This window comes from Leisingera sp. NJS204, from assembly GCF_004123675.1.
Lineage (GTDB): Bacteria > Pseudomonadota > Alphaproteobacteria > Rhodobacterales > Rhodobacteraceae > Leisingera.
Genome location: NZ_CP035417.1, coordinates 3252216 through 3309232 on the forward strand (window position 1 = coordinate 3252216; position 57017 = coordinate 3309232).

General features: G+C 61.3%; 50 protein-coding genes, 5 pseudogenes and 1 riboswitch (2 of these 56 cut by a window edge). Of the genes and pseudogenes, 28 read left to right on the forward strand and 27 right to left on the reverse strand.

Annotated features, from left to right (window positions below):
- From ETW24_RS15845 to ETW24_RS15860, 5 genes and pseudogenes are all read left to right on the forward strand, one after another.
- A protein-coding gene (locus tag ETW24_RS15845) for an ammonium transporter (RefSeq protein ID WP_254695635.1) crosses the window boundary here: on the forward strand, positions 1 to 497 show its end. It extends 865 nt beyond the left edge of the window; only the last 497 of its 1362 coding nucleotides appear in the window; the start codon falls outside the window, past its left edge; its stop codon occupies positions 495 to 497.
- Between the two features lie 113 nt (positions 498 to 610).
- Positions 611 to 808: a hypothetical protein gene (locus tag ETW24_RS15850; protein WP_129371948.1), complete on the forward strand. Its 198-nt coding sequence runs from the start codon at positions 611 to 613 to the stop codon at positions 806 to 808.
- 229 nt (positions 809 to 1037) lie between these two features.
- Positions 1038 to 1403 (forward strand): site-specific integrase, encoded by a 366-nt coding sequence (locus tag ETW24_RS24910; RefSeq protein ID WP_205877290.1) that lies wholly within the window; start codon positions 1038 to 1040, stop codon positions 1401 to 1403.
- Entirely contained in the window at positions 1361 to 1675 is a 315-nt protein-coding gene (locus ETW24_RS25125; RefSeq protein ID WP_302664660.1) for a tyrosine-type recombinase/integrase, read from the forward strand. Before ETW24_RS24910 ends, ETW24_RS25125 begins: the two co-directional genes overlap by 43 nt.
- A 45-nt stretch (positions 1676 to 1720) precedes the next feature.
- Positions 1721 to 2680, forward strand: a pseudogene (locus ETW24_RS15860) (IS91 family transposase).
- 267 nt (positions 2681 to 2947) lie between these two features.
- On the opposite strand, the pseudogene ETW24_RS15865 reads toward ETW24_RS15860, so the two are convergent.
- A pseudogene (locus ETW24_RS15865) lies at positions 2948 to 3787 on the reverse strand (IS5 family transposase).
- Between the two features lie 161 nt (positions 3788 to 3948).
- On the opposite strand from ETW24_RS15865, the gene ETW24_RS15870 reads away from it, so the two are divergent.
- Positions 3949 to 4170: a hypothetical protein gene (locus ETW24_RS15870; RefSeq protein WP_237456736.1), complete on the forward strand. Its 222-nt coding sequence runs from the start codon at positions 3949 to 3951 to the stop codon at positions 4168 to 4170.
- Positions 4171 to 4348: 178 nt separating this feature from the next.
- Here ETW24_RS15870 and ETW24_RS15875 read toward each other — a convergent pair whose 3' ends face one another.
- From ETW24_RS15875 to ETW24_RS15910, 8 genes are all read right to left on the reverse strand, one after another.
- The gene (locus ETW24_RS15875; protein ID WP_129371949.1) at positions 4349 to 5350 is read right to left on the reverse strand and encodes a DUF6925 family protein; all 1002 of its coding nucleotides are present in this window, start codon (positions 5348 to 5350) and stop codon (positions 4349 to 4351) included.
- Entirely contained in the window at positions 5343 to 5999 is a 657-nt protein-coding gene (locus ETW24_RS15880; RefSeq protein ID WP_129371950.1) for an adenosylcobinamide amidohydrolase, read from the reverse strand. Before ETW24_RS15880 ends, ETW24_RS15875 begins: the two co-directional genes overlap by 8 nt.
- Positions 5999 to 6754: an ABC transporter ATP-binding protein gene (locus ETW24_RS15885; RefSeq protein WP_129371951.1), complete on the reverse strand. Its 756-nt coding sequence runs from the start codon at positions 6752 to 6754 to the stop codon at positions 5999 to 6001. The genes ETW24_RS15880 and ETW24_RS15885 overlap by 1 nt, the downstream gene beginning before the upstream one ends.
- On the reverse strand, positions 6751 to 7734 hold the full coding sequence (locus ETW24_RS15890; protein ID WP_129371952.1) for a FecCD family ABC transporter permease: 984 nt from the start codon (positions 7732 to 7734) through the stop codon (positions 6751 to 6753). The genes ETW24_RS15885 and ETW24_RS15890 overlap by 4 nt, the downstream gene beginning before the upstream one ends.
- Complete coding sequence (locus ETW24_RS15895) at positions 7731 to 8561, reverse strand: ABC transporter substrate-binding protein (protein ID WP_254695124.1); 831 nt, start codon at positions 8559 to 8561, stop codon at positions 7731 to 7733. Before ETW24_RS15895 ends, ETW24_RS15890 begins: the two co-directional genes overlap by 4 nt.
- Before the next feature lie 9 nt (positions 8562 to 8570).
- A complete protein-coding gene (locus ETW24_RS15900) occupies positions 8571 to 10454 on the reverse strand; it encodes a TonB-dependent receptor plug domain-containing protein (RefSeq protein WP_254695636.1) in 1884 nt (627 codons plus the stop codon).
- A gap of 156 nt (positions 10455 to 10610) precedes the next feature.
- A riboswitch (cobalamin riboswitch) is annotated at positions 10611 to 10819 on the reverse strand.
- Positions 10820 to 11419: 600 nt separating this feature from the next.
- Positions 11420 to 13102, reverse strand: coding sequence for a 30S ribosomal protein S1 (rpsA, locus tag ETW24_RS15905; RefSeq protein WP_129371954.1), 1683 nt, complete (start codon positions 13100 to 13102; stop codon positions 11420 to 11422).
- Positions 13103 to 13378: 276 nt separating this feature from the next.
- Positions 13379 to 14020, reverse strand: a complete 642-nt coding sequence (locus ETW24_RS15910) for an NAD(P)H-dependent oxidoreductase (RefSeq protein ID WP_129371955.1) — start codon at positions 14018 to 14020, stop codon at positions 13379 to 13381.
- 124 nt (positions 14021 to 14144) lie between these two features.
- On the opposite strand from ETW24_RS15910, the gene ETW24_RS15915 reads away from it, so the two are divergent.
- Positions 14145 to 14525, forward strand: coding sequence for a winged helix-turn-helix transcriptional regulator (locus ETW24_RS15915; protein ID WP_129371956.1), 381 nt, complete (start codon positions 14145 to 14147; stop codon positions 14523 to 14525).
- A gap of 49 nt (positions 14526 to 14574) precedes the next feature.
- Here ETW24_RS15915 and ETW24_RS15920 read toward each other — a convergent pair whose 3' ends face one another.
- Both ETW24_RS15920 and ETW24_RS15925 read right to left on the reverse strand, forming a co-directional pair.
- Entirely contained in the window at positions 14575 to 14844 is a 270-nt protein-coding gene (locus ETW24_RS15920) for a DUF6525 family protein (protein ID WP_129371957.1), read from the reverse strand.
- Positions 14837 to 16039, reverse strand: a complete 1203-nt coding sequence (locus tag ETW24_RS15925) for a GTP-binding protein (RefSeq protein ID WP_129371958.1) — start codon at positions 16037 to 16039, stop codon at positions 14837 to 14839. Before ETW24_RS15925 ends, ETW24_RS15920 begins: the two co-directional genes overlap by 8 nt.
- Before the next feature lie 190 nt (positions 16040 to 16229).
- On the opposite strand from ETW24_RS15925, the gene ETW24_RS15930 reads away from it, so the two are divergent.
- Positions 16230 to 16511 (forward strand): sulfatase-like hydrolase/transferase, encoded by a 282-nt coding sequence (locus ETW24_RS15930; protein WP_247676731.1) that lies wholly within the window; start codon positions 16230 to 16232, stop codon positions 16509 to 16511.
- A 23-nt stretch (positions 16512 to 16534) separates the two neighbouring features.
- Complete coding sequence (locus ETW24_RS15935; RefSeq protein WP_129371959.1) at positions 16535 to 16927, forward strand: hypothetical protein; 393 nt, start codon at positions 16535 to 16537, stop codon at positions 16925 to 16927.
- Between the two features lie 423 nt (positions 16928 to 17350).
- Here ETW24_RS15935 and ETW24_RS25410 read toward each other — a convergent pair.
- Positions 17351 to 17620, reverse strand: a pseudogene (locus ETW24_RS25410) (hypothetical protein); the annotation flags it as partial.
- A gap of 215 nt (positions 17621 to 17835) precedes the next feature.
- On the opposite strand from ETW24_RS25410, the gene ETW24_RS24325 reads away from it, so the two are divergent.
- Together ETW24_RS24325 and ETW24_RS15945 are read left to right on the forward strand one after the other, a co-directional pair.
- On the forward strand, positions 17836 to 18192 hold the full coding sequence (locus ETW24_RS24325) for a hypothetical protein (RefSeq protein ID WP_164982756.1): 357 nt from the start codon (positions 17836 to 17838) through the stop codon (positions 18190 to 18192).
- Between the two features lie 17 nt (positions 18193 to 18209).
- Positions 18210 to 18914, forward strand: a complete 705-nt coding sequence (locus ETW24_RS15945; protein WP_254695637.1) for a GntR family transcriptional regulator — start codon at positions 18210 to 18212, stop codon at positions 18912 to 18914.
- 81 nt (positions 18915 to 18995) lie between these two features.
- Here ETW24_RS15945 and ETW24_RS15950 read toward each other — a convergent pair whose 3' ends face one another.
- Complete coding sequence (locus tag ETW24_RS15950) at positions 18996 to 19946, reverse strand: LysR family transcriptional regulator (protein ID WP_129371960.1); 951 nt, start codon at positions 19944 to 19946, stop codon at positions 18996 to 18998.
- A 91-nt stretch (positions 19947 to 20037) separates the two neighbouring features.
- On the opposite strand from ETW24_RS15950, the gene ETW24_RS15955 reads away from it, so the two are divergent.
- From ETW24_RS15955 to ETW24_RS15995, 9 genes are read left to right on the forward strand one after another with little or no spacing between them, the layout of a single operon-like run.
- Positions 20038 to 21099 (forward strand): maleylacetate reductase, encoded by a 1062-nt coding sequence (locus ETW24_RS15955; protein WP_129371961.1) that lies wholly within the window; start codon positions 20038 to 20040, stop codon positions 21097 to 21099.
- Between the two features lie 30 nt (positions 21100 to 21129).
- Complete coding sequence (locus tag ETW24_RS15960) at positions 21130 to 22401, forward strand: ABC transporter substrate-binding protein (RefSeq protein WP_129371962.1); 1272 nt, start codon at positions 21130 to 21132, stop codon at positions 22399 to 22401.
- 58 nt (positions 22402 to 22459) lie between these two features.
- Entirely contained in the window at positions 22460 to 23179 is a 720-nt protein-coding gene (locus ETW24_RS15965) for an ABC transporter ATP-binding protein (protein ID WP_129371963.1), read from the forward strand.
- Positions 23179 to 23886: an ABC transporter ATP-binding protein gene (locus ETW24_RS15970; protein WP_129371964.1), complete on the forward strand. Its 708-nt coding sequence runs from the start codon at positions 23179 to 23181 to the stop codon at positions 23884 to 23886. The genes ETW24_RS15965 and ETW24_RS15970 overlap by 1 nt, the downstream gene beginning before the upstream one ends.
- The gene (locus ETW24_RS15975) at positions 23883 to 24746 is read left to right on the forward strand and encodes a branched-chain amino acid ABC transporter permease (RefSeq protein ID WP_129371965.1); all 864 of its coding nucleotides are present in this window, start codon (positions 23883 to 23885) and stop codon (positions 24744 to 24746) included. Before ETW24_RS15970 ends, ETW24_RS15975 begins: the two co-directional genes overlap by 4 nt.
- Entirely contained in the window at positions 24746 to 25846 is a 1101-nt protein-coding gene (locus tag ETW24_RS15980; protein WP_129371966.1) for a branched-chain amino acid ABC transporter permease, read from the forward strand. Before ETW24_RS15975 ends, ETW24_RS15980 begins: the two co-directional genes overlap by 1 nt.
- A gap of 2 nt (positions 25847 to 25848) precedes the next feature.
- A complete protein-coding gene (locus tag ETW24_RS15985) occupies positions 25849 to 27633 on the forward strand; it encodes an FAD-dependent oxidoreductase (RefSeq protein WP_129371967.1) in 1785 nt (594 codons plus the stop codon).
- A gap of 4 nt (positions 27634 to 27637) precedes the next feature.
- Positions 27638 to 28519, forward strand: coding sequence for an intradiol ring-cleavage dioxygenase (locus tag ETW24_RS15990; RefSeq protein ID WP_129371968.1), 882 nt, complete (start codon positions 27638 to 27640; stop codon positions 28517 to 28519).
- A gap of 4 nt (positions 28520 to 28523) precedes the next feature.
- Positions 28524 to 29348 (forward strand): 3-keto-5-aminohexanoate cleavage protein, encoded by an 825-nt coding sequence (locus tag ETW24_RS15995; protein WP_129371969.1) that lies wholly within the window; start codon positions 28524 to 28526, stop codon positions 29346 to 29348.
- Positions 29349 to 29478: 130 nt separating this feature from the next.
- On the opposite strand, the gene ETW24_RS16000 is transcribed toward ETW24_RS15995, so the two are convergent.
- From ETW24_RS16000 to ETW24_RS16025, 6 genes and pseudogenes are all read right to left on the reverse strand, one after another.
- Positions 29479 to 32358, reverse strand: a complete 2880-nt coding sequence (locus ETW24_RS16000; RefSeq protein ID WP_129371970.1) for a Hint domain-containing protein — start codon at positions 32356 to 32358, stop codon at positions 29479 to 29481.
- Between the two features lie 375 nt (positions 32359 to 32733).
- Entirely contained in the window at positions 32734 to 32916 is a 183-nt protein-coding gene (locus ETW24_RS16005) for a hypothetical protein (protein WP_129371971.1), read from the reverse strand.
- A gap of 86 nt (positions 32917 to 33002) precedes the next feature.
- A pseudogene (locus tag ETW24_RS16010) lies at positions 33003 to 33465 on the reverse strand (transposase); the annotation flags it as partial.
- Between the two features lie 209 nt (positions 33466 to 33674).
- Positions 33675 to 34448: an enoyl-CoA hydratase-related protein gene (locus tag ETW24_RS16015; protein WP_129371972.1), complete on the reverse strand. Its 774-nt coding sequence runs from the start codon at positions 34446 to 34448 to the stop codon at positions 33675 to 33677.
- A 184-nt stretch (positions 34449 to 34632) separates the two neighbouring features.
- Entirely contained in the window at positions 34633 to 35532 is a 900-nt protein-coding gene (locus tag ETW24_RS16020) for an alpha/beta hydrolase (RefSeq protein WP_164982757.1), read from the reverse strand.
- Between the two features lie 87 nt (positions 35533 to 35619).
- Positions 35620 to 36168, reverse strand: a complete 549-nt coding sequence (locus ETW24_RS16025; protein WP_129371974.1) for a hypothetical protein — start codon at positions 36166 to 36168, stop codon at positions 35620 to 35622.
- Between the two features lie 355 nt (positions 36169 to 36523).
- Here ETW24_RS16025 and ETW24_RS24920 point away from each other — a divergent pair.
- Positions 36524 to 36691 (forward strand): annotated as a pseudogene (locus ETW24_RS24920) (transposase); the annotation flags it as partial.
- Between the two features lie 257 nt (positions 36692 to 36948).
- Here ETW24_RS24920 and ETW24_RS16030 read toward each other — a convergent pair.
- The 3 genes from ETW24_RS16030 to ETW24_RS16040 all read right to left on the reverse strand — a co-directional run bounded on the left by ETW24_RS16030 (position 36949) and on the right by ETW24_RS16040 (position 39941).
- On the reverse strand, positions 36949 to 37194 hold the full coding sequence (locus tag ETW24_RS16030; RefSeq protein ID WP_129371975.1) for a DUF6489 family protein: 246 nt from the start codon (positions 37192 to 37194) through the stop codon (positions 36949 to 36951).
- A 300-nt stretch (positions 37195 to 37494) separates the two neighbouring features.
- Positions 37495 to 38685, reverse strand: a complete 1191-nt coding sequence (locus tag ETW24_RS16035) for an OmpP1/FadL family transporter (protein WP_164982758.1) — start codon at positions 38683 to 38685, stop codon at positions 37495 to 37497.
- Positions 38686 to 38759: 74 nt separating this feature from the next.
- On the reverse strand, positions 38760 to 39941 hold the full coding sequence (locus ETW24_RS16040; RefSeq protein ID WP_129371977.1) for an acyl-CoA dehydrogenase family protein: 1182 nt from the start codon (positions 39939 to 39941) through the stop codon (positions 38760 to 38762).
- Between the two features lie 227 nt (positions 39942 to 40168).
- Here ETW24_RS16040 and ETW24_RS16045 point away from each other — a divergent pair, with 227 nt between their 5' ends.
- Complete coding sequence (locus ETW24_RS16045) at positions 40169 to 42697, forward strand: LuxR C-terminal-related transcriptional regulator (RefSeq protein ID WP_129371978.1); 2529 nt, start codon at positions 40169 to 40171, stop codon at positions 42695 to 42697.
- Positions 42698 to 42777: 80 nt separating this feature from the next.
- Positions 42778 to 44691, forward strand: coding sequence for an aldehyde dehydrogenase family protein (locus ETW24_RS16050; RefSeq protein ID WP_129371979.1), 1914 nt, complete (start codon positions 42778 to 42780; stop codon positions 44689 to 44691).
- A 57-nt stretch (positions 44692 to 44748) separates the two neighbouring features.
- Here the strand turns inward: ETW24_RS16050 and ETW24_RS16055 are convergent, their stop codons facing one another.
- From ETW24_RS16055 to ETW24_RS16075, 5 genes are read right to left on the reverse strand one after another with little or no spacing between them, the layout of a single operon-like run.
- A complete protein-coding gene (locus tag ETW24_RS16055) occupies positions 44749 to 46002 on the reverse strand; it encodes a DUF445 domain-containing protein (protein WP_129371980.1) in 1254 nt (417 codons plus the stop codon).
- Positions 45960 to 46844, reverse strand: coding sequence for an alpha/beta fold hydrolase (locus ETW24_RS16060; protein ID WP_129371981.1), 885 nt, complete (start codon positions 46842 to 46844; stop codon positions 45960 to 45962). Before ETW24_RS16060 ends, ETW24_RS16055 begins: the two co-directional genes overlap by 43 nt.
- Positions 46841 to 48484, reverse strand: a complete 1644-nt coding sequence (locus ETW24_RS16065; protein ID WP_129371982.1) for an alpha/beta fold hydrolase — start codon at positions 48482 to 48484, stop codon at positions 46841 to 46843. Before ETW24_RS16065 ends, ETW24_RS16060 begins: the two co-directional genes overlap by 4 nt.
- A gap of 33 nt (positions 48485 to 48517) precedes the next feature.
- A complete protein-coding gene (locus ETW24_RS16070; RefSeq protein ID WP_129371983.1) occupies positions 48518 to 48985 on the reverse strand; it encodes a MaoC family dehydratase in 468 nt (155 codons plus the stop codon).
- Between the two features lie 11 nt (positions 48986 to 48996).
- Positions 48997 to 50631 (reverse strand): AMP-binding protein, encoded by a 1635-nt coding sequence (locus tag ETW24_RS16075; RefSeq protein ID WP_129371984.1) that lies wholly within the window; start codon positions 50629 to 50631, stop codon positions 48997 to 48999.
- 352 nt (positions 50632 to 50983) lie between these two features.
- Between ETW24_RS16075 and ETW24_RS16080 the strand changes: the two genes are divergently transcribed.
- The 5 genes from ETW24_RS16080 to ETW24_RS16100 form a co-directional block, all read left to right on the forward strand.
- Positions 50984 to 52822, forward strand: coding sequence for a DUF3604 domain-containing protein (locus ETW24_RS16080; protein ID WP_129371985.1), 1839 nt, complete (start codon positions 50984 to 50986; stop codon positions 52820 to 52822).
- Between the two features lie 32 nt (positions 52823 to 52854).
- Complete coding sequence (locus ETW24_RS16085; RefSeq protein ID WP_164982759.1) at positions 52855 to 53736, forward strand: peptidyl-prolyl cis-trans isomerase; 882 nt, start codon at positions 52855 to 52857, stop codon at positions 53734 to 53736.
- Entirely contained in the window at positions 53733 to 54749 is a 1017-nt protein-coding gene (locus tag ETW24_RS16090; protein WP_129371987.1) for a HupE/UreJ family protein, read from the forward strand. Before ETW24_RS16085 ends, ETW24_RS16090 begins: the two co-directional genes overlap by 4 nt.
- A gap of 307 nt (positions 54750 to 55056) precedes the next feature.
- Positions 55057 to 56415: a sigma-54-dependent transcriptional regulator gene (locus tag ETW24_RS16095; protein WP_129371988.1), complete on the forward strand. Its 1359-nt coding sequence runs from the start codon at positions 55057 to 55059 to the stop codon at positions 56413 to 56415.
- A gap of 4 nt (positions 56416 to 56419) precedes the next feature.
- Positions 56420 to 57017, forward strand: partial view of a sensor histidine kinase gene (locus ETW24_RS16100; RefSeq protein WP_129371989.1) — the 5' portion only. Its footprint extends 1367 nt past the window's final position; only the first 598 of its 1965 coding nucleotides appear in the window; it begins with the start codon at positions 56420 to 56422; the stop codon falls past the right edge of the window.

Below are 57017 nucleotides of genomic sequence, written 5' to 3' on the forward strand. Positions count from 1 at the left end.
CCGGCAAATACGCCTATACCCTGCTGGGTCCGCTGGCGGGCTATGTCGCCGGCGCGTCCGGGTTCGACGTCTACCTGCCCTGGCAGGCGTTCATTGTCGGGCTTGTGGCGCCCTTTGCGGCCTATGCGGTTTATGAGTTCACGCTGAAGCGCGGCATCGACGAGCACAAGCTGTTCCCGCTGTTCCTGGGCTGCGGCACCCTGGGCATGGTGATGCTGGGCCTGTTCAAGGCCGGCACCCCGCGCGGCGGTTACTTCGGGGTAGAGGAAGGCGCCTATGCGTTCCAGCACGGGGAAATCTCGCTGGTGATGCAGCTGGCGGGCACGGCTGTCTGCATCGGCACCGGTGTTGTCACTGCGCTGGTTCTGTCTTTCATCCTGGAGCGGACCGTGGGAATGCGGGTGCCGGAGGACGACCAGATCGACGGGCTGGACGGCAAGAACTGGGACCTGGAGCCGGATGTGGTCACCCACGCGGACAGCCTGCAGCGCGCCTGATCGCGCCGGGAGCGAGAGAGTGGCCCTGGCGGGAGCCGGGGCCTTTTACGTTCGCGCCCCTGATACGGCGGGAATCGGCTATAGTCACTCTCATCAACAAAGAGGAGACCGCCATGCTGTACCCGCTTGCCTCGCTTGAGGCCGACAAGCTGGACGCGATCAAGAGCCTGGAAAAGGACATCGGCAGCCCTGTGGTGGCGCTGGCCGGTGTCGAGGCAAACACCGCCTCCCTGCCCGAAGACCAGCTGAAGAAACTGCAGGAGCTGGAAGCGGAACTGGGCGTCGTGCTGGTGGCCGTTAGACCGAACTAACGGGCGCAGCGGACAGGCACGGCACTGGCCCGGCACTGGCTCGGACGCGGCTGAAACGCCGGCCGCTGCGGTAGCTGCGGTGGCTGCGGTGCGGCACAATGAGGAAACCACTCTCGCGGTATTGGCGCTTGGGGCAGGCGTTTTGCATTGATCTGACCGCTGTGCATTTGCGAATGGGCGCGTCTGTCTGACGATTGGGACCTACTCAAATTGATGACAGGAAGTTCTCGTGACCGGTCAATATTTTCCCAAACTGCGCCAGCGTTTTGCCGAAGACATGCAAATCAAGGGGCTGCAGCCGAAGACGCAAACGATGCATTTGCGGGCGATGCGCGGCCTCGCCCGGTTTCCGGGGCATGCGCCGAATAGCGCGACGCCGGAGGAGTTGCGGGCATTTCAGCTTGATATGAAGGAACGGGGCGTTGGTGCGCCAACCTTCAATAACCGGTTGACGGTGCTGAGCTTCTTCTATGCAACCAGGTGTCTGCGCCCGGAGAGTGAAGGCGGAAAGGAAAACGATCCTGTCACTCGTTTTCCCGCTGAACGCGGCGCATGCGTTATCAGCGGGCAGCCAAGAAGATCCCCGTGGCGCTGAGCGCCGAGGACGTGTCACGCCTTCTGGAAACCGCGCCCGGACCTGGATTGCGATGCCGCGCTGCCTTTAGCGTGGCTTTCGGCGTGGCGCACGGCTTCGCCGGGGTCAGGAAGAAGGTGCCACCCCACAGGCTGAGGCACAGCTTTGCAACCCATCTGCCGGGGGCCGGGACTGATATCCGGGTCATTCAGGTTTTGCCCGGGCACGCCAAGCCGGAGACCACCACCAAAGGTGGCGGCCAACACCTTTCAGGATGTAGCCAGCCCCCTTGATCTGCTCATGAGACGGGAGGCCAATCCCGGTCAGGCAGGGCTCAGATGCCCCGTCCCGGACTGGAGGTCGCGGATATCTTCCGCGCCCGCGGTGCTGCCTGCCGTCATGACCATGCCGGACACCTGAACCTGCCACAGTTGAAGGTAATGTCCGCGATTGAGAGCTGCCGGACCGCAGCGCTCGGCGGGCATGCTGCCCGTCGAATACTTCCACGCGGTCTTTACGCTGCCAGCCCGGATCGCGGGTATTGCGTTTCAGAACAAGGCGGCGGCCTATGGCTTGCTGGTCAAGGTGTCGTCCCAAACGCTCCTGACCATCGCAGCCGGTCCAAAACACCCGGGTGTGAAGACCGGCATGACATCGGTTCTGCAGACGTGGGGTTCGGCAATGACCCATCACCCGCACGTGCATGTTTTCGTGCCGGGAGGCGGGCTGCCGCCAGATGGCACCCGCTGGAGCGCCTGCCGCCCAGGCGGTTTTCCTGCCGGTGAAGGTCCTGTCGAGGCTGTTTCGGCGCTCTGGCGGGATGAGCAAACCCGGATACCTTCGCTGCCCATCCCGCGCCGCTGCGCAAAACCAACCGGGCCGTTTATGCCAAACCGCCCTTCGGCGGGCCGGATGCCGTGCTTGCCTATGTGAGCCGGTATACCCACCGGGGGGCTATCTCAAACCATGAATGGGGGACGAAGGTCATGCGCCTGCCGGCAGATGAGTTCATCCGCCGCTTGCTCAACCCTGTCCTGCCCACCGGCTTCTACTGCATCAGACACGCTGGCTTCCTCGCCAATGGTATCCGGCGCGACAGGACGGGACGGATCAGGAGCTTGCTCGGCAAAGGGCAAAACCCGGATCAGGCAGCCGAAAACGATCAGCGCACCGGCACGGATGAAGAGGACCAGCTTCGAGCTGGCCCGGAATGCGGCAGCGCGATGCGTGTCATCGAGACCTTCCTGCGCGGCCAAACTCCAAAATACCGCGCACGCCCAAGGGAGGATGCAGCATGATCAAACCGTCACACCCGGCCCCGCCATCCGGCGGCACTGGACCAGTCAGTGCGGACAGCTTCCAGGCAACCGTGCCAAAACTGGACTGCGGAAACCGCACGCCCAGCACTACCCGTCCCCAAACGAGCTACCGTTCCGCGCAGAGATTGCAGCAGCGGTACCGACCCCCCCCCCATAACACCGAAATCCAACCACGCTTTCCTCCTTGTCAGACTTGCCGCCGCTGCAGCTCACGCTGACAGCAGCCACAAACCCTAGGGTCAGGATTCATAACCAATAGATGACGGTCGCGGCCAGAGCGATGGCTGAGAGGAAGACCTTGGGACAGCGATCATAGCGTGTCGCCACACGCCGCCAGTCTTTTAGCCTGCCGAACATGATCTCAATCACTGCCCGGCAGTGCATTGCGCAGCAATGTCACGAGAGGGGCGGTTGCGTCGTTTGTATCGGCGCTTGTCGTATTTGACCGGGGTCTTGCGTTGCTTTCTGCCGGGGATGCAGGCGCGTATCCCTTTGTCTTTCAACGCGTCCCTGAACCAGTCGGCGTCATAGCCACGATCCCCGTGCAACCAGTCGACCTTTGGCAGGCTACTGAGCAGTGCCCGCGCGCCGATGTAGCCGCTGACTTGGCCGGCGGTGACGAACAGGTTGAGCGGCCGCCCTTGGCTATCGCAGATGGCGTGCAGTTTGGTGTTCATGCCGCCCTTGGTCCGACCGATCAGGCGTCCACGCCCCCCTTTTTCGCGGCCATGCTGGTCGCAGTGCGGTGTGCCTTCAAATAGGTCGCGTCCGCTGCCCGGCAGGGCATTGCGCAGCAATGTCCCGAAAGGGGATCATCACGGTCTTTTCCTCGCCGTGTTCGACAGCCAGGCCGACCATCATCTGCGCGAAGATGCCTTTCTCGCTCCAACGCTTCCATCGGCTGTACAGCGTCTTGTGCGGAGCATATTCCCGCGGCGCATCCCGCCAGCGCAACCCATTGCGATTGATGAAGATAATCCCACTCAACACCCGCCTGTCATCGACCCGTGGCTTGCCGTGAGACTTCGGGAAGAAAGGGGCAAGTTTGGCCATCTGCTCGTCGGTCAGCCAGTAAAGGTCGCTCATGTCACCGCTCCGTTTTCTGAGCCGTGAATCACGCAGCGCGTTGAAAATCAATGCATCCTGACCCTAGACAGAGCGGGCTTTGCAGAGGTTTTGATGCCAAAAGAGTCAAAGGTTTGTGACGTTCCACAATACAAGCGATCGAGCTGTATCCGGGCACAGTGATGGCCGGCGGCATCTTCTTGCCATTGAACACCGCCTATACCGGGCCTGAAGCGGTCTATTTCGTGGGCGACGCGTCTCCGCGCGTGGTGGGTTGCGATCCGGCGCGAATGGGGGAGATCAGCGCAATTGCAGATGAGGCGCGTGTGCTGACCGCGGCGGAGGACGGCCAGTTCCGCCTTGGCGGTGCGGGTGGTTTTCCTTCTCTGCCCTCTCCGCATTGAATTCGGGCTTCAGAACAGGCCGTACCGCAGACAGCGTCACCCGGTCCAGCGGTGTGCGTCCTGCGGTGGCTAGGCGCTGTGTGACCCTCGCGCCACTCAGCAATCCAGGCCTCCGCCTGCGATTTGCGTCAGGCATCCGCCTGCGCAATCACCCGCTACAGGAACAGCGCAGCCTCCGTCAGTGGCCCGGGTTTTCCGGGTCGGTTTGCTCTGCGCCGCGGTCAAAGCGTTCGGCATAGGATTCGCTCAGGCGGCTGGGGCCGTGCAGCAACCGCCATTGACGGATGCCATTGCGCCAGCCTGCCCGGCCTTCGCGGGTGCAGGGCTCTTCGGCATCCTCAGCAGGTGTTTCTGTGTTCAGCAGCCCCCACACCGCCTGTTTACCCTGGCAATATGCTTCGGCGCCCCAAGCACCCAGCAGCTCCTGAAAGGCATCAAAGGCGGCACGGTTGAACACCTTGTCCTCGCCCAGCCGGTTGACCACCGGGTTCTCCGGATGCACGCCGCAACAGGGCACCCAGCCCTCGGGGATCGGGGTGTTGGCGGAATGGGTACGCTCGGCACGCAGCAGCTTGGGCAGCACATGGGTGTGCGGGCCTTCGGGGGATTTGCCACCGGTGTCGGGACCGCCGATCATTTGATAAACTTCGACCCGGCCAAGGCGGGTCAGCAGCACCCGGTGGGGATGGTGCTTCAGGATTGCCCCCATTGCCGGGTTGCCATGTTCAAACAGCGAGCGGCCGGCGTTTTTGTTCAGTAGGTCTAGCAATTCCGGATTGGCGGTGCGGATGCAGAAATCCGCCTGGTACTGGCCCAACCCCATGTCGAACAACTGGGCGCCGCGGTCTTCCTCGCGCAGGGCGCCTTTGTCGGGGCCAAGCGCGGTCAGCACATCGCGCTGGTTCATCGCGGCGGCGTCATGCGGCAGGCACAGGGATACCGCCTGGGTCCAGCGGTGCGGTTTGGGGCTGAGGATCTCATAGGCCACCGGGCGCACGCCCTCCAGCGTATCAATACGCACCCCGCCGCGGTCCGTGACCTGCATACGCCCGGCATGTTCTTGCGGCGCCGGGTCGCCATAGACGTGGTGGAACTCACCTATGGCGCCAAAAGACCCCATGTTCCAACCGCAGTCTTCCTGCATCAGCGCGTCTTTCAGCACTTGTTGAAGCTTAGGCATCTGCTGCCCTCCTGTTGGTTGCTTTCCACTCCAGAGCGCCGGTGTGGACGGCCTGGTAAACGGCTTTGCCGATGACTTCGCCGGTGGCGGTGTGCAGCCCTGCATAGGGGTTTGCGCCGGCCAGGGCTGCCACCGCGATGCAGTCGGTTCCGGTGCCCGTCGCGGTTCCGCTTGGCAAAATGATGCCAGCGTCCATCACGGCCGCGGTGCGGGCCTGGACGGCAATGCTCATCGCTTCGATCAGCCCGGCGTGGGTCAGCCCTTCGGAGAGGCGCAGTGCGACATTGATGGTGCCCCAGTTGCGGCCGGCGTAGTCCATCCGGCTCCCAACCCGCTCGGCGTTGGACAGGCCGACGGTGGCTACCGCATGGGCCTGGATGCCCTCCACCTCAGCCATGGCTTCGCAGTAGCGGCGCACATCGCGCGAGGTGAGAAAGGCCACGGCATCCCCGCCACCCCGCTGTGCCAGTTCACCGGCAAACCATTCGGTGACATCCAGATCCCGCGGCAGGTCACTGTTGCGGACTTCGCGCCACAGGATGCGGCGGGCGGTGACCAAGCCGGGGCGGTTCACTGCCCAGCTCAGCACCTGCATCTCCTCGCCCAGGTCAAACTCGATCCAGGGGCGCTCCAGAGTGACGGCACTCATCACAGCACCTCCAGTGGCTGGAACACCGGCCCTTGCGCCGTGGTCTCATGCCAGATCGAGATGCCAAAGGCGCGGGCCATCAAGTCCGGTGTCAGCACTTCGGCGGGCGGCCCGTCGGCGAGGATGCTGCCTTCGGCCAGCAGGATCAGCCTTGTGCAATGGCGCGCCGCCAGCCCCAGATCATGCAGAGAGACCAGCGCGGCGCGGCCTTCGGCAGCGAGGCTGGCAAAGACCTCCATAGTGGAGATCTGATGCGCCGGGTCCAGCCCTGCGGCAGGCTCGTCAGCCATCAAAAGCGGCGTGTCCTGCGCCAGCGCGCGGGCAATCAGCGCGCGGGCCTGCTCGCCGCCGGACAGGCGGGAGGCGGCGCGCTGACGGAACGGTTCCAGTCCCATGCGTACAATCGACTGGTCGACCAGAGCCTGATCGCCAGGCGGCAGCCGCAGCCCCTGCGGCAGATGCGGCAGGCGGCCAAGCGCCACCAGCCGCTCCACCGGGATCGGCCAGGCGATCTCGCGCGATTGCGGCATCCAGGCCACCGCGCGGGCGCGCTCCGCCGCGCTCATCGCTGCCAGCGAGCTGTGCCCTTGCGCCTGGATCAGCCCCAGGGCGGCGCGCATCAGGCTGCTTTTGCCTGCGCCATTCGGCCCCAACAGGCCGACGAATTCACCTGCCTGGATTTCAAACGACACATCGCGAAGCACCGGACGGTTCCGCAATGTGACAGCGAGGTTCCGGACTGAAAGCACGCTCATGCCAGCCCCTTCCGCGTCTTGTAGATCAGGTGCAGGAACAGCGGCGCGCCAACCAGCGCAGTGACCACCCCCAGTTTGAGATCCCGCGACGGCAGGATGATCCGCACAGCGATATCAGACAGTTGCAGCATGATGGCCCCGCCAAGCGCCGAGGCGCACAACAGCCGCGACGGCTGGCCGCCAACCAGCGGGCGCAGGATATGCGGCACCACCAGGCCAATGAAGCCGATAGCGCCCGCCACAGCAGTGGCGCCGCCGACAATGGCAGCAGTCCCGACCACCAACAGCAGCCGCAGGCGGTTCAGGTTCATCCCCATGGTCTGCGCCGCATCTTCGCCCAGAGTAAGCGCATCCAGACCCCGCGACAGCGTCATCAGGATCGCGGCCCCGGTCAGCGCAAACGGCAGCACCAGCCAGACATGCAGCATCGAACGGTCCGCCAGCGAGCCCATCATCCAGAACACGATCTCATTGGCGGCAAAGGGGTTGGGCGACAGGTTCAGCACCAGCGAGGTGAGCGCCGCCGCCATCGCCGAAATCGCGATCCCTGCCAGGATCAGCGTCAGCGAGCCGCCCTGCGGCCCGGCCAGCGCCATCACCAGAAACACACCCGCCAAAGCACCGGCCAGAGCGGCCAGCGGCAGGCCCAGGGTGAGGCTGGCCGCCAGTCCGGTGTTGATCGCCAAAACCGCCCCCAGCGCCGCCGAGGAGGACACGCCGATCAGTCCCGGCTCCGCCAGCGGATTGCGCAGATAGCCCTGCATCGCGGCCCCCGTCAGCCCCAGACCTCCGCCGATAATCACCGCCAGCAGCGCCCGCGGCAGCCGGATTTCGCGCATCACCAGCGTCAGCGGGCCATAGCTGTTGTCAAAAAGGGCCGCGAGGCTTTCGCCGATGCCCACATCCGCAGGCCCCACGGTCAGCGACAGAGGGAACAACGCCAGAACGGCCGTGGCAAGCATCAGCATCAGACGGGTCATTCCCGGCCCTCCTTTTCCAGAAAAATGCGGCGTTCCTCCGCCAGCGCCGCCACCGCGCGCAGCACATGCGGGGTGCCGCAGACCCAATCCGCATCGCGGATCTGCCCGGCACCGCTGCGGGCGGCCAGCTGCCGCACCACCGGATGCGCCAGATTGTCCTCGCTGCGGGAGGCGCGCGGATAGGGCGACGTGCCGATCAGCAGATCCGGCGCGGCCAACGCCAGCAGTTCCAGCGGCATATGACCGGAGTGCGCATAGCCCAGCTCATCCGCGATATTGCGCAGTCCCGCCGCGCGCAGGATTTGGCCCGCGAGGGTCATGCTGCCGGAAGTGAACCCGTTGGCGGCATAAAGCACGGCGCGTGGTGCCTCCGGCCCGGCTTGCTCGAACTTTTCCAGCCGCTGGTCATAGTCTGCCAGCAATGCGCGGGCCGCCTCTTCGCGGCCCAGAACCTGACCCATCTGCAGGATACGTGCGCGCACATCCTGCAGTGAGCTGGCAGGCTGGAACACCACCACCGGCACGCCAAGACGGCGCAGCATATCCGTGGTGGCAGGTGTTGAATAGGCGCCGGCAATCACCAGATCAGCCTGCAGCAGGTATATCTCCTCAGCCAGCCCGTGATTGACGGGATAAGCCATTGCCGCGTCAGCCATGGCCGAGGCGCGTGTGTCCCGCGCGATATAGGAGACCGAGGCCAGCTGGCCGGGGGCCGCCAGCAGCATCGCCAGCTGGTCGGCACAAAGATTCATCGTGACCACGCGCGACGGCCCGGCAATAGCACCGGTGGCGGCCCACAAAAGAGCCAGGACTATGCCGGGCAGCATGCGCATGGGTCAGAACGCGGCCCTTACGCCGATATAGGCGGCACGGCCGCGCTTGGCGTAGCCCCAGACGTCGGCGTAGTCCTCGTCGAACAGGTTGGTGACGCGCCCGGTCAGCACCACTTTGTCGGTCAAGTCATACTGGGCCGAGACGTTGACGGTGGTGTATTCCGGCAGTTCAGCAGTAGCAAAAGAGCCGAAAAACTGAGTATCCCAGTTGCCTGCTACATGGCGGACATCAGTCGTCACAGAGCCGCGGCCGTTGAAGGTTTTCAGAGTTGCGCTCAGCAGCAGTTCGTGCTCCGGACGGCGAACCTCAACCGAACCATCCGGGTTGGTGGCGTCCAGATAGGTGTAGGACAAGTTCAGATAGAGGTTTTCTGTGGCATCCAGGCTTGCCGCCAGCTCAACGCCTTTGCGTTCGCTGTCGCCTGCCTGATTGCGGTAGGAGAACGTGATTGCGTTCACCATGTAGCTCTCGATCTCTCCTGTCAGCGTCTCGTCGAAATAGGTCACATCAACCAGACCGCGCCCTTGCAGGAACGGCACCTCTACCCCGAAATCAAAGCTGCGGTTTTCCTCCGGCTGCAAGTTCGGATTGCCCAGGTAGGTGGTGGCGCCAAATGTACTGTTGGCAAACAGCTCAAAGTAAGACGGGTTCACGATCCCTGTCCCGGCGGAGCTGTGCAGCCGCACACCGCTGCCTGCGAAAGTATAAGAGGCACTGGCCGTCCAGCTGGTGGCATCTTCGAATACGCTGTTGTTGTCGTGGCGCACGCCAAGCTGCAGATCCAGGCCGTTGGCAAAGCTGCCGCGGTATTCCAGGGCAATCGAACTGGTTTCGCGCGCAAAGGCCGGGTTGGAACTGCTGGAATCCTCTTCCCATTCCAGCATTGCGTTCAAAAGGTGGTCTGCCTGATCCGCCGGCTGCCCGCCCAGGCCAAAGCTCAGCAGGTATTTTGCTGCTTCGGTCTTGGTCTCTGTCGGGGTGCCGCCATTGAAAGAGCGGTCAAAGTCAGTGCGTTCCAGCGACAACCGATGCTTCAGGCGGCCGCCCAACGTGTCCAGTTCGCCGTAGATCTGGGCCAGTTGCTCATCGCGGTCACTGATTTGCGTGGGATCATCCACGACATAGCTGGCCGCGTCCGTTGCGGTGAAAGAAGTGCTGTCGCTGTCATGGCGCTCATCCGAGGTGCGGACGTTGAAGCCAAGTTTCAGCCGGTCGGTGACGAGGTAATCGCCCTTCACCTGCAAGGTGCTGCGGCGGATGCCGTCCTCTTCACCACCATCGCCGGAGGTATCGTAGCCGTCGTCATTGTCATGGGCGAAGCTGAAGGAAATGCCGCCGCGCTCGGTCCGTGACGAGATCCGCGCCGACGCCCGGTAGCCGTCCGAACCCGCCTCGGCGCTGCCGCCATATTCGGTGCCGATGCCGCCGGTCCTGGTGATGATGCTGATCACACCGGCTGAGGCGTTGGAGCCGTAGAACACCGACTGCGGGCCGCGAATGACCTCGATCCGCTCGATATTGGCAGTGTCCAGGCCGGACAGAATGTACTCGCTGTCACCGCCAGAGGCTTCGACACCGTCGATCAGGATCAGCGTGTGATTTGCTTCGGCGCCGCGGATGCGGACCTGAGTGAAACTGTCGCCGGAGCCGTTCACCATCAGGCCGGGGACCGAACGCAGCGCGTCCTGCACGGTGCTGATACCGCGATCTTCGATTTCTTCGCTGGTCAGGACTGAGACGGAGCGGCCGTATTTCTGGGCCTCAATCGGCGTCAGGCCGCCGGAGACGATGATCTCCGCCAGGTCAGTGACCTCTGAATCCTGGGCGGTTGCTATTGCAGGGGTGACGGCCAGGGCCGCGGCCAGGGACAAGCTTGCCTTGCGCATATTCCATTCCTCCCGGCCCGCGCAACAAACGCAGGCCAAGTGACTGCCCAAGCGGGCAGTGTATTCGGGTCGGGTCTTTGGAAGGCACTGCCTCCGCAGACGGTGAAAACTGCCACCACTACGGAAATCCGTTATCTACGGCGCGCCCCGCACCGGGATAGGGTGATCATCCTGGCAGGTCTCCTGACTCGCGGGTCGAAGCTTTGCCGCGCCTTCCCGCCCCTTGGGGCAGTGGCATTTCGCAGCATTGCTCTCCGCTCACAGTTGCGGGGGCAGTCACGGATTCAGCGCCTGTTGGCTACACTTCACCGTGTTCCCTTTTACCCGGGTGGTTTCCCAGCCGGACCAGAATAGGCGCGACTTAGGCAAACCGGATTTGTTCTGTCAAGCGGAAGCAAACTCAATCGAGATTGCTATGGATTGACTGCAAGGTGAAATGAAAAAACAATTGTTTAAATTTATACACTTACGTCCGAGAACCTTCGTGAAGAAAATTCGGCTTTGAGCACCGGGGATGCGGCTTAAGTCCGAAAGGGAGTATGTCGAACCGCGGCCGATACTGCTGTTCAATCTCATGCGGGACCTATGAGGCGAGCTTTTGCAATGCAGGCAAGCCCGTCATTGCTCCTTTCCAGTGCCAGTTGAAAACTGGAAGGTTCACTTCCTGCGATTAGTGGCAAAAGTGTTTCCTCTTGCCCTGTCTGCTTGCAGCCGCGGTGAAGGAAAGGCGTCTGCGCGCCTTGGGCACTGCCCGCCAAAACGTCGCTGCACCATGCCTAACCCTCCGCACTTCCTTCTGCCATGCAGCGGGCGGTTTCCGGAAGTGCAGCGGGCCGTCGTGCTGCACGCGCGCCGCGAGAATCCGGCACTTCCGCAATGCGCTCGAACCAGCCCTCCCACCCAAGAAAAAAGCCCCGCAGACACCTGCGGGGCTTTCGTTTTCAGCAGCCGTGAGGCCGGGAAGATTACTCGTCGCCCGACTTCAGTGCGGCGCCCAGGATGTCGCCCAGCGATGCGCCGGAGTCCGAGGAGCCATACTGTTCCACTGCTTCTTTCTCTTCGGCAATCTCGCGTGCCTTGATCGACAGGCCCAGACGACGGGTCTTGGAGTCGACGTTGGTGACGCGGACGTCGACCTTGTCGCCAACCGAGAAGCGCTCGGGGCGCTGGTCGGCACGGTCGCGCGCCAGGTCGGAGCGGCGGATGAAGGACTTCATGCCCTCATATTCCACTTCGATGCCGCCGTCTTCGATCGCTGTCACGTTCACGGTCACGATCGAGCCGCGCTTCACGCCGCCAACCGCTTCTGCAAACTTGTCGCCGCCCAGAGCTTTGATCGACAACGAGATACGCTCTTTGTCGACGTCCACTTCGGAAACAACGGCCGAAACCATGTCGCCCTTGCGGTAGTTCTGGATCGCATCTTCACCGCGCTCGTCCCAGCTGAGGTCGGAGAGGTGAACCATGCCGTCGATGTCGCCGTCGAGACCAATGAACAGACCGAATTCGGTGATGTTCTTGACTTCGCCTTCGACCTCAGTGCCTTCCGGGTTGGCTTCGGAGAAGACTTCCCACGGGTTGCGCATGGTCTGCTTGAGGCCCAGGGACACGCGGCGCTTGGCGCCGTCGATTTCCAGAACCATGACGTCGACTTCCTGGGAAGTGGAGACGATTTTGCCCGGGTGGACGTTCTTCTTGGTCCAGGACATCTCGGAGACGTGGACCAGACCTTCGACGCCCGGCTCCAGCTCAACAAATGCACCGTAATCGGTGATGTTGGTGACGCGGCCCTTGTGGACCGAGGACAGCGGGTACTTGGCGCCAACCAGATCCCACGGATCTTCCTGCAGCTGCTTCATGCCGAGGGAGATACGGTGGGTCTCTTTGTTGATCTTGATGACCTGAACCTTGACGGTTTCGCCGATCGACAGGATCTCGGAGGGGTGGTTCACACGGCGCCATGCCATGTCGGTGACGTGCAGCAGGCCGTCAACGCCGCCCAGGTCAACAAACGCACCGTATTCGGTGATGTTCTTGACCACACCGTCGACCGCTTGGCCTTCGGTCAGGTTGCCGATGACTTCGGCACGCTGTTCGGCACGCGATTCTTCCAGGATGGCGCGGCGCGAGACAACGATGTTGCCGCGGCGGCGGTCCATTTTCAGGATCTGGAACGGCTGCTTCAGACCCATCAGGGGGCCCGCGTCGCGCACGGGGCGCACGTCAACCTGGCTACCGGGCAGGAACGCAACAGCGCCGCCCAGGTCGACAGTGAAGCCGCCCTTGACGCGGCCGAAGATCGCGCCTTCGACGCGCTGATCGTCTGCGTATGCTTTTTCCAGGCGGTCCCAGGCTTCTTCACGGCGGGCCATCTCACGCGAGATGACGGCTTCGCCGCGGGCGTTTTCAGCCGAGCGCAGGAAGACTTCCACTTCGTCGCCGACAGCGATTTCAGCAGCTTCGCCGGGATTTGCGAATTCTTTCAGATCAACGCGGCCTTCCATTTTGTAGCCGACGTCGATGATGGCCTGACCGGCTTCGATTGCCAGTACTTTGCCTTTGACAACCGAACCCTCGTCCGGAGTGTCCATTTCGAAGCTTTCATTCAGGAGGGCTTCGAAATCCTCCATTGATACGTTTTGAGCCATGAGGTCTCAGATTTCCTTTTCATACGGTTTTTCTGGCCATGCGGTTGTCTCCGCCGGTCTTGGTTCAGCCGCACAGGACGTGGCCCGGATCACATCTGATCAAACAAACACAAAGGGCCGAGGTGTGCCCCAGCCCTGCTCAGATGTGTCATCCGGACGTTGACCGCCCTTGTACCGACAGCGCGCGTATAGGCGGATTCCCGGGTGCGTGCAAGAGGAAGCTGATCAGAGCTGCGGCAGGCGGCCTGGATTGCCGCTTGCCGCATTGTTCACGCCTCAGGCGATTTCGGTCACGATGGTGTCGCGGGATTTGCGGACCTTTTTCATCGGCAGGAGCCAGTCGCCTTCTTCGGCGCGGGTGCCAAGCGGCAAGAGCAGGACCGAGCGCAGGCCACGGTCCTTGAGCCCCAGGATTTCGTCGATTTTTTCCGGCGTGAAGCCTTCCATCGGCGTGCTGTCGACCTCCAGTTCGGCGGCGGCGGCAAGGGCGAAGCCCAGCGCGATATAGGCCTGGCGGGCAGCGTGGTCGTGGTTGGTGCGCTCTTCACGCGGCAGATAGGTCGCCTTGAGGTTATCATAGTACTGGTTCAGCATCGGGATCTCGCCGCGCTCCTCGGTCATCTGGCGGGTGACGGCGTCGATACGGTCTTCCGAGTAGTTGTCCCAGGCGGCAAAGACCAGAAGGTGCGAACCGTCGGTGATCTGGGCCTGATCCCAGGCGTGCGGGCGGATCTGCGCGCGGATTTCGGGGTTGGTGATGACAAACACCTCAAACGGCTGGGTGCCCGAGGAAGTCGGCGCCATGCGGATCGCCTCGATGATCTGCTCGACCTTTTCCTGCGGCACAGGTTTTGCCGGGTCCATCTTCTTGGTTGCGTAGCGCCAGTTCAGTTTCTCGATCAGGGTGCTCTTGCTCATGTCTTGGGTCCTTTCTCGGCAGACTGCCAGGGGTGGTATACATTTGTGACTGGCTATATAAGGGGTACCGGAAGGGGCGCAAGAAGGCACAGGTTTGAGCCCCGGTAACACGGAAGGAACCGCCATGGCAGACGCCGCCAAATGCCCGGACTGCAGCCGCATAAACGAGGTGCTGTCACGGGTCGGGGACCGCTGGAGCGTGCTGGTGGTGATCTCGCTGGCGCAATACGGGGTGCTGCGGTTCAATGAACTGAAGCGGAACCTGGGGATTTCCCAGCGGATGCTGAGCCTGACCCTGCGCAGCCTGGAACGCGACGGGCTGGTCAGCCGCACCTATTATCCGACGATCCCGCCCAAGGTGGAATACGCGCTGACACCTCTGGGAGAGTCGTTCCGCGAGCCATTACGCGCGCTGGGGCTTTGGGCGCTGGAGCATTTGCCGGTGATCGATGCCGCACGGGCAGAGTTCGATGCGGCTGCGGAGGCGGAAAAGAAATCCGCCTGATGGCGCTGAATGGCAGGGGGCCCGGATCAGTGCCTACCGCGAGGGCTTGCTACTTGCGGATGTTCCAGACCCCGGCATCGCGCCGCATTAGGGACTGTTCCGCGGCGTTCAGCCGGGTCGCGGCGGCACCGGGATCCTTGCTGCCGCCCGCATTATTCCAGATCTTCAGGGCCGATGCCGGACTCCAAGGCAGGCAGGCAGAGGCCAGCCAGCGCCGCAGCCCGGGCGGCAATGCGTCATAGGCCTGCATCGGGTCCCCTGCCCGGCGCCGGCGTTTCAGGCCGGAATTCAGGTTCCGGCCTGCCTTGCCGTCAGCCATTGCGGCGCCAGCCCGGGAAAGGATCGTCCAGCGCGGCCCAAGCGGGATCAAAGCCGCCTGCGGGTTCCGGCATCAGGCAAGCGTCCAGACAGGCGGTGATCGCGTTCTTGTCCAGGCCTGCCCCGATAAACACCAGTTCCTGGCGGCGGTCGCCCCAGGTTTCATCCCAGTTCTGCAGAAACTCGCGCCGGGCTTCGGGGTGGGTTGGCCAGCGGTCTGTTGGCACAGCGGCCCACCACAACCCCAGCGGCCGGACCGAGGAAATTGCCCCGGCCAGCGTAAACTCAGCAGCCCATTCGGGACGGGTTGCCAGCCAGAAATGCCCTTTGGCCCGGATCACGCCGGGCAGATCGCCGTTCAGCACCGCGTGGATCCGGGCGGGATCAAAAGGCCGCCGGGCGCGGTAGACAAAGGAGGAAATGCCGTATTCCTCGGTCTCCGGCACGTGGTGATCAAGCCCGTAGAGTTCCTTGGCCCAGAGGGGGTGCTCATGCGCGCGGTCGAAATCGAACCGGCCGGTGTTAAAGATCCTATTACCGTCCACCTTGGAATGATCCGCGTGGATAACTTCGGCATCCGGGTTCAGCGCCTTGATGACGGCCATGGCTGCTGCGGTCTGATCCGGCCCTGCATCCGATACTTTGTTCAGGATAATGACATTGGCGAACTCGATCTGGTCGGTCAGCAGGTTGACCAATGTGCGGTCGTCTTCCTCGCCCAGGCTTTCGCCGCGGTCGCTGAGAAAATCGTGGCTGCTGAAATCCTGCAACAGGTTCACCGCATCGACCACCGTCACCATCGTATCCAGCCGGGCAACATCCGACAGGCTGGCGCCATCGGCATCCCGGAAATCAAACGTTGCGGCCACCGGCAAGGGTTCGGCAATCCCGGTGCTTTCGATCAACAGATAGTCAAAGCGCCCCTCCCCCGCGAGGCGGCGCACCTCCTGCAGCAGATCATCGCGCAGGGTGCAGCAGATGCAGCCGTTGGTCATCTCAACCAGTTTTTCGTCCTGCAGCGAAAGTTCGGAGCCGCCGCGCACCAGGTCTGCGTCGATGTTCACTTCGCTCATGTCATTGACGATCACCGCAACCTTGCGGCCCGCGCGATTGTTCAGGACGTGGTTCAAGAGCGTGGTCTTGCCCGCCCCCAAAAAGCCGGACAGGACCGTAACCGGCAGCCTCTTATCTGTCATGCGGGACCTCCATATGTTATATCATAACAAATCACAGGCTGGATAGCAGCCTGTATCGCAACCCGCAACCCTGAAACCTGCAGACGGGCCATGGCTAATGGGTGTCTTCCGCTTTCCGGATAACGCAAAACGGCATTCAGCCGCTGTGTTTCGCTTGCAGTCTGGACCGGCAGTCAAAAGCGGGCACAATATGAGCCAGCAACTGAATTTCCTTGTCATCATCTCCGGCGAGCACCGCAAGGATGCGATGGGCTGCGCCGGCCATCCGATTGTGAAAACCCCGAACCCGGATGCGCTGGCCGCACGCGGCACGATGCTCACCTCGGCCTATACGCCCTCCCCATGTGCGTGCCGGCACGGGCGGCGGCTGCGGGCGACCTGCGATCCGGAAGAGGTCAATGCCCGCGCCTATGCCGGCCAGCGCCGCCGGATCGCCGCTGTAGTGCTTGCTGACGATCCGGCCTTTCCCTAGGCTCGTGAACGGGAGGGTCTGCAATGACACTGAACGAAGCGATCGCAAGCCAGCCGCTCTGGGTGCAAATCTGGGTCAACATTCTGTTCCTGGGTGCTTTTGTCCTGCCGCTGGCTCTGCTGATCTGGAAGCCCAGCCGGGTGGCCGGGCTGGCCACCGTGGCGGCCAGTGTATTGGCGGGGGCCGGAGTTTATTGGCTATACGGGCAGCTTGGATATGTACGCCTCTTGGGACTGCCGCATATAGTCCTGTGGACACCTCTGCTGCTCTGGCTGTGGCAGCAGCGGGCGCAGCCCGGTATGCCCGTTTGGCCACGGCGGATCATTCTGGCTGTCTGCACAGTGATCGCAATTTCGCTGGCCTTTGATTATGTGGATGCGGCGCGGTATCTGCTGGGAGAGCGGCAGCCGTATTAACCGCTGCCGCGCACAAAAGTTTTGCAAAAACTTTTGGCAATTTTCTTACTTAAGAAAATTGCGCCGCCCGCCTAGAGGTCGATTTCCTGCACACCGTCCGGTTCGCCGGCGCGGGAGCCTTGGTTCGAGAAATGCAGATGTATTTTTTAACCCAGGGCACGGCCTACGGGTCCTCAACAAACTCTCGTTTGCCTTTCCGAACATGAGCAGCGGAATTCAAAGTCTCTACCCAAGGCCTGCAGGCGATGCGTCACGGCGTATCAAGTAGGAATTGGCGGCATCCTCGATCAGCGCGAAGTGGTTGATGGGCTTGGAGTTGAACACCATCCAGCCTTCCTCGAAGATCCGGTGCATGAGCTTGGAACCGCCGCGGCCAATGTCTATGTACAGCACTGCGATCTGGTACTTTGAGCGGGCCGCTGGTTTCACCAACAGGGGCGCGCTGCCCGGCAGGTTCCTCGCAGCCCAGCGGAACGGCAGCTCCGCAAACAGCTCTTCGAGGTTCCAGGGAGAGGTTTTCCTGCAACGGCTGCACATGGCGCCGGATTTCAGCCGGGGGCCGAGGACGGAGTACAGCATCACCTCGCCGATGCGGGAAACGTCACCGAGGCTGGACAACAGCAGCAAGGGCGGTTGCAGCACTCCGCCATCCATCACCGAATGCTCCCGCGCGGGATAGCCGAGATTGCGGACGTAACTACCGTTTTGGCGGCCTCCTGCAGGCCCTTACCGAGATAGCCGAACAGGGAGCGAGCGAACAGGCCGGCCCGTTCCGGCACCCGGGCGGCGTTCGCCTCATTGATATAGAGGTGGGATCCGCCACGTTTTTCAGGGTGTCGAACGGGTGCACAAGCCGGTTGCGGCAGGAAAACAGTTCACCCCCTGGTTTGCCCCTGATGTGTTACAGCTTGGCGACGATGCGCGGCCCAACCAGCAACAGTTTGGCGGCGGCCTGCCACAGCACGCACCAAGTGACGCGGGTCAGCCTGCGTCCGGCATTCCGCTATACAAAACGGCGCTCGATCACCCGCGCCAGCAGGGTGATCCGGCAACCCAGGGAGTTGTGGACCTGGGAGCGCCAGACCGTCACGTTAATTGACATTGCCAACTATTTTGCCGGAAAAGGCCAGCCACACTTCTGCGCGCGTACTTGCAGGCCTTGTTCGGCCGGGCAACAGATCCGGCCGAACAAGGCTGTTCAGTCGTTCATCACGCTTTCCCGCCCGAACATTATGTGTATATATATAGTCATTAAAATTCTTTAATCGAATTGGGAATCCGAATGCCAGCCCCCCGCGAGAACATGAGCTACAGGGATATCAAGCAGGTCGTTCTGGACCGGATCCAAAACAAAATCTGGGCGCCGGACAGTCTGCTGCCCAGCGAAACGGACCTGGCAGTTGAATTTTCAAGCACGCGCACCACTGTGAACCGGGCACTGCGGGAGCTGGCCGAAGAAGGCTATCTGGAACGCAAGCGGAAGGCCGGGACGCGGGTTTTGAATTCACCGGTCCGCAAAGCCCAGTTTTCCATCCCCCTGGTGCGGGATGAAATCGCTGAAACAGGCGCCGCCTACCGGTATTCCCTGGTGGAAAGCCGTATCATGCCCGCCCCGGCATGGCTGTCAGCCCGGCTTGATATCCCTCAAAAGCAGGAGGTTCTGCATATCAGATGCATGCATTATGCCGGCAATGCGCCGTTCCAGTATGAAGTGCGCTGGGTTGTGACAGACAGCATCCCCGAAGTACTGGAGGCGGATTTCACCCAATCCGGTCCGAATGATTGGCTGGTGCAAAAAGTTCCCTTCACAAATCTTGAGCTGAGCTTCATGGCGACCAAGGCCGATCAGACAGTGTCCGAATTTCTGGACGCCCCTCTGGGGGACCCGTTGTTCACGGCGGAAAGGATTACTTGGCTGCGCACCAAGCCTGTAACGCTGGCAAAGCTGTTTTTTGCTCCCGGATATAAAATGACGACTCATCTTTAAGGTTTGCGCCCGCACGCCTAGCGGCCTGCGCACTGACGCCAGGTTCGGAATTGAAAATGCCCAGCGCCTGCAACCTGCATCTTAGGGCCGCCAGACAGCATCCTGGCCCACACGGGTGATACTGGCGGACAGGGTCTTGAACTCACTCCGGATATAGCCCGCGAACCGCTTTACAGAGGGCCGCATTGGCTGGGCTTCATAGCGCAAAATGCCCAAATGCCGGTCCGGATCACCAATGCGGACCGGCAGGGCGCTGATTGATTTCTGGCGCCGCATCATGAACACCACCGAAAACGGCAGCACTGTCAGCGCGTCGGACCCCGTAAGGATACTGACCACCGCGCTGAGGGAGCCGCCGGAGAAACTGACCTTGAAGTCCTTCACTCCGATCCCTTCAAGCACCGCGCGCAGGTCGTGGTAAAGCGGGCTGTCCGCCGGTGGCGCGATCCAGGAATACTGCGCAATTTCCGGCAGCTTCACTGCCCCGCGCCGGACCAGCGGATGCCCTGCCCGGCAGGCGATAACATTGCGGCCAGGCAGGATCTGATCAAAGGAGAACCCTTCGGGAATTGACGCCTGCCGCAACGGCAGAACGGCCAGATCAAGGGTTCCCTCCTTGAGCTTCGGCATCAGGTCGCCGGGATAGCCGTAGCTCTGGTCGATACGCACGTCCGGGTAGCCCATCTGAAACTCGGCGATCATGGGCGAGATCACCCCGTCGAGGAACACCGGCGTGCCGGCAACCCGCACTGCGCCGCTTTTGCCGCGCTGGAATTGTTCCAGAACCGCACCGCTGCCGCGCACTGCCAGAAAGACCTTCCTGCCTTCCTCGGCCAGGGCAAGGCCCAATTCGGTCGGCTGCAGCGGGCGCCTGCCCGGCTCAAACAAGGGGGCGCCGACGCGCTCCTCCAGCATCGCAAGCGATCGCGACAGGCTTGGTTGCGACTTGCCAAGCAGCTCTGCCCCCTCGGTCAACCCGCCGCGATCAACGATGGCAAACAGCAATTCAAGGTGACGGGGATCAAGCTTCATACCGAAAGGTTATATTAACGCCCTCAAGTTCGATCAAGTTCGAAAAATTATCCATCATATTGGTGTCACACCCGGTTTGGAGGCACCCGGCATGTTCGACACTGCAAAATACGGATCAGATCAGACCGTCATCTTTGAGGCGGGGCTGCACCGCGCCTTGGACCGTCATGTTTCTGCGCTGGATGCCAACCGCGTTCTGGTGCTGACCACACCGCATCAATCGGATCTCGGGCTGGAGCTGGCGGCGCAGCTGGGCGCCAAGGCGGCAGGTGTGTTCTGCCGCGCCGCCATGCATACGCCGGTCGAGGTGACCGAGGAAGCCCTGGCACATCTGCAGGATGTCGGCGCGGACACTGTGCTGACGGCCGGCGGCGGTTCGACCATCGGGCTTGGCAAGGCGCTGGCTCTGCGCATCGGCGTCACCCAGATTGCCCTGCCCACGACTTATGCCGGCAGCGAATGCACGCCGATCCTCGGCCAGACTGAGAACGGGGTGAAAACCACGGTGAATGACAGCAATCTGCGCCCGGCCGCCGTGCTTTATGACCCGGAACTGGTGGCAACCCTTCCGGTACCGATGACCGTGACAAGCACGCTCAATGCCATGGCCCATGCCGTCGAGGCGCTCTATGCGCAGGACCGCAATCCACAGTCGACTGAACTGGCGCTGACCGGGCTGCGTATCTTTGCCGGCGCCCTGCCGCGGGTGATGGAGGATCCGGCCGGTCTGGAAGCGCGCCTTGCCACGCAGCAGGGTGCCTGGGCCTGCGGCACGGTACTGGGACAGGTGGGCATGGCGCTGCATCACAAGCTTTGCCACACACTTGGCGGCAGCTTCGGCCTGCCGCACGCAGAAACCCATGCCATCGTGCTGCCGCACTCCGCCGCCTATAACGCTGCTGCCGTGCCCGGCCTGCTGGCCCCCGTTGGCGAAATCTTTGGAAGTGCCGATCCGGCGGCCGCTCTTTGGCAATTCGCCAAGGATCACGGCGCCCCGATGGCGCTGCGCGATCTGGGGCTGGCAGAGGCGGATCTGGACCGCGCTGCCGATCTGGCAGTGCAGAACCCCTATTGGAACCCAAAAGAAATCACCCGGCCGGGCATTCGGGACCTGCTGGCGCGCGCCTGGGGAGGAGACGCGCCGGGTAACTGAACCATGAGCTGTCATCAGGGAGGAGACCCCATGATCAACCGCCGAACATTGCTGAAAACAGGCACCGCTGCCGGGCTGCTGAGCACAAGCAGACTTGCCGCGCCCGCCTTGGCCCGGGGCGTAAAAATCAAACTGGGCTACATCAGTCCGCAATCCGGCCCGCTCGCGGCCTTTTCCGAGGCGGACCGGTTCATCCTGGACGGCTTTGCCGCAACCGACGCGGGCCGGAATTTTGAGGTCATCGTCAAAGACAGCCAATCGAACCCGAACCGCGCGGCGGATGTGGCGCGCGAGCTGATCGTGGATGACGGCATCGACCTGATGCTTGTCGCCTCTACGCCGGAAACAACCAACCCGGTTGCCACAACCTGCGAGGCTGAGGAAATTCCCTGCATCTCCACCGTTGCCCCCTGGCAGCCGTGGTTCGCCGGTCAACAGGGCGACTCCGGCGATCCGGGGTCGTGGGAGCGGTTTCACTATGCCTATCACTTCTTCTGGGGGCTGGAGGACATCATCGCGGTCTTCAATGCCATGTGGAGCCAGCTGGACACCAACAAATCCGTCGGTGCGCTTTACCCGAACGATGGCGACGGCAATGCCTGGGGCGACCCGGTGCTGGGCTTCCCGCCGGCACTGGAGCAGAGCGGCTACAGGCTGACCGACCCTGGGCGCTACCAGAACCTGACGGATGACTTCTCCGCCCAGATCAACGCCTTCAAACAGGCCGAAGCGGAGATCGTGACAGGCGTGCCGGTCCCGCCTGATTTCACCACATTCTGGACCCAGGCCAAACAGCAGGGCTTTGCGCCCAAGGCTGCCACCATCGGCAAGGCGGTCCTGTTTCCGCAGGCAGTCGAGACCCTGGGGGATGCAGGCCACAACCTCAGCTCCGAAGTCTGGTGGTCCCCGAACCATCCGTTCAGCTCCTCACTGACGGGCCAGTCCGCAGCCGGTCTTGCCCACGGCTTCACCGCTGCAACCGGGCGGCAGTGGACCCAGCCGATCGGATTTGCCCATGCGCTGTTCGAGATGGCCGCTGATGTGATGGCCCGCGTGGATGATGCAGGGGATGCAGATTCCGTGTCCGAAGCAATCGCCGCCACCGAGCTTGCCTCCATCGTCGGACGCATCGCCTTTGACGGCACCGGCCTGCCGCCGTTTGCGCAGGCGAACGTGGCCAAGACACCACTGGTGGGCGGTCAATGGCGGCTGACAGAAAGCGGCAGCTATGACCTTGTGATCGTTGACAGTTCCACCGCGCCCGAGGTGACGGCGGGCGGCGTGATGGAACCCATTTCATGATGCTGAAAGGAACCCTGTATTGCCGCATCGGCGCGATGGGGCGGGTGGAGCTGCTGACATGACCCTTCTCTCATTGCTCAACGTTTCGAAAAGCTTTGGCCAGCTGAAAGTGGCTGATGACGTCACCCTGGAGATTCCGGCGGGCCAGGCGCTTGGCATCATCGGGCCCAATGGCGCGGGCAAGTCGACGCTTTTCAACCTCATCACCGGCAATCTGCGCAGCGACGCCGGATCCATCCGCTTTGACGGGCGCGACGTGACGGCGGTACCCGCCATGCAGCGCTGTCTTGCCGGTGTCGGCCGCTCCTTCCAGGTGCCGCAGCCCTTCGGCAACATGACCGTGTTCGAGAACCTGCTGGTGGCCGCCACCCACGGGCGCAAGGCCTCCGAACGGGATGTGCAGGCTGATTGCGCCCGCATTCTAAGCCAATGCGGTCTGTTGCAGGCGGCCAACCAACCGGCTGGCGGCCTCGCACTGCTGCAGCGCAAGCGGCTGGAGATGGCGCGTGCGCTGGCAACGGATCCCAAGCTGCTGCTGCTTGACGAAATCGCCGGCGGTTTGACCGAGGGCGAATGCCTGTCCCTGGTGGACACCATCCGCAGAATCCATGCCCGCGGTGTTACCATTATCTGGATCGAACATGTTCTGCATGCGCTCACCTCGGTGGTGGAGCAGCTGCTGGTGCTGAATTTCGGCAAGGTGATCGGCCTTGGCGCGCCGGATGAAATCATGAACCGGGCCGAGGTCCGGGAGATCTATCTGGGGGCCGGTGTCTGATGCCCATTCTGGAAACACGCGGCCTAACCGCCCGTTACGGTGACTTTCAGGCGCTGTTCGGCATCGACTTGCGGCTGGACGAAGGGGAAACCCTTGCCATCATCGGTGCCAACGGCGCGGGAAAAACAACCCTGATGCGGGCGCTGGCAGGTGTTCTGCCATCGGCCCCCGGCATGGTGCATCTGGCGGGCCGGCCCGTAGGGGGCCTGAGTGCGGATCAGATCATGCCGCTGGGTCTTGCGATGGTACCAGAGGGGCGCAAACTGTTCCCGTCTCTCTCGGTCGAGGAGAACCTTCTGATCGGCACCTACGGGCGCAAGGTCCCAGGCTACTGGAGCCTGGAAGCGATCTACGACTTGTTCCCGATCCTTGCAAAGCGGCGGCACCATCCGGGCACTGCGCTTTCGGGCGGGCAGCAGCAGATGGTGGCCATCGGCCGCGCGCTGATGTCGAACCCCAAGGTTCTGTTGTGTGATGAAATCAGCCTCGGCCTGGCGCCGGTGGTGATCCGGGACATCTATGCCGCCGTGCCGAAAATCCAGGCCAGCGGCGCCAGCCTGATCGTGGTGGAACAGGATATTGGCCAGGCAATGGCAGCTGCCGACCGGGTCTGCTGCATGATGGAGGGTCGCATCACCCTTGAAGGGCGGCCCGAAGATCTGCGCCGCGAGGATATCCACGCAGCCTATTTCGGAGCCGCCGCATGATCTGGATCGACACAATTCTGCAGGGCATCCTGCTGGGTGGGCTTTATGCGCTGTTCGCGGCTGGTCTCAGCCTCGTTTTCGGGATTATGCGGCTGGTGAATCTGGCCCATGGCGACCTGATTGTATGCGCGGCCTACTTGATCCTTGTTCTGGTAACGCTTCTGGGATTGCCGCCGTTTGCGGCGGCGCTGATGGCCGCGCCGGTGATGTTCGCTGCCGGGTGGCTGCTGCAATTGCACCTGCTGAACCGCACGCTGGGGACGGATATCCTGCCGCCGCTGCTGGTGACGTTCGGCCTGTCGATCGCCCTGCAGAACGCCCTGCTCGAAGGGTTCAGCGCCGACAGCCAGCGCCTGCCGGGCGGTGCGATCGCCACCGCCTCGGTGAAGCTGGGCGATCTCAGCATCGGGGTGCTGCCGCTTCTGACCTTTGCCTCCGCCGTTCTGGTGATCCTGGGGCTGAATCAGCTGTTTTACCGCACCGCGCTGGGCCGCGCTTTCCGTGCCACTTCGGATGATGCGGTCACGGCAAGCCTGATGGGCATCCGCCCCGGGCGCATTTTTGCCACGGCTACGGCAATTGCCATGCTGGTGGTGACGCTGGCGGCGCTCTACCTTGGGATGCGGGCGAATTTTGATCCGGCAATCGGCCCTGCCCGCCTGATCTATGCTTTTGAGGCTGTGATCATCGGCGGCCTCGGCAGCCTGTGGGGCACGCTTGCGGGCGGTATCATCATCGGCGTCGCACAGACGCTGGGCGCCGCTGTGAACCCCGAATGGCAAATCCTGGCCGGGCACCTGGCCTTCCTCCTCGTGCTGCTGGTGAAGCCGCGCGGACTGTTTCCAAGGGCGGTGGACTGATGGCTGATCTTACACACTCTCCGGCACAATCTGCGGCACTTTCTGCGGCGGCACCGTTTCGCGTGACGACCCGCACAAAGGCGTCCAATATGTTCGGCCTGCTGGCCTGCGGCGTGATCCTTCTGCTGGCGGTTTTGCCGTTCTTTGCCGGGCGCGGGCTGATCCAGGATCTGTTTTTCATCCTGACCATGCTGGTGCTGGCGCAGCTTTGGAACCTGCTTGCAGGCTACGGCGGGTTGGTCAGCATCGGCCAGCAGGCCTTTGTCGGCATCGGCGCCTATGCGATGTTCGGCGGCGTCATCATCGCAAGCATCGATCCGATTGCTGCAATCCTGCTGGGCGGGCTGGCGGCAGCGGTCCTTGCAGTACCGATGGGTTTTTTCGCCTTCCGCCTTGCCGGCGCCTATTTCGCCATTGGCACCTGGGTCATGGCCGAAGTCGCGCGGCTGCTCCTTGCACAGGTTAAAACACTTGGCGGCGGCACCGGCACCTCCCTGCCCCGCACCGCCACCCGCGGGATGTGGGCGACCGACTGGATCAAATCCGCACTGGATGTAAAGACCGCCGCCGCGCGCGATATCCTGACCTACTGGCTGGCGCTGCTGCTGGCAGTGGTAGTGATCGCGGCGATCTACGCGCTTTTGCGCTCGCGCCGCGGACTGGCGCTGTCGGCCGTGCGCGACAACCCGGAAGCCGCGAAATCCGTCGGCGTCGATGCTGGCCGGATCAAATGGCTGGTGTTCCTGGCGGCCAGCTTTGGCACCGGGCTGGCCGGGGCGCTGATCTATGTGCAGAAAGCCCGCATCAGCCCCGATGCCGCCTTCAGCGTCACCGATTGGACGGCTTACGTGATTTTCATTGTGGTGATCGGCGGCATCGGCACAATCGAGGGCCCGATCCTGGGCGTGCTCATCTTCTTCGCATTGCAATCGCTGCTGGCCGACTTTGGCAGCTGGTATCTGTTCACGCTTGGTCTTATCGGAATCGCGGTCATGCTCCTGGCGCCGCGCGGCCTATGGGGGTTTTTCTCCGACCGGACCGGCATTCAGCTTTTTCCCGTTCAGCGGCGTCTGAACGGCGGCACACTCAAGGAGGAATAACCATGGCTGAGATCGAAACCGACGTGCTTATCATCGGCACCGGGCCTGCGGGCTCTGCAACGGCGGCGCTTCTGTCAAGTTACGGCATCGCGAATATGGCGATCAACCGCTACGGCTGGCTGGCCAGCACCCCGCGCGCACATATCACCAACCAGCGCACAATGGAGGTGCTGCGCGATCTGGGGCAGGATGTCGAAGCGGAGGCCTATATGCATGCGGCCCACCAGGACCTGATGGGCGAGAATGTCTTTTGCGAAAGCCTTGCCGGCGAAGAGATCGGCCGTATGAAAAGCTGGGGCAACCATCCCCTGTCCAAGGCCGAGCATCTGCTGTCCAGCCCGACGATGATGAACGACCTGCCGCAAACCTTCATGGAGCCGATCCTGTTTGCAACCGCCTGCAAACGCGGCACCCAGGCCCGGATGAGCACCGAATACCTGAGCCACACCCAGGACGCGGAGGGCGTGACCACCACCTGCCGCGACCGCCTGTCTGGCCGCGAATTCACGGTCCGGTCAAAGTACCTTGTCGGTGCTGATGGCGGCAACTCGCTGGTGGCGCAGAACGAAAACCTTGCGATCGAAGGCAAGATGGGCGTGGGCGGGTCGATGAACATCCTGTTCCGCGCGGATCTGTCGAAATACGTCGCTCACCGGCCCAGCGTGCTGTACTGGGTGATGCGGCCCGGCGCCGACGTCGGCGGCATCGGCATGGGGCTGGTGCGCATGGTGCGGCCGTGGAACGAATGGCTGATCGTCTGGGGCTATGACATCAACGAACCCGCACCGGTTGTGGACGAAGCGATGGCAACACAGGTCGCGCGGCAGCTGGTCGGCGACCCGGAGCTGGAAATCGAGCTGATCTCGGCCAATACATGGACCGTGAACAACGCCTATGCCCCCCGGATGCACAACGGCCGCGTCTTCATCATGGGCGATGCGGCACACCGGCACCCGCCCTCGAACGGGCTTGGCTCCAATACTTCGATCCAGGACAGTTTCAACCTCGCCTGGAAACTGGCCGCGGTGCTGAACGGCCAGGCCGCGCCTGCGCTGCTGGACAGTTACACCGCCGAGCGCGCACCGGTTGCCAAGCAGATCGTTACCCGCGCCAACCAGTCCATCAGCGAATTCGGCCCGATCTTTGACTCCCTCGGCATGACCGGCGGCACCGGTCTTGAGGAGATCCGCTCGAGCGTGGCGGCCCGCTGTGAAACCACGCCGGAGGCGGAAAAGCAGCGCGCTGCAATCCGCGACGCAATCGCTTTCAAGAAATATGAGTTCGACGCCCATGGGGTGGAAATGAACCAGCGCTACAAATCCGATGCCGTGGTCACCGACGGGCAGTTGGAACCGGCATTCGAGCTGGACGCGGAACTGCACTACCAGCCCACCACCTGGCCCGGCGCGCGGCTGCCGCATGTCTGGGTTTTCGACCCTGAAACCGGAGAAAAGCATTCAACTCTGGATCTGTGCGGCAAGGGGGCCTTTACCCTGCTGACCGGCATCGGCGGCGAGGCCTGGGAAGAGGCGGCAAAGGCCGTGGGGGCGGAGTTCGGTCTGCCGCTGACGGTGCGTCTGATCGGACCGCGGCGCAAATTCGCGGACCATACCGGCGATTGGGCGCGGGCTTCGGAAATTGCTGATTCCGGCTGTATTCTGGTTCGTCCCGACCATCACGTCTGCTGGCGCGCCGACGAAATGGCCTCGGATCCCGAGGGCGAACTGCGCCGGGTGCTTTCCCATGTATTCGGCCGCGGCGCGGCGGCCTCCATGGCAGCGGAGTAACAATATGCTTGATGAACACGAAAAGGGTTATTTCACCGAAGAAACCAGCGCCGAGGTTGTTGCCGCCCGCAACGCCAAGGCCGAAAACGAGCGGCTGCGCGACTGCGTCAATATCCTGGTGAAACACATCCACGCCGCGATTAAGGAAATGGAACCCAGCCAGGAAGAGTGGTTCAAGACCATCATGTTCCTGACGGAAACCGGCCATACCTGCGATGACTGGCGGCAGGAGTTCATCCTGCTGTCGGACATCATGGGCGTTTCCATGCTGGTGGACGCGATCAACAACCGCAAACCCTCCGGCGCCTCCGAAAGCACGGTGCTTGGCCCCTTCCACGTGGCCGAGGCGCCGGAACTGCCGATGGGTTCGAACATCTGCCTTGATGGCAAAGGCGAGCCGATGCTGGTCAGGGGCCGGATCCTCGACACGGATGGCAACGCGGTCGCGGGAGCCAAGATCGACGTCTGGCAGGCCAATGACGAGGGGTTTTACGATGTGCAGCAAAAGGGCATCCAGCCCGATTTCAACCTGCGCGGCGTGTTTCGCACCGGTGCCGATGGCACCTATAGCTTTCGCGCCGTTAAGCCGAAATTCTACCCGATCCCGGACGATGGCCCGGTGGGCAAGCTGCTGCGCGACCTTGGCCGCCACCCGTACCGGCCTGCGCATTTCCACTACATCCTTGAGGCCGCCGGGTTTGAAAGCCTGACCACCCACATCTTCGACCCGGATGACCCCTACATCAACTCCGACGCGGTCTTTGGTGTGAAGGAAAGCCTGATGGCCAAATTCGACCTGATCGAGGATCCGGCAGCGCTGCAGGAGGCCGGATTCGATGAGGCCTTCTATCTGGTAGAGCACGACTTTGTTCTGGCCAAGGGCTGACGGCATGAGCAAACCCTGCATCATCTGCGTCGCGATCACCGGCTCCCTGCCGCGCAAGGCGCACAACCCGGCAGTGCCGGTCACGGTCGAAGAACAGATCGAAAGCACCCATGCGGCGTTTGAGGCCGGGGCCAGCATCTGCCACGCGCATGTGCGCAATGAAGACGAGTCCCCCTCATCGGATCCGGAGAGGTTCGCGCGTCTCAAGGAAGGGCTGGAAAAGCACTGCCCCGGAATGGTGGTCCAGTTCTCCACCGGCGGGCGATCGGGTGCGGGCAAGGAACGGGGCGGCATGCTGCATCTTCGGCCGGACATGGCATCGCTTTCGGTGGGGTCGAACAACTTCCCCGCCCGCGTCTACCAGAATCCGCCGGATCTGGTGGACTGGCTGGCGGCTGAGATGATCACCCACGGTGTGAAACCCGAGATCGAGGCCTTTGACCTCAGCCACATTCACCAGGCTGCACGGATGCAGGCGGACGGGCGTTTGAAGGGGCCATTGTACATTCAATTCGTGATGGGGGTGAAAAACGCCATGCCCGCCGACCGCGATGTCTTTGACTACTACGTGAAGACCGTAAACCGCCTGTTGCCCGGTGCAGAATGGTGCGCTGCGGGGATCGGCCGGGACCAGCTGACCCTGAACGAATGGTGCGTCGCCAATGGCGGCCACGCGCGGACAGGACTGGAGGACAACATCCGTCTTGGCAAAGACCGGCTCGCTTCGTCCAACGCCGAACTGGTGGCAAGGGTGACAGAGATCTGCCACCGGCACGGCCGCCCGGTCGCCACACCGGCCCAGGCGCGGCAAATTCTCGGCTTGGCGTGACACTGGAATTCGGCATGGACCTGCGGCGGATCAATATTGAAGCAGCGAAATCAACTGAGCAGACCCGATAGCGGAAATGCAGGTTCCTAGCATGCCACGCGGGGCACTTCACGGCTAGGCCCGGATGCTGTCAGGCGGCGTGAAAATGTTGCAGATTGCGCCGCTTGAGCGCCTGGCGGGCCAGGCCGCCGTAAGCCCTGCGGACCAGCCCGCGCCCGTGTTCGCCAACCAAGCAATGAACCGCAGCCAGTTCAGGGAAGAGACCGAAAAGTTCCTGCCGGTCTGCAGCGCACAACCCGCGGATGGCTTCGGGACCGGGCCAGAATGTCTCCGTTGCGATACCTTCTGCGAAAATCACCTCATGCCGCTCGGTCATGAGGTGCACATAGGTGACCGGATTGGCTGCCCCGGCCTGTTGTGTGCAGTTTTCGTCAACTGCTGCCAGCAGTTTCGCCGAGAGAAAACTTTCGCCAAGCTGCGTGTCTTGTCCAAATGCTTTAGGGCCGGTTAACAGACGGTGCTGGGGGGACAGCAGCATCGGGCGCTCCGGAGACAGCAGGCCGCCCGGTCGGACACAATATGGTCTTAGATGCGGGTGCTGCGCCAGCTCTGCCGGGCTCAGCGTGCGCTTGCCGACCCAGATTACTGGCTGAAAACCGTTGTCGGCGGTTTGCAGCATGTCGCCCACCCGGATCCCGCCCGCAGGCACTGCACCGCGTCTGGTGGCAAGAAGCACACCCGGCGTGAAACAGGGGATGCCTGCAGAAATGAGCTGGGCGGTGGTTGTGATCTGTGACGGGGCCACCCCCTGCAGAACAAGTTTTTCACCCCCCGGAAACGTGAGCAGCGCATTACCGGATCCATCGTCTGTCACCGAGATATCGCTGGTGCGGACAGCCCCGTCGGGTCCGGTACCGCCGGTCAGATCGGAAACATCAATCTGGTCATTGAAGAAACCGTCGCTGTCATCGTCAGCAATGCTGAAATCGCTGACAGTGTCGATGCCGCCCGCCCCGGTCAGGATCAGTTCGTCATAGCCGGCCCCGGTTGTAATGGAATCATTGCCCGCGCCAAGCGTGATCGTGTCATCGCCTGCTCCAGCGTCGATCGACACCCCGGCGCTGTCAGCCGAAGCATCCACCACATCCGCCTGATCCGTCAGCTTAAGCGCCTCGATCTCGGAAAAGGTGATTGTGTCAGTGCCGTCGGTGATCGTGCCGGCCTCATCGCCGGTATAAGTGACCGTGACCCCGGTGGTGACCGCCGAGACGTCGACCGTATCGTAGTCGTTTCCCGCCTCGCCGCCGGTCAGGGTGTCATTGCCGAACCCGTCGGACATCCGGAACGTATCCGCATCAGCCTCGCCGTGCATTTGATCGTCGCCGCTGCCGCCCACCAGCAAGTCATCGTCGTTGCCGCCGTACATGGTATCGGCGCCGTCGCCGCCTTCGAGAGTGTCATTGCCATCGGTTGCGACGATGCTGTCGTCACCGGTGCCGCCTACCAGGCTGTCATCACCGGCAGAGTTCCGCAGCGTGTCATTGCCCGCACCGCCGATCAGCGTGTCATTGCCAAGACCGGTGGTCAGGCTGTCGTTGCCGTCGCCGCCTTCGATGTAGTCGTCGCCATCGCCACCGGCGATCGTGTCGGCGCCGATACCCCCGATCAGGGTGTCGTTGCCGAGGCCGCCGTCCATCACATCATCGCCGCCGCCGCCCTCCAGGCTGTCATGGCCTGACTCGCCGTACATCAGATCGTTATCGTTGCCGCCAACCAGCAGGTCGTCATCGTTGCCGCCGTACATGGTGTCGGCGCCATCACCCCCGATCAGCGTGTCGTTGCCGTCGGTTGCCACGATGCTGTCGTTGCCCACGCCGCCGACCAGGCTGTCATCACCGGCAGAGTTCATCAGCGTGTCATCGCCTTCGCCGCCGATCAGCGTGTCGTTGCCAAGGCCGGTGGTCAGGCTGTCGTTGCCTGCGCCCCCTTCGATGTAATCGTCGCCTTCGCCGCCAGAGAGCGTGTCGCCCCCGGCCCCGCCGATCAGAGTGTCCGCACCGGTGCCGCCATCCAGAACATCGTCGCCGTCGCCGCCATCCAAACTGTCATCGCCAGCCTCGCCGAACAGGGAGTCATCCCCCCCCTGGCCATAGACCACGTCGCTGCCGTCACCGGCCATAACAGTATCGGCCCCTTGTTCTAAGGCGGTGGTGACCGGGTCATCAATCGTGCTGCCCGAAAGGGTAAATCCCGCCCAGCCTTCGCGTGTTTGCAGCGTGAATTCGATCGACGATTTATCTTCGAAACCGGCAGAAAACCAGGCATCCTGATCGGTATAATCGTTGTAGTCGGATCCGGTTGCGGTGACCAAGCTGCCGTCAACAGCCGTGCCCAGCGACGTGTCCGAAGACACCCCGAAAGAGGTGAAACTGTCGCCGTCGATTATGACAGCCTCGGCATCGCCATAGCCGCTGTTGTCATCCACGTCATTGAAGGTCGCCGTGGAATTCAAGTATACCGGCTCATTGGTATTCGGATCAAAGAACTCAAGCCGGAAGGTCGCCTGGTCACCCGGATCGTCACCGCCCAGCAGAATTTCCGCGCCGGCTGTGTAGCCGAATTGAACTGACATGTCCGGGTTGGATTTCTCCACCAGCACCAGCCTGCCCCAGACTTTGGTCCCGTCCTCCAAGGTGGCGACGTCGCTGAAAACGGCATTATTGCCTGTGGATCCTGACCAGCCGTCGTGGGAAATGCTCTGGATGTTGTTGATATCCAGCACCAGCGGCGTGGCGTCCACCCCCTGGTCGAACCCATCGCCCATGTCGCCATAAACGGTATCGTTGCCATCGCCGGCGTCAATCAGGTCGCTGCCTTCTTCACCGGCAACAGTATCCTCGCCTGCACCGGCTTCGATTGTGTCGTCGCCGGTGGTTCCATCCAATTTGTCGCTGGCATTCGTGCCGGTTTTGGAAGCTACAAGGTCAAGGACCCAGTCTGGTATCGGCATAATCTTGTTCGGCTTTCAATTTTACTGTGAAGGAAGAGCAACCAAATTCCTCCGGATGCCGGCTGCCTTGCCGGTGGTTGCCGTTTGCGTCGCAAAGACCGATACGCGAGTGCAGGAAAACAAACCGTAAACTCACCGGAAATTACAAATGAACTGCCTTCTGGGAGGCTGGCCCAGCGATGCTGGCAATCCCAGCACGGCACATGAGCACACTGGAACAAGGCAGGCCTGGCTTTCAGCGGCCAAGAAAGCCAACGAACCACCCATAGATCGATACCCATAGTCACTGACGCAAATGCTTTCAGCTGGGTAGTGCGGCGCGATACCGGCGCTGTGTTCCTGCGTGCAGGTTCCAATGTCCCCGTGCTAGGGAAATCACGCGGGTCCGCAGCCGGTGTGATGCACGGTGACGGTGCTTTTGTTCCCGAAGCAGATGCTGCGCCGCAGCGCCGGCGTGAGACAGGCTTCAACCACCAGCAGAATCTCCCGGCTGCCCATCAGCGCGCTGCCATCTTCGCTTACCTGACGACAAAAGCCCAGCCGGGCAATCACCCGCAACGGCTTGAATTTGCCCGCACCATTTGGAACCGATCAGGGCAGCGTTTTCCCCGTCCTCCAGCTCAACCGCATGCTTGCCCAAGGATTTGCGCCCCTGTGCGAGAGGGTGCGTTCCATTCGCCGTCCCCCTCAGATTTGAGGCCGGTGCTATCAATCAAGAGGTTCAGCGGGCCTGGGCTGCCACGAGACGGCTGGCTTACGTTCAGCGTTCTCTGGCGGCGGCATAGGGTGCTGAAACCCGGCACCGCCCGGTTCAACCCGGGCAACCGCAGCAAGCTCTCAACGAAACCCGCGGTCTGCCGGAGCGGCAAACCAAACAGAACCTTCAGGGTCAGGCAGGCCTGGATCGCTGTATCGCTGAAATCATGCTGACGCGCTCGCTTGCCCGTTGGCGGCGGCGTCCAGGTCATCTCCGGATCAAACCAAATCGACAGCGATCCGCGTTGCTTCAGCGCGCTCGCCAGCGTGCTCGAACCAGTGGCGTATCAATGGCTCGCTGTACGATGGCCAGTTCCTGGTCTTGTACTTCTTAGGGGGCAAAATGCTCAGGTTTATCAGCTATCATACTGGATTCATGCGGTGAATCCCTAGAGCGATTTGTGCAACAAAGCCGGTTGATCCATCCATCGCGAAAGTGACTTTCGTGTTCATTCAATGCTTTCGAACCGAATTGGCTTCTGCTTCTTGCTTTGAAAGATCAACGTATGTTCCTTGACTCAGCCGACGGCAATGACATCAGCTTCTCATTTCAGCGCAACTCAAAATGTGGGTTCTCGTCTTTCCATGAATGCGGTGAGTGCCTCTGTAAACTCTTCGGATTTGATGCCCGCACCGAATTGCACGATCTCTTCGCGAACCCGATCTTTCAGATTTCCGGTCAGAGGTGCCCTCAGAAGGGCTTTTGAATTGATTACTGCGTTGGGCGGCTGTTTGACGAGAACCATGACAGCTGCTTCCGCTGCCCGTGCGACCTCATCTGCAGGCAGAGCGTTGTTGACCAGGCCGAGAGTGACCGCCTCTTCGGCACCGAAACTACCGCCCAGCAATATCAACTCGGCCGCCTTTGCCTGCCCGATCAACCGTGGAAGCAGATAGGATGCACCGGCTTCAGGTACCAGGCCGAGATTTACAAACGGAAGTTGGAACCGCGTGTCCTTGGACGCGTAAATCAGGTCGCAGTGCAGGAGCATGGTTGTTCCGATGCCGATCGCCAGACCTTCCACCTGTGCGACAATCGGTTTGGGAAACGTGACAAGCGCGTCGATAAACCGGGCCGCCGGCCAATCGTCGCTGTCAACTTGTTTGCGAAAATCGTCTATGTCATTCCCGCTTGTAAACACGCCACCCGCACCTCGGATCCAAACGGCCCGGATCGAGGCATCCGCCGCAGCTTCATCAAGCGCCTCAACCATCTTAAGATACATGCCACTGCCTATCGCGTTCTTTTTTTGCGGCGCCGACATTGTCAGGCGCAGGGCGGCGTCCAAGCGCTCGACAACGACATCTGCAGTATCGGTATGTTCAGCGGTCATGTTGCGGGGTCCTTGATCTAGGAGTGAAGTGGAAATGCTGCCCAACGTGCCAGCGAGGCGAGTTGAAGGTCTCTGCGGGCAGAATGTCTTGCAAGCCGGTCGATCCACACTCAGGAGCTGGCTTTTGACTACCGCACATCACGGCCAGAACGGTAGCGATGTGCGGCAGATCGGAGCTGGCGGATCAGACCGCCTGCCGGTCTTCCTGGCTTTCTGTTTCCGCGACCGCCTTCAAAAACTTGTCAATGGCGTCGTGCATCTGCCGCAGGCCTTCTTCTTCCAGCGGATAGTGTCCGGCGCCTTTCAGCATCACCAGGTGCTTCTCACACGCCAGTTTGTCGAAGAACTTCGCCGAGGCCGTCAAGGGCGTCCAATGGTCCTCATCAGGCTGTGTCAGAAGTACCGGGCAGCTTGTGAATTTCTCCGGCGGCACCGCCGCCTTGTACCCCATGGTGCTGGTCAGGAAGGCCAGCGGCACCGAGGATCCGCCCGATGTCTTGTCTTTGATGAGTATGGCCTGCGCTTCCGGCGGATTGGTCAGGGCGCTCATCTTGACCAGGTACCGGAGCGGGAGATACATGCGTTTGAGCGGTGTCTTGGACAACAGGCCCAGAACGAACCCGCCGACCGCCTCGCTGATTGCGGGCAGCGGAAACTTGGAAATGATCTGGTCGACCTCAGAATCCCGCAAGTCAAGGAAGCACATCCCGATGATGCCCCTGACCCGTGGTTCCAGAGCTGCCACATGATAGGTCAGCATGCCGCCGGCGCTTAGGCCATAGAGGACGATCGGCCGGGGGTCCCGCTGGTATTCCGCGTCAATGAATTTCAGGGAGATGTCGATCCAGTCTTCATAAGTGACCAGCCGTTCGTTGTTTTCCGTCATGCCGTATAAGGGCATGTCGATCGCCGTCACTTCAAATCCCCTACGGGCAAGGGCGGCCCCGGCAATCATTGACAGCAACCGTCCGTTTGTACCGACGCCGTGATGCAACAACAGACGCACCGGCGATTCCGGGTTCGCAAACCGTTCCAGATGGATGGAACTCTTGCGCCAGGGAAATTCCGATTCTGCCGGTTTCACGTCTGCGGTTATCCCGATATCTTCCGGCAGGAATCTGTTTATCTGCTTCCAAGTCCCTGAAGTTTCATACGTTTTCATTTTCTCATCCTAGCGCAAAACCAACGGGAGAAGCAGGAAAGGGGTTGCTCCCATGAGCAGGAACAGGGTCCACTTTCCCGACGACGACACCTTGTAGCGGTGCAGAAACCAGGCGACGCAAGCCACCCCCAATCCGGCCTCCGCGATGGTTCCGGCCACAGGTGCGACCACCCAAAGCTGTAATCCGAACTCCGCCGTGTCCGGCCCGTGAAAATTGTGGGGATAACCCGTTACAAGATCACAAAGCTCATGGAGGATGACCAAACCAAAGCACCAGGCTGTCACCACCCAGTTTCTGAAGAAGATGTAAACCAGAAATCCCGCTGCCAACGCCCAGCCGAGCACGGGCAGCAAATCGTGACTGTACCGCATATCTATGGTCGCACTGCCGATAGCCGGCAAGATTGAGTCTCCAAGCTCTACCTGTTCTGCACCTGTGAAGACGAATATCAACATCAAGTAGTCGATGCCCTGCGCTACAAGGAGATAAAGCCAGATCGGTCCTTTCGGAGCCTCAGCCTTTGCCACCAGTGCGGTTGCGTAATGGCCGGAGATCATTTGCGTTCCCCTTTGTTCACAACGGATACGGTTGCAACAAAGAGAATGATGTACAGAACGATTACTCCCGCTAACTGGATGTAAAGTATATTCATGGATTACCTCTTTCCTGAACTAAATTTCCCCACTTCTAAATATCGCTATCTGGCGTTGATGTTGCCCCCCTAACGGGTGGTGGATCTGTGCCGGCCGCAATCGGACGAGGCTTTTTTTGTTAGGGTCTCAGGATCAAGATTCGCGAATGAGCAGTGACGGTGTTTGATTCTAGGCCGTGTTAACAAAAGGGTTTCACAATGTGGGCTGAACGTGATTCAGGCGGGTATCTGCGACGGAGACCAGCTTGGCACGAGACCTGATGCCGGACGAGGATTGGGCGTTCTTTGAGCGGTTCATCCTGACAGCCCGCGCCCAGAACGGATGCAAACCCACCGGCCACCGCCTTGTTCTTGATGAGTTTTTCTAGATTGCCCGCACCGGGCCACCGTGGCGCGAGTTTCCTGCAGACTTCGGAAAATGGTCATCCGCTCCATCTAACCGAATGGGTTCGCGAAGTGAAACCTGCATGGGCAGAGGTCTGCAACAACGCCCATCGGGTGCCTCACTCGTGATCACGTGTCCCTAACCTGACGAACATCGTCGAATGTAATGCCCCGAAAGTAGGCGCTGTCGGTTTGACGCCGAGCAAAGCGTGAGATCGCCAAAGCAACTTTCCGAAAATACCTCGATAGATATTTTCGGAAAAATCAACGTGATCAATTCACCGCCAGACAGGGTATGGCGTCACTTCTTGGTGGGTTCCGTTACGTCGATCACGCCACCGAACATGGACCTAAGCCATTCGGGGTTTACACTTGCTGAATTCATCCACTTTTCCATAAGCGCTGCTGGCGACATTTTCTTAATTTCGACTTCCATCTTCTTGTTCATGTCCTCAAGCCAAGCATCCTGCATTGGTTTGATTTCCGGCATCCCGAGAAATTCCCGCAATTCAGCTGGCGAGCAATCGGCTTCGACAGATAGTTTCATAGTCTTTCTTAACGCTCCTCTGTTTAAGTTAGATTCAGGACAGTTGGTTGTCCGGAATTCTGACCCCGGTACCCGTCAGATTACATTACCCATCATAAGACGGTGCGGGATCGGTGGCAATTTACGGCAATTGCCGTTTGCTTCCCGATAGCCAAACAAACCTCGGTGGATCCGCACCGTAGGACCGTGCGATCGGTGTTAGGTCAACTGCAACGACGAGTAGCGCTTTCTCAGGTGGCATTATTTTCCCTCTATTTCTGAGAATCGAAGATACCTTGTTTATGGCATTAAAAAGAGTAGTCAGAATTTGATATCCAGCCCCAGTTTGGCGACGAAGATGGCGTCATTACCAATGGAATAGCGGATCTCGGGTGGAGTAGACCGGGCCGTTCCGGAGCTTTGGAAGTTTACCGCACCGCCAAATGTCACAGCAGCATTCTCCGCGATCTGGTACCGCGCGCCTCCGCCGACCGTCCAGCTCTCCTTGGTCGGGGTCCAACCAGTGGAGGTGGACGAATCCCACTTGACGAAGGCGCTGAGGCCTAACTTGTCGTTGACCCGGCGAGCGACACCTACTCTCGCGCTCCAGCCATCCTTAAGGCGGGGGCTGTATTCGGCGATCTGGGTGCCTGCACCGCTCAGAAAGATCGGAAAATCACCCCAGGCACTCCATTCCTGCCATTTCAAATCAGCCTGCACCAGCCAGCCAGGGGCAACCCCGGATTGCAGCTTCAGCTCAAGGCTCTGCGGGACCGGGAGATTGACATGGATCGCCCGCCGGCTCAGTTCGGCCCCGCTCGACCCGATGACGAAATCTCCGCGAAGCCGAACATCAGACTCGCTGGTATACAGGAGCAGCACGCGAAAGGCTTTTTCGGGCAACTCGTAAGCCAGCCCGGCCTGCCAGCTCAGCGCGGTATTCGAACCGCCAAAATCTAGCGCCGAGAAGGTTTCGGCCGTGGTGCCCGGTACAACGCCGGCGGCCAGGTTCTGGGTCCTGATCGCATCGCCCTTCACCGCGCCGACACCGGCGATAAAGCGAAGCGCCCCCTTTGCTAGAGGATGGCGGTAGGAGCAGGCGGTGCGTATCTGCCGCATGTTGATTTCGAAGTCGATGACCTTGAAGCGGCCCTGCCAGCCCGGTGAGAAATGGGCGTTGACATTCAGCGGCTCGTTGTAGCCGAACAGGCAACCGATCCGGTCGGTAAGGTCCATCTTCACGGAGCCCTCGAAGATAATCAGGTTTTCAGCGGGGTCGCTTGTCCGTGCGCCAGTGGTCACCGGTGCGCCGGTGCGATCGACAGCGCTTTGCACGGTGAACTTGCGTGTGGGCACGACGAATGTTGTCGAGAATCCCGCCGAGTTTCCCGGTGTGAACAGACGGTCAACCGACGGCGACGTGCGCTCGAAGCCTGCGGCCCATGCTTGGGTGGCAGACAGTGCCCCCGCCAGAACGATAGCGGGCAGGCTAAGTATCCGGTTTTCGAGCATTTTCCAACTCCTGCGATGCCATATTCCAGTACAGGCGTCCGGGTGCATCGCGGCCCGCTGCCAGTCAATTTTGTTTAGACGAAAGCGCTGGTCCCGGTCAGGGCGCGGCCGACGATCAAGGTGTTGATCTCACGCGTGCCTTCGTAGGAATAGATCGCCTCGGCGTCGGCGACGAAGCGGCCGACCTGCTCTTCCAGCAGAATGCCGTTGCCGCCAAGAAGCTCTCGCGCCAGACCAACCGTCTCGCGCGCCGAACTTGTACAATAAGCTTTGGCAAGCGATGCCTGTTCCTCCGAGCAGCCGCCCTCGTCAATCAACGCCGACAGGCGATGGCAGAGGGTCATCGACGTGGTGATCCCGCTCAGCATCCGCACCAGCAGATCCTGGACCAGCTGAAAGCCACCGATCGGCCGTCCGAATTGCTCCCGGCGCTTGGCGTAGGCGAGGGCGTGTTCGAAGGCACCGAGCGCGCATCCTGTCGCCTGCCAGGCGACATAGGCGCGGGTCAGGCGCAGCACCTTGGCGGTGTCGGCGAAACTGTTGGCGTTCGTCAGCTTGTTCTCATCGGGTATGCGGCAGTCGTCGAGCGTGATCATCGCGTTCTGCACCACACGCAGCGCGATCTTGTCTTGCATCACTTCGGTGGAATAGCCGGGGGTTCTCTTCTCGACGACGAAGCCCTTGACCTGATTGTCCGTGACGTCGCGCGCCCAGATAACGTTGACGTCGGCGAAACTTGCGTTTCCGATCCATCGCTTCCGGCCGTTCAGCACCCAATTGCCGCCGTCACGCCGCGCTGTCGTCTGCAAGCCCCCGGCCGCCGCCGAGCCGACCTCGGGCTCGGTCAGGCCGAACGATCCGATCTTCTCGAGCCTGGCCATGGCCGGAAGCCAGCGCTGGCGTTGTTCCTCCGAGCCACAAAGATAGATCGATGCCGCACAAAGCCCGCCATGGACCCCCAGGAAAGTCGCCATCGATGGATCGGTTCGGCCGACCTCAAGCGCGATAAAGCCCTCGAGCAGGGCGGATCGGCCACGAAACCCGTATCCCTTGTAGGAAACACCCACGATACCGAGCTTGGCAATCTCTGGAACCAGCTCGTGCGGGAAGCTCGCGCGGGTCCAATGGTCGTTGATGACCGGGGCGACCTGGTCGATCATCAGGGTGCGCAAATCTGCAAGCAGCGCCTGATCCTCTGTCGGCAGCGTGTAACGAAGCGCGTAGAAGTCTCCTGGCCAGGCGTCTGCGTTGGTCATGTGAATCCCCCTTGTAACGTCCAACCGGCTGATCGGTATTATGGTGCATTCTGATGATCCGCCGGTATGATGCCCCCCACAAAGGGGGGGTCGCGATTTTACGGATGGGGGGTTAGCGGTGGCTAGGGCCGGCAAACATGCCTGAGATTTTCCGGACGCCTGCACGCCCGCCCGGAGTTTGACACAAGGCAAGTATCCAACCATCTTGATACCGAGGGAGTTCTCTAGTGCGAAATACGCAGAAGTTTTCTCCGCCGCGGGGGCGATCGGAATTCATCCTACGTGAGGCGGCATACTCCAGGCTGCTCGACTCCGACCTGTCGTTGCTGGTCGCACCGCCTGGCTACGGCAAGACGAGCCTGCTTTCACACCTATGGCGAAATGAGCGCGGGCGCGATGGTGCAACTGTCGCGTGGCTCACCGTCAATAAGACAGACGAAGCCCAGGGGATGTTCCTGCCATCGCTTGAAAATGCTGTCATGATGGCACTCACGGTCGCAGGGCGGCCCGGTCCTGGCAGGCTCGCCCGAGGCTGGAGCAACGCGCGAAACCTTGCTGACGCACTTACTGCCGAGGCCATCCGGGCCGATCGGGACGTGCGTTTGATCATCGATGACATCCATCTGCTACAAGACCCGGAATCGCTGGATGCAATTACACATATTGCCCGTCGTGGGGCGATCAGCCTGGCGCTGGCTGGCCGAATGCTTCCTGAGGCGCTTGAAATTCCGTGGGCGGGCGCCGCGTTGATGAGCGCCGAGGATCTGCGCCTTGATCTTGAGGAAACCCAGACCCTGTTTGAACGCTTGACCGGCGGCCAGGTTCCGCACGACCACGCGATATACAGCATGACCGAGGGCTGGCCTGCCGGCGTCGCGTTAATCGCACTCGGTGTAAAGTGTTCGACCGTGGCCGCATCGGCCGGCCAAGATCCTGAGTCCGGCTATCTCAGCAGCCTGTGTGACAGCTTTTCACCGGATGAACTGGACCGCCTGTCGCGGCTGTCGATCTTCTCGAGCTTTACACCGGACATAGCGGCTTTGGTGATAACCGATACACCGATTGATCCTTTCTTCGAGGAAGTCGTCTTACGCTGTCCGCTGGTTGAGCGCTGGGGCGACGCCAGTGTCATGCGGTTTCACCCGATGCTGCAGGAGCATTTTGCGACACTCCTTGCACAAAAGGGCGAGCACGCGCTGACCGGGCTCCATGCGAAAGCCTCCGCGGGGCTGTTGCAGATGGGTAAGTGGCACGAAGCAGTGCACCATGCGTTTTGTGCGGGCCGTCCCGAGCGAGCCGGTGCGATCATTCTCGATCATGCCCGGGAATTGCTGAGTGACGGCAGTCTGCCGCTACTGCTGCAATTCCTGGAGCGCATCCCCGAAGGATACCGCGTGGACGATCCCCGCATGCAGCTGCTTGAGGCATGGGTATACTCGATGACCCACAAAGCACCGAAAGCACTGCGTATTCTGGACCAGATCAAAGACCCTGAGGCGGTCGATCCGGTTTTCGCGACTGAGTTGCAGGTGGTGCGCGCTGTAGCGCTGATCGTGGTCGAGAAAATCGACGCCGCGAGAGAGACGGTCCGCCAGATCACGGACGATGCGGTCTGCACCGAACGTTGGGTTCGTGAGGTCCTGCGCAACATTGAAAGCTATCTGAACTTTAGATCTGGAGCTTTCGCCCAGGCGCGCACCGTACCCGATTGCACGCTGCCGATTAAGCGGACTTACCAGCTTGTGTTCTCTGCCATGTCCTGGGCCGAGCAGGGCCGTTTGAGCGCGGCGCATCGCCAGTTTGAGAGAGAGTTCAAGCAGGCTCGAATTTCCTTCCCCGACGATTCGGCAATTGGCGCGGTGATCTACGCGTTCCATTCCGCCATCCTGTTTGCCCGGGGCGACCACGAGGCGATCGTCGAGCGCCATTTCCGCTATGAGGCCATAATCCGCGAAGCCTGTCCGCTTGATGCCCTGCGATTGTCGACCATTGCACGGGCGCGGGTCGATGCCGCAGCCGGCTTCTTCGATATTGCGCAGGATCGGCTGGAAACTGTTGTTGCCTTGGCGCGAGAACGCAGCTGGCACCGGCTTGATGCCGCCTGCTGCGCCGAGCGGGCGCGGCTCTGGATGCAGCAGGGCGATCTTGCCGCCGCGCAACGGCTTTTAAAGCGGCTAGAGCTCATAGCCGATCGGGACCGGATCGACGCCTCGGCGATGAAAGAAATTCGCGTATCTATCGATACGACCCGGATCAGGCTCGATATCCTGTCCGGCCAAGCCGGGCAGGCCGCGATTGCCGCCGAGAAGATGCTCGACGATTTCATGGCCACCGGCTTTATCTTCCGCGCCACGCGTATGCGGCACCTGCTTGGCGTCGCCCTTCTGGCTGCAGATGAAAGGATTCGCGCGACACAGGTGCTTGGTTCGCTGCGCAGCTGGGCCAATGACGAGCAGGCGGAGGCTGTTCTAACGCTTGAACCGCCCTTCTCGGCAAGCCATTTTCACAAGCACGCGCCGTCCGCAGACAGCGGCAGGAATGAGCCGCATGACCAGCTAAATCCACGCGAGCACGACGTGATCAAGCTGGCTGCGACAGGCCGGACGAACAAAGAGATCGCACGCGGACTTGACGTCAGTCCCGAGACGGTCAAATGGCATCTGAAGAACATTTACAGCAAGCTTCACGTTAACAACCGCGTCGAAGCCATCGCCAAGCTTCACCGTATTGACGTAGGTGTCAGCAAGACTGGCTGACTGCCCCCCCGTTCGTGGGGGTCCTGTTGTCCAGCAGACCTTTACCTCTAGGGGGGAACAAACCCCGCGAGGCGCGTGCAATGAATGATGAAGATGACAAAATCAGGCGGTTGAAAGAAGCATTCGCGACCTTGCAGCGCGGCTACGAGGTAGAGCGTTGCCCGACCGTGACTGTCCGCCGAGATCGGCTGTATCGACTGGCGGCGATGCTCAACAAATACGAGACCCGGCTGATCGAGGCGATGTCAGATGACTTCGGACACCGCTCGCATCACGAGTCTGCGATGTTCGACATCGTACTCTCGCTCAGCGAGATCGGGGACTGCCGGCGCCATGTGCGAAAGTGGATGCGTCCGCGGCGGGTCCCCACCCGGTTTCACCTGCGCCCGGCAAAAAGCCGGATCATCCCCCAACCGCTTGGTGTGGTCGGCGTCATGACACCGTGGAACTTCCCGGTCTATCTTGGCATCGGTGGCGTCGCAGATGCCATTGCTGCGGGTAATCGCGTGCTGCTTAAGCCGAGTGAGCTGACACCGGCCACGAGCGAGGTGCAGGCGGAAGCCATCGCCGAGTTCTTCGCTCCCGACGAGTTCAATGTTGCGATAGGCGGTGTCGAAGTCGCCCAGGCGTTCAGCGATCTGCCTTTCGATCACATCCTTTTCACCGGATCTACGGCTGTGGGCCGCAAAGTGGCCGAGGCCGCGGGACGGAACCTGACTCCGGTCACGCTGGAGCTTGGCGGCAAGTCGCCTGCCCTTGTCACGCCCTCGGCAAGGCTCGGCAAGGCAGCCCGCTCGATCGCCCATGCAAAACTGGCCAATGCTGGGCAGATCTGCATTGCGGCGGATTACGTGCTGGTCCCCGAGGCGATGCGCAAGGATTTCGTGCATGAGTTAGGCGCCTGCATGACCAAGCTTTACCCGACCTATTCGGACAATCCGGATTATACGGCGATCGTCAGCGATACCCATTTCGAGCGCCTTGGGCAGCTGGTCGATGATGCGGTCGCGGGTGGCGCCAATGTCATCAGGCCGCATCACGATGGGCCGGCTACGACGCGGAAGTTTCCGCCCACCATCCTCACCGATCTTCCCGAGAATTGCAGGGTAATGCAGGAAGAAATTTTTGGCCCGGTCCTGCCGGTCATCGGCTATGACGGTCTCGACGATGCCATTGCCAGGATCAATGGACGTGATCGGCCACTGGCGCTTTATGTATTCTCAGAGTCCTCGTCGGACCGCGATCGTGTATTGGCAGAAACGGTCTCGGGCGGTGTCGTCATCAATGATTGCCTCTGGCACGTTCCAAACGACAGTTTGCCCTTCGGCGGTGTGGGCGCCAGCGGTATGGGGGCCTATCACGGCCGCGCCGGATTCGATGCAATGTCCAAGCTCAAACCCGTGATGTACCAGTCGCGCCTCAGCGCAACGTCGTTGCTATATCCGCCCTTTCGGGCACCGGACCGAGAAGTTAGGGCGTTTGCTGCGCCGGATCATTTGATCGAAAAGGCTATGCTGCACTGCAGCAATTTACTGCTGCATTGCAGCATAGCTTTTGCTATAGTGCTATTAGCAAGTGGAAAACCCGTCGAAAAGGAACCTGATATGACAAAACATACTAGCAAGACATGTTCGACCAGCCTTACCACACTGGAAGAGTCCGTAGGACGTGATGCCGCGCAGGATTCCGTGAGCCGGACCCTCGGCGCAGTGACCGCCACTGGTCGCGCTCTGTTTGACGGCGTGATTGCGTTCGACCGGGCGCTGCTCGGTTCCACCAAGGTTGCCTTTACCGACACGATGAACCACGGTCGCGAGTCGCTGCGCGCCAAGAATGTTCACTGCCTGCTTGAGCTTCAGGCGCAATTCGTCAAACATCGCTACGAGACGGTGAACCTCCAGGCCACGGAACTTTCCGAACTGACCCGGACGCAGCTTGCGACTGCATGGGAACAGCTTCGTGATATCGGCGGGACCAAAAACAAGCCGGCCTGAACCGGCCGGTCGCACAGGAACTGAAGAAAGGGAGCGGCGCATCGCTCCCTTTTCTGTTCAGCCAGCGGCTCCTGCAAGTAATCCCTCGACACCGTGAAGAAGGCCGCCGAGGCAGGCACCGAGCGCGGCACCGTTGAGCCGGATGAATTGCAGATCGCGTCCGACCTCGGCCTCGAAGCGCGAGATCAGCAGTTCGCTATCCCATTCCGCGATGGTCTGCTCGACATAACGGCCGATCACAGGGCGCAACTCCAGGACGATGCTTTCTGCCGCGCCTATGGCGGACGCCTCAAGGCGTTCTATCGCTTCAGGATCGCTGCGCATCTCGCCTGCGGTTCGCAGAAAGGCCCGCTCAAGCCGCTTCTCCAGCGTGCCATCATGCGCGGCCAAAACCGTCTTTCGTTCGATCTGCCGCAGCAGCCCCCGGATCCGTTCGCCAAAGCTGTTCGTCCCGGACAATTCGGCAAGGGCGTCGTGCAGCGCGTTTTCCAACCTGCCCGACTCCGAAAGACGGGCGACGACATCGTTTACCGCGTCCTCAAAGCCAAGACGAAGCTGCGAATTCGGCTCGGACATCTCGTCTATCACCGACAACACCCCGTCGACAACGGTGTTAGCCGCTATCCGGTCGACCTGCGACGAAATCCACCAGCGGCTTCTATCCTGAACGATCTGGAGAGCAACCTCGCGATTCTCGTCGATCGACTCGCGCACCAGGGCCAGCGTGGCATCGAGGATCCCGCCTTTGGCGCCTGCCTTGATCAGGGTGCTTGCGACGTCGGCCAGCGCCCGTGCTGATGCGGGATCCGACACGGTGTTCCGGACCAGATCAATCACGGCATTCTCGAACGGGCGCAGCAACGGCTTCGGCGCGTCCGAGCCGAGCAGCCGCGCGACCCGGCGCGCAATCATGCGGGCACCGCCTTCATTCTCGATCCACACGAGTCCCCGTTTGACCAGATCGGCTGCCGTCATCTTTTCGACCAATCGCCGCGGTTCCAGGAAATGCTCTTCGATAAAACGGCCAACCGAAGTGGCGACCCGCGCTTGGTTCCGCGGCAAGAGCGCCGTATGGGGGATTGGCAGCCCGAGCGGCCGTCGGAACAGCGCCTCGACAGCGAACCAATCAGCGAGCCCGCCTATTATGCCTGCCTCGGACATCGCCCGGACGGTCATGACCCATCCCGCCGGTGTGCCGCCGAAAAAGGTAGCCGAGTAGGTCAAGGCAAGAACGGCGAGCGTACCGGTGGCGAACCGGCGCAGGCGGGTTAACCCGGCTCGGCGGAGGGCTTCGTCGGGTTTGGGTCGCATGAGGAATTCTCGGCTGGTTTCTGCCGGATATCGTTGAAGAAGCTCATCATCAGGGCGGCCACGTCTTCCCGCAGTGTCATCATGAAGAGGTGTCCGCAACCGATGATTTCAAGCCTGGCGTCGCGTAGCCGGCTGGTCAGGATCCTGCCGTTGACCGGGGGCAGGATGGGATCGTCAGCCCCCATCATCACCAGAGCCGGCGCCTCGATCCGCGGCAGCCAGTGCCAACTTGTCCAGCCACTGGCTGCCATGAGCTGATACAGATAGCCCCGTGCATTTGCACCCGAGAGCGAATCGACATGCTGCCGTAAAAAGGGCGTGCTCTCTTGCACCAGGCCACCATAAAGTTTCGGACCGACCTTCATCATGTGTTCAGGGTCCGAATAGCGCCGCGGGCGGGCCAGTTCGAGCAAGACGCGCGGATCGCCAGGAACGGCAACGATACCGGTTGAGGTTGCGGCCAGAACCAGCGACCGGGTGCGCGCCTTGTGGCGGTAGGCAAAGGTCTGCGCCAGACCGCCTCCCCAAGAGACGCCGAAAACATGGGCGCGCTTGATGTCCAACTCGTTAAGAAGATGTGCGCTCAAATCGGCCAGAGTCGAAAACCGGTAAGGCAGCAAAGGGGCTGGCGAACTGCCGACGCCCGGCGCATCAAAAGTGATCGTCCTGATTGACGGGAAGGCCTGCATGAAGCTGGCAGCGGCCTCGATCGGAGCGCCGATGCCGTTGAACAAGAGCAGTGTCTCGTCGGCATCAACCGGCCCGGCTTCGGCGACGCGAAGAACCTGACTGCCAAGGCGGAGCGTGCGCAAACGGAGCGCTTTTATGCCGGAGTTATTCACGCTTCGATCCGCACATAGGTTCCGGGCGCCTCATCCAACGGCGGATATTCCTTTGAGCCGGGTTGTTTTGGCGCCTCTGTCTTCTTGCCGGAACGCTTTTCAAGCCACTTAACCCAGTATGGCCACCAGCTCCCTTCATTTTGTTTGGCACTTTCCTTGAACGTCTCCGGGGAGTCGCCCGTCGCACCGGTGTAGAAGGCCGTCTTCTTATTGCCGGGCGGGCTCACGATCGACTGGACATGCCCGCTGTTGGTGAGCACAAAATCGGTTTTTCCGCCAAGCAATCCAGTGGTGCGATAGCACCCTTCCCAAGGCGTGATGTGGTCGGTCTCGCCGCCGAGTACAAAGGCATCGCAGGTGACCCGCGACAGGTCAATCGAGCGGCCGCCGATCTCGACCGTGCCCGGCCGCGCCAGCCCGTTCGATTCGAGAATTCCGACGAAATCGCCATGCAGGCCTGAGGTCATCCGCGTGACGTCAGTGTTCCAGTAGAGCAGGTCGAAGGCGGGCGGTGACTCGCCCATCAGATAGTTGTTGACCCAGTAGCTCCAGATCAGTTCGTTTGGCCTGAGCCACGCAAAAACCTTGGCAAGATCGCGCCCTTCCAGAACCCCCTGGGATCCCGAGGCGGCTTTGGCGAGCTCCAGCGTGTCGAGATTGGCGAAAAGACCCATCGACGTGTCGGCGATCTCGTCTGTATCGAGGATCGTAACCATCAAGGTCAAACTGCGCACACGATCGACACTGTCGGCCGCGTAGGCGCCGAGCAGCGCCGCCGTGGTGATACCGCCCGAACAGGCCGCCGCAAGATGAACCTGCTCAGACCCGCTGATCGCGCTGACAGTATCAACCGCCCGTTCAAGTGCCGCCACGTAACCGTCCAGGCCCCACTCAGCCTGTTTGGCGTCCGGGTTGAACCAGCTGACGATGAACACCTGGAAGCCGCTGCTGACAAGGAACTCGATAATGCTGCGCTTGGGAGCGAGATCCCAGACATAATATTTGTTGATCTGCGGCGGAACGACCAGTATCGGCGTGCCGTGAACTTTCTCGGTCTGCGCGGCGTACTGGATCAGTTCGTACTCGGGATCGCGCCGTACGACATTGCCCGGGGTCAGCGCGAGATTCTTGCCGACGGTGAACTTGGACTTATCAACCATTGACGGCATGCCGCCGTTTTCCTGCAAATCCTCAAGCATTTGGCGGGCGCCCGTCACCAGATTCTCGCCTCCGGTCTCGATGGTGCGCTTCAGCGCCGCCGGGTTGCCGAGCAGTGTGTTGGTCGGCGCGACCGCGTCAAGGATCGAAGAGGTTGCAGTGCTGGCGCGCCCCTCGTCCTTCGGTGAAAGGTCAAGCGCATTTATCCAACCTTCGATGCCGGCACGCATGGCCAGGTGCCCCTGCATCGCCGTGCGGTAGAACGGATTGCTCTCCCACGCCGAATCCTGAAAGCGGCGGTCGCCCTTCTCCGGCTGGACGCCGGACTTGCCGGAAAGACTCTTGCCGATTTCGCGGGCGATCTGGCTGATCGCGTCGGTCGCGGCCCCCGGATTGCTCAATGCCGCGCCGTAGAACCTGAAAAGCGAACGGGTCAGTTCGCCGTGCGGCGCACCGTCATCGTCTTTGTTCCGGATTTTCATGAGACCTCCTAGCTGCCGGTAAGGCAGGATCGTTTATACGAAGACAAGAGCGAGCGCTTCGGCGAAGACAGCAGGCGCCTCGGCGCCTTCCGCGGCGACGGTACATGAGGTGCGGACCAGCAAACGGTCGTCGCCTTTCGGTTCAACGCCGGTCAGCGTGACGCTGACCCGGACTGTGGCACCGGCCGGGACGGCGCCGGTAAAACGAACCTTGTCCAGCCCGTAATTCATCACCCCCGAGGCGTCGCCGGGAAAAACACCGATCTCCTGCAAAGCTGACGCGATCAGCGACAGGCAGAGAAACCCGTGAGCAATCGGGCCACCGAACGGGCTTTCACGCTCTGCCCGCTCGACGTCGACGTGGATCCACTGCTGGTCTTCAGTACAATTTGCAAAAGCATTGATACGGGCCTGGTCGATCACGATCGGCGCGCTCGCGCCAAACTCGTGTCCGACGTGTCCGGCCATCGTAGCAAGTGAATATCCTTCTGGAATCGCCATGATGCCGCTCCTCAATCGAGCTTCTGCAGTTCGCGCCGCAGAATCTTGCCAACCGTGGATTTCGGCAATTCGTCAACAAAGCGCACCTGACGCGGAACTTTGTAGCCCGCCAACGCATCGCGGCATTGTTCGATCACGCTGTCTTCGGTGAGATCGGCGCCGTCTTCCTTGACGATGTAGAGCCGGACCAATTCGCCGGTCTTCTCGTCCGGCACGCCGACAGCGGCACATTCGAAAACACCCGGAAAGCCTGCAACGGCCGCCTCGATCTCGTTGGGGTAAACGTTGAAGCCCGAGACGAGGATCATGTCCTTCTTGCGATCGACAATCGAAAGATACCCCTCGTCGTCGAACACGCCGATGTCACCGGTGCGGAAGAAGCCGTCAGCCGTGAACGACTCGGCGTTGGCATCGTCACGGTTCCAGTAGCCGCTCATCACCTGTGGCCCGCGGGCGCAGACCTCACCCGGCTCGCCGCGCGGCGCTTCGGTTCCGTCATCGCGCAAGAGCTTGATTTCGGTCTCTGGCAGCGGCATGCCCACCTTGCCCGAAAATCCCTGCTTGCCCATCGGGTTCAACGTCAGGATCGGCGAAGTCTCGGACAGGCCATAGCCCTCGAGGATATCGGCACCGGTGATTTTGCGCCATTTCTCCGATGTCGAGGACAACACCGGCGCACCGCCGCCGATCGCAACCCGGTAGTTCGAGAAATCCAGCTTGCCGAATTCGGGATGCTGCAACATGCCGCCGAACAGCGTGTTCACACCGGTGATGACGCTGAAGGGATGCTTCTTCATGGTTTCCATGAACTCGCCCATGTCACGCGGATTGGCGATAAGCACGTTCTTGGCGCCGACCGAGAAGTAGCTGAGCAGATTCAAGGTCAGGGCAAAGATGTGATAAAGCGGCAGAGCCGTAATGACGGTTTCCTTGCCCGGGCGCAGCGCGTCCGCCGCGAACGCCTTGAATTGTTCGGAATTGGCGATGAGGTTCCTATGGCGCAGTACAGCACCCTTGGCGAACCCGGTGGTGCCGGCAGTGTATTGCAGATAGATCATGTCGTCGCGGCTCAATTCGACATGTGTGAAGGTGCTTTGTGCGCCTTCGGCCAGCGCATCCATGAAACGGATGGGGTTCGGAATGCCGGGATCAACCTCCGGGCTCTTGATATCCTCGCCGGTGCAATCGCCCATGTCGACGGTAATCACAGATTTGACAGACGTGTCGCCTAGAGCCTTTACCAGCGTGGCGGTCGAGCCACCGTAAATAACAATGGCCTCCACACCCGCATCGTTCAGTTGATGCGTCAATTCCGTCGCTGTGTAGAGCGGGTTGATGTTCACCTGTACACCACCGGCTCGCATTACCCCCATCATCGCAACCGGGAAGGCAAGCAGGTTTGGCGTCATCATAGCCACCCGGTCACCCTTCTTCAGGTTCAGCTTTGTCTGCAGGAAGGCAGCGAAGTCCCTGGAAAGTTTGTCGACCTCACCAAAAGTGAGCGAACTTGACAGGCTGTGGAACGCGGTTTTGTCCTTGTAGCGCTCCATCGCCGTCTCGATCATATCAACGACCGTTTCGTAGGCTTCGGTATTGATTTTAGTCGGCACATTCTCTGGATAGAATTGCTCCCAGAAACGAGGCATAGCGATCTCCCTATTTTGGTCTCCTGTGCATCGGGCGGATGCCCAAGCGACTTTAGAGGCTACGGTTTTTCTACAAGGCCAAGCTATGCGACGGATCAGTAGAGCAGGCACCCCACATATGGGGGGGTAGCCGGCCAGCTGCGGCGGCGCGTCTGGAAACGAGCAAGCAATCACTGCTGTTGCGGATGCCACCCTTACGGGGGGTGTGCAGGCCGCTCGGCCCTGAAAGGATCACACGGATCGTCGAACGGTATGCGCAGCAAAGTGTACGGGCGGCTTCGTAAACAATGGCTGCTAGCGCCAGCAGTAACCAATTGATAAAACGACCCGGTGGACCGGGAAGGAGGAAACCATGCGAACCATTCTTACGGTCGGCACCTGCGTCCTGGCGCTGTCAACGCCTGTCTTCGGTCAAGACACACATCTCTATTGGGGAGACACGCATCTCCACACCAACTACTCGCTCGACGCCTATGCCCTGCAAAACGAGACGGTGGACCCGGAGACCGCCTACCGCTTCGCGAAGGGCTTGCCGGTGATCGCGGGTCTGACAGGCCAGCGCGCGCAGCTAGAAACACCGCTCGATTTCCTCGTGGTCAGCGATCATGCGGAATTTCTGGGCGTGATCCGCGCGATCGGGCTTGGCGATCCCAAAATGATGGCGATCGAGGGCGGGCGGCGGTGGAACAAAATGCTGAATGAAGGCAAGGGCAAGCAGGTGTTCTTCGAGATCATCCAGACAGCCAATAAAGACGTGAACGCATTAATCGCTCTGAATTCAAAGGAAGTCCGCGCCACGGCCTGGGAAGCGATCGTGAACGCCGCGGAACGGCACAACGACCCGGGGCGCTTTACCACCTTCATCGGATGGGAATGGAGCTCGCAACCCGGCGGGCGCAATCTTCACCGTGTGGTATTCACGCCGGACGGCAAGGACAAGGCCATGGGATATTTGCCCTATGGCATGATCGACTCAGCCAAGCCACGTGATCTGTGGAACTGGCTGGCAGAAACCGCCGAACGCGAAGACACCGATTTCATTTCTATCCCCCATAACATGAACCTGTCACAGGGGACGATGTTTCCGCTCACTGATGAAAGCGGCAACCCGATTGACGAGGACTATGCAGAACAACGAGAACGATGGGAGACGGTTGCCGAGGTCACCCAGGTGAAAGGCGATTCAGAAACACACCCTGATCTGTCGCCGGACGACCCGTTTGCATATTTCGAGATCTACGACCGATCAATCACCGTCGAAGGCGGTTCGGCCAAGATCGAAGCCGGAAGCTACGCCCGTTCCGCGCTGATGCGCGGCCTGACGCTTGAGAATGCTATCGGCAAGAACCCCTACAAGTTCGGCATGATCGGTTCCACCGACGCGCACACAGGTCTGTCCACACCGGACGAGGGCAATTTCCTCGGAAAGTTCACGGCCGACAGCATTCCCGGCACCAAAATGAAGGAAACACTGCCCAATACGGTTGGTTGGGAGATGGCCGCGCAGGGACTGGCGGGTGTCTGGGCAACCGAGAACACCCGGGCAGCGATCGCCGCAGCCTTCCGGCGCAAGGAGGTCTACGCGACGACCGGCCCACGCATCGCGTTGCGCGTATTCGGCGGTTACAAGTTCCCCGCCGATGCTACCGAAGCGGTCGATCTGGCCGCGGTCGGCTACGCCCACGGCATTCCGATGGGAGGCGATCTGGCCCGGCCTGAAGGAGACAGCGCGCCAAGCCTTCTGATCCACGCGGTAAAAGACCCGCTGGGCGCCAATCTCGACAGGGTGCAGGTTGTCAAGGGTTGGCTGGGAACGGATGGGAAAACCCATGAGACGATCTATGATGTCGTGCTGTCGGATGGACGGACAGACGGATCCGTCGATGTCGGTGACACGATCGATCCCGAGACCGGCAGCTATACCAACGACATCGGCGCCCCCGAGTTTGTCACACTCTGGACCGATCCTGATTTCGCTCCCGGCCTGCGTGCCTTCTACTATGTTCGTGTCCTGCAGATACCAACGCCGCGCCACTCACTCTACAACGCGATTGCACTTCAGATTGACCCCGCCGAGACCGGACGGCCGCCAGTGATCCGCGAACGCGCCTACTCTTCGCCGATCTGGTACAGCCCGGGCGATGATCTTCGCACCGAGGTACCGGTGCTGGTGCCCGCAGGATCCGATTGAGACCAGAAGGGGAGCTGGAGATGGTGAGGGCCATGCTGAAAGAACCGTTGCTGCACTTCCTCGTGCTCGCCATCGGACTGTTTGCGCTCCATGCAGCCGTCTCCAAGGACGAGGAGCGGGACGCAAGGACCATCGTCGTGGATCGCGTGGCACTACTGGAATTCATCCAGTATCGTACCAAGCAGTTCGACTCCGAAACCGCGGCCACGAAACTGGATAGCCTGTCCTCCGACGCGCTCGACCGGATTGTGCAGAGCTTTGTCCGAGAGGAGGCATTGGCACGCGAGGCGAGGGCACTGGAACTTGACCGCACCGACTATGTGATCAAGCGCCGGCTGGTTCAAAAGCTCGACTATATGGCGCAAGGTTTCACTGACGCGGGGGCGGACGTCACCGAAGCGGAGGCACGGGCCTATTTCAGGGAAAATGCGGCAGATTTCTACGTTTATCCGCGGATCACCTTCACCCATGTCTTCTTCGCCGCAAATGGCCGGGGCATGACCGGCGCGCTTCGCCAGGCCGAAGAGACGCTGGCTGAACTCAGGAACAGTGATACCCGCTTCGAGGATGCGCCGGGCTTCGGTGAGCGGTTCATGTTCGGCACCAATCATATCGACAGGACTTTGGAGGACGTCCGGAGCCGTTTCGGTGATGAGATGACAGCTGCGCTCTTCGAAGACATGCTGGCCAGCGGTGTCTGGTCCGGTCCGCTCCGATCCGAACACGGGGCGCATCTGGTCCTGGTGACCGACCGGCGGCCGGGACGGCAGCCCACGTTCCAAGAGGTGGCCGAGCGCGTCACGCGCGAGGCACAGCGTAGTGTCAACGCCGAGCGCGCCCGCCAGGCGACGCAGCGGATCGTAGACACTTACAGGATCGATCTACGTCATGCACACGAAACGGAAACCAAATGAGCGCGGCGTTTGCACGCGTTGCCGTCTGCGTTCTGGCGGCGCTTGTCCTGACGCTGGTGCGGACCCCGCCGGCCGCGGCGCATGAGGCGCGGCCGGTCTATGTCGAGATCGCCGAAATATCGCCTGGTCATTTCTCGGCGTCCTGGAAGGCGCCCGTCACCGTGGATCTTGACAACATCCCGCAGGTCGTCTTGCCAGCGCCTTGCCGGCTTCTGGAACCCACGTCGGGTCCGGGCGCACAGCGACATCGCATGTATGCCTGCGCGCCGGACCTGTCCGGCCTGACCGTCCGGGTCGACTATCCGCGGCACAATCCGGCGATCGCAAGCCTGATCCGCTTCACACGGCTGTCCGGCGAGACATACCTCGGGGTGCTGGACCCGGGCAAGACCGGCTGGACAATCCCCGCACGCGAACGTCCGTGGCAGGTTGCCGGTCAATATGCCGGGCTCGGGGTCGACCATATCCTGCAAGGCTGGGATCATCTTCTTTTCGTCGCCTGCCTGATTTTCCTTACCGGAACTCCCCGGCGCATGGCCCTTGCGGTGACCGGATTCACTGCGGCGCATTCGCTGACGCTGGCGTTTGCCGCCTTTGGTATCCTAAGGGCCAGTGTGGCCCCGGTCGAGGCGGTGATCGCGCTTTCCGTTGCCTTTTTGGCAAGCGAATTGGCTCGGAACAAGCGTGGCACACTAAGCTGGCGCTATCCGATCTTCATCGCTGCACTCTTCGGTCTGTTGCATGGTTTCGGCTTCGCTACGGTGCTGCGTGAAACCGGTCTGCCGCAAACCGAGGCGTTGACGGCGCTGCTGTTTTTCAACCTGGGCGTCGAGATCGGCCAGATCCTCTTCCTCACTGTGACCTTGGCCGCTTGCCAGATGGTGCGGGTGGTTTTTTGCCGGGGTGAGGACCTTGCTGCACTGCTCCAGAAGGTTCAACGGCCTGCGAGCTATCCGATCGGTGTGCTTGCGGTCTACTGGACGCTCAACCGGACAGCGCAATTCTGGGGTTGAGCGGACACAAATCCAGACAAGCGTCTGTCGGAACGGCGGGGTGCGGCGAGTGGCTGACCTGTCCCCCGCGGCAGCCAAGCGGAAGCGGTTAATCCGAACCGAAGAGAGTCTCGCATTCGTTCCAAAGGCAAACGGCATCTGGATTTTGCGCGATCGAAGCCGGCCCTGTTTGACCCGACCCTTTTAAAAAAAGGAGAGATAATAGGTTGCTTTAACCCGGTCAGCCCCGGCTGATGGATCTGTTCTCTCGACAAACCCTTGGAAAGCGACAATAGTCCGTTCCCGCCCCCACCGAAAAGCGGCAGGTATGACAGTTAAAGATTTGGCAGCGCTGACCGACCCGCTTGAACTGGCAAGCATACTCATTGTGGACGATGAGCCGGGCATGCGTAATTTCCTGGTGAAAACCCTGCGTCCATTGTGCCGGCTGGTGGACGAAGCCGAAAACACCGAAGCTGCCGCCGCCCTGCTCAACACCGGGCAATATGACGTGATGATTCTCGACAACATCATGCCTGGCCAGAAAGGCCTCGAATGGCTGGCGGAGCAACGCCGTGACGGCGGCTTTACCGACACCATACTGATCACTGCCTATGCCGATCTGCAAACCGCGATCGACGCCCTGCGCGCCGGTGCGTCGGACTTTATCCTTAAGCCGTTCCGCTCGAACCAGATCCTCAATGCCCTGCGCCGCTGTCTGGAAACCGCCCGCCTTAAGCGGGAAAACATGCTGCTGCGCCGCGAGCTGGAAACTACCGGCGCCGGCCGCCGCCGCCGCCGCGAACTGGTCGGAACCTCCCCCGCAATTGCCCGGGTCTGCGGCACCCTGGACCGGGTCGCACAGGTTTCAACGCCGGTGCTGATCACCGGCGCCTCCGGCACCGGCAAGGAGGTCGCCGCCCGCCACCTGCATATGCGCTCAAATCGCGCCGGGGCGCCCTTTGTGCCAGTGCAATGCGGCGCCATCCCGGCTGATGTGATCGAGTACGAACTGTTCGGCCATGCCCCCGGCGCCTTTCCCGGTGCCCCGGCAGGCCGCGAAGGGCTGCTGGCCTCGGCGCAGGGCGGCACTGTGTTCTTTGACGAAATCGGCGAGCTTAGCCCTTCGGCGCAAAGCACGCTGCTGCGGGTGCTGGAAGACGGGCGCATCCGCCCGATCGGCACCGAACGCACGGTGCAGCTTGATCTGCGCTTTGTGATGAGCTCCAGCCGCGCGCTGGCCGAAGCCGTGAACGCCGGAAGTTTCCGCGCCGATCTGCTGTTCCGCATCAATGTGATCGACATTGCGATGCCGCCCTTGCGCGAACGCGGCTCCGACATAATTGACCTTGCCGAACTGTTCCTGACTGAAATCGCCGCCCAGCTGCAGCTGCCGCCGCTGGTGCTGCCCGCCGGCGTCAAGTCGGCTTTGCTGCGGCATGACTGGCCCGGCAATATCCGCGAGCTCAGGAATTTCATTGAACGCTCCCTGATCTTCGGCGGCTTCTCTCTGGACACGCTGGCGCCCGCCCGGCCTGCGGCCAGTATCCTGCCGCTGGAGGAGGTCGAACGCCGCGAGATCCTGCAAGCGCTGGAGGCCGTTGGCGGCAACCGCAGCGAAGCGGCGCGGCAGCTGGGTGTCTCGCGCAAGACAATCGACCGCAAATGCGCGGCCTGGGGACTGTAAGCCCATGAACCGCCTGCGCCCGCTGCTGCAATCGGTCCGGGTCCGGCTGCTGGTGATTGCCCTGATGCCGATGCTGGTGCTGATGCCGCTGCTGCTGGGTTTCACCACCTGGCGCTGGTCGGACAAAATCGACGGGTTGCTGATCAGCAAGGTGACCGGCGATCTCACCATTGCCGACCAGTATCTGGCGCGGCTGACCGCCACCTCGGGCGAACAGCTGGACGCAGTGGCGCAATCGGTCCGCCTCCGCAGCGCGCTGACGGCGGGCAGCACGGCGGATTTCCTGGCGCAGGAAAAGGCCCGGCTCGGCCTTGATTTCCTGTATCTTACAGGCCCCGGCGGCCAGCCCGGGTTTACCCCCACCGACTGGCCGGTTCTGAGCGGTGCCTTGGCCGGGCGATGGCAAAGCGCCGTCGACATTCTGAACGCCGCCCAGCTTGATACGCTGGTCCCCGGCCTTGCCGCCCGCGCCGCCATCCCGCTGGTCGCAACCGAAGCTGCGGTGCCCACCAGCCGCAGCGCCGAAACCCGCGGCATGATCATTCACTCGGCCGCTCCGGTCACCCTGCCGGATGGCCGTCCTGCGCTTTTGGCCGGAGGGC

What these genes read in the sequence shown, in the direction of transcription:
- ETW24_RS16000 (WP_129371970.1), bottom strand. Translation starts at nt 32,358, where the DNA reads ATGCCGATACCAGACTGGGTCCTTGACCTTGTAGCTTCCAAAACCGGC.
- ETW24_RS15955 (WP_129371961.1), top strand. Translation starts at nt 20,038, where the DNA reads ATGTTCGACACTGCAAAATACGGATCAGATCAGACCGTCATCTTTGAG.
- ETW24_RS16030 (WP_129371975.1), bottom strand. Translation starts at nt 37,194, where the DNA reads ATGAAACTATCTGTCGAAGCCGATTGCTCGCCAGCTGAATTGCGGGAA.
- ETW24_RS15850 (WP_129371948.1), top strand. Translation starts at nt 611, where the DNA reads ATGCTGTACCCGCTTGCCTCGCTTGAGGCCGACAAGCTGGACGCGATC.
- ETW24_RS15890 (WP_129371952.1), bottom strand. Translation starts at nt 7,734, where the DNA reads ATGACCCGTCTGATGCTGATGCTTGCCACGGCCGTTCTGGCGTTGTTC.
- ETW24_RS16085 (WP_164982759.1), top strand. Translation starts at nt 52,855, where the DNA reads ATGCTGAAAGAACCGTTGCTGCACTTCCTCGTGCTCGCCATCGGACTG.
- ETW24_RS15900 (WP_254695636.1), bottom strand. Translation starts at nt 10,454, where the DNA reads ATGCGCAAGGCAAGCTTGTCCCTGGCCGCGGCCCTGGCCGTCACCCCT.
- ETW24_RS15970 (WP_129371964.1), top strand. Translation starts at nt 23,179, where the DNA reads ATGCCCATTCTGGAAACACGCGGCCTAACCGCCCGTTACGGTGACTTT.
- ETW24_RS16025 (WP_129371974.1), bottom strand. Translation starts at nt 36,168, where the DNA reads ATGATCTCCGGCCATTACGCAACCGCACTGGTGGCAAAGGCTGAGGCT.
- ETW24_RS15870 (WP_237456736.1), top strand. Translation starts at nt 3,949, where the DNA reads ATGGCCGGCGGCATCTTCTTGCCATTGAACACCGCCTATACCGGGCCT.
- ETW24_RS25125 (WP_302664660.1), top strand. Translation starts at nt 1,361, where the DNA reads ATGCGTTATCAGCGGGCAGCCAAGAAGATCCCCGTGGCGCTGAGCGCC.
- ETW24_RS15885 (WP_129371951.1), bottom strand. Translation starts at nt 6,754, where the DNA reads ATGAGCGTGCTTTCAGTCCGGAACCTCGCTGTCACATTGCGGAACCGT.
- ETW24_RS15925 (WP_129371958.1), bottom strand. Translation starts at nt 16,039, where the DNA reads ATGACAGATAAGAGGCTGCCGGTTACGGTCCTGTCCGGCTTTTTGGGG.
- rpsA (WP_129371954.1), bottom strand. Translation starts at nt 13,102, where the DNA reads ATGGCTCAAAACGTATCAATGGAGGATTTCGAAGCCCTCCTGAATGAA.
- ETW24_RS15920 (WP_129371957.1), bottom strand. Translation starts at nt 14,844, where the DNA reads ATGGCTGACGGCAAGGCAGGCCGGAACCTGAATTCCGGCCTGAAACGC.
- ETW24_RS15875 (WP_129371949.1), bottom strand. Translation starts at nt 5,350, where the DNA reads ATGCCTAAGCTTCAACAAGTGCTGAAAGACGCGCTGATGCAGGAAGAC.
- ETW24_RS15935 (WP_129371959.1), top strand. Translation starts at nt 16,535, where the DNA reads ATGACACTGAACGAAGCGATCGCAAGCCAGCCGCTCTGGGTGCAAATC.
- ETW24_RS15930 (WP_247676731.1), top strand. Translation starts at nt 16,230, where the DNA reads ATGAGCCAGCAACTGAATTTCCTTGTCATCATCTCCGGCGAGCACCGC.
- ETW24_RS15965 (WP_129371963.1), top strand. Translation starts at nt 22,460, where the DNA reads ATGACCCTTCTCTCATTGCTCAACGTTTCGAAAAGCTTTGGCCAGCTG.
- ETW24_RS15980 (WP_129371966.1), top strand. Translation starts at nt 24,746, where the DNA reads ATGGCTGATCTTACACACTCTCCGGCACAATCTGCGGCACTTTCTGCG.
- ETW24_RS15995 (WP_129371969.1), top strand. Translation starts at nt 28,524, where the DNA reads ATGAGCAAACCCTGCATCATCTGCGTCGCGATCACCGGCTCCCTGCCG.
- ETW24_RS15915 (WP_129371956.1), top strand. Translation starts at nt 14,145, where the DNA reads ATGGCAGACGCCGCCAAATGCCCGGACTGCAGCCGCATAAACGAGGTG.
- ETW24_RS16080 (WP_129371985.1), top strand. Translation starts at nt 50,984, where the DNA reads ATGCGAACCATTCTTACGGTCGGCACCTGCGTCCTGGCGCTGTCAACG.
- ETW24_RS15880 (WP_129371950.1), bottom strand. Translation starts at nt 5,999, where the DNA reads ATGAGTGCCGTCACTCTGGAGCGCCCCTGGATCGAGTTTGACCTGGGC.
- ETW24_RS16065 (WP_129371982.1), bottom strand. Translation starts at nt 48,484, where the DNA reads ATGAAAATCCGGAACAAAGACGATGACGGTGCGCCGCACGGCGAACTG.
- ETW24_RS16015 (WP_129371972.1), bottom strand. Translation starts at nt 34,448, where the DNA reads ATGACCGCTGAACATACCGATACTGCAGATGTCGTTGTCGAGCGCTTG.
- ETW24_RS15975 (WP_129371965.1), top strand. Translation starts at nt 23,883, where the DNA reads ATGATCTGGATCGACACAATTCTGCAGGGCATCCTGCTGGGTGGGCTT.
- ETW24_RS15985 (WP_129371967.1), top strand. Translation starts at nt 25,849, where the DNA reads ATGGCTGAGATCGAAACCGACGTGCTTATCATCGGCACCGGGCCTGCG.
- ETW24_RS16040 (WP_129371977.1), bottom strand. Translation starts at nt 39,941, where the DNA reads ATGACCAACGCAGACGCCTGGCCAGGAGACTTCTACGCGCTTCGTTAC.
- ETW24_RS16055 (WP_129371980.1), bottom strand. Translation starts at nt 46,002, where the DNA reads ATGCGACCCAAACCCGACGAAGCCCTCCGCCGAGCCGGGTTAACCCGC.
- ETW24_RS15990 (WP_129371968.1), top strand. Translation starts at nt 27,638, where the DNA reads ATGCTTGATGAACACGAAAAGGGTTATTTCACCGAAGAAACCAGCGCC.
- ETW24_RS15895 (WP_254695124.1), bottom strand. Translation starts at nt 8,561, where the DNA reads ATGCTGCCCGGCATAGTCCTGGCTCTTTTGTGGGCCGCCACCGGTGCT.
- ETW24_RS15960 (WP_129371962.1), top strand. Translation starts at nt 21,130, where the DNA reads ATGATCAACCGCCGAACATTGCTGAAAACAGGCACCGCTGCCGGGCTG.
- ETW24_RS15950 (WP_129371960.1), bottom strand. Translation starts at nt 19,946, where the DNA reads ATGAAGCTTGATCCCCGTCACCTTGAATTGCTGTTTGCCATCGTTGAT.
- ETW24_RS16075 (WP_129371984.1), bottom strand. Translation starts at nt 50,631, where the DNA reads ATGCCTCGTTTCTGGGAGCAATTCTATCCAGAGAATGTGCCGACTAAA.
- ETW24_RS16070 (WP_129371983.1), bottom strand. Translation starts at nt 48,985, where the DNA reads ATGGCGATTCCAGAAGGATATTCACTTGCTACGATGGCCGGACACGTC.
- ETW24_RS16095 (WP_129371988.1), top strand. Translation starts at nt 55,057, where the DNA reads ATGACAGTTAAAGATTTGGCAGCGCTGACCGACCCGCTTGAACTGGCA.
- ETW24_RS15945 (WP_254695637.1), top strand. Translation starts at nt 18,210, where the DNA reads ATGCCAGCCCCCCGCGAGAACATGAGCTACAGGGATATCAAGCAGGTC.
- ETW24_RS15910 (WP_129371955.1), bottom strand. Translation starts at nt 14,020, where the DNA reads ATGAGCAAGAGCACCCTGATCGAGAAACTGAACTGGCGCTACGCAACC.
- ETW24_RS16050 (WP_129371979.1), top strand. Translation starts at nt 42,778, where the DNA reads ATGAATGATGAAGATGACAAAATCAGGCGGTTGAAAGAAGCATTCGCG.
- ETW24_RS16090 (WP_129371987.1), top strand. Translation starts at nt 53,733, where the DNA reads ATGAGCGCGGCGTTTGCACGCGTTGCCGTCTGCGTTCTGGCGGCGCTT.
- ETW24_RS16035 (WP_164982758.1), bottom strand. Translation starts at nt 38,685, where the DNA reads ATGCTCGAAAACCGGATACTTAGCCTGCCCGCTATCGTTCTGGCGGGG.